A 53,680-nucleotide genomic window follows, 5' to 3' on the forward strand; every position below is an offset into this window, starting at 1 on the left:
GATTTTATATGGAGGTATTATTATGATAAAAGTTGAATTAAAAGACGGCAGTGTCCTAGAGTTTGAAGATGGAGTATCACTACTTGACGTTGCCAAGGGAATTAGTGATGGATTTGCTAGAAGTGTACTAGTAGGTTCAGTTGATGGAAGAATGGCTAGCCTAAATGAAAAGCTAGACAAGGACTGCAAGGTAAACTTCTTTAAGTTTGATGACGCAGAGGGTAAGGAAGTATTTAGACATACTTCAGCCCATATATTTGCCCAGGCTGTAAAGAGACTTTGGCCTCAAGCCAAGCTTGCTATAGGTCCAGCAATAGACAATGGATTCTACTATGATATAGATTTAGACTATAGGTTAGTTCCAGAAGACCTAGAAAAGATAGAAGCTGAAATGAAGAAGATAGTTAAGGAAGACCTAAAAATCGAAGGTTTTGAGGTATCTAGAGAAGAAGCTATCAAGATGATGAAGGAAATTGGTGAAGACTACAAGGTAGAAATGATAGAAGACCTTCCAGCTGAAGAAGTAATATCAATGTACAGACAGGGAGATTTTGTTGACCTATGTAGGGGACCACACCTTCAGTCAACTAAGAAGGTAAAGGCCTTTAAGTTACAGTCAATAGCAGGTGCTTATTGGAGAGGTGATGAAAACAACAAGATGCTTCAAAGAGTATATGGTACTTCATTTGAAAAGAATAAGGACCTAGAAGCCTACTTAAAGATGCTTGAAGAAGCTAAGAAGAGAGACCACAGAAAGATAGGTAAGGAACTTGGACTATTTATGATACCAGAAGAAGGACCAGGATTCCCTCTATTCTTGCCAAGAGGTACAGCCCTAAAGCAGTCTCTAATGAAGTACTGGGAAGAAATCCACAGAGAAGCCCACTATGTTGAAATAGAAACTCCAATAATACTTAACAGAAAATTATGGGAGACTTCAGGTCACTGGTTCCATTACAAGGAAAATATGTACACAGTTCAGATAGATGAAGAAGATTATGCAATCAAGCCTATGAACTGTCCAGGAGCCATGTTATACTACAAGTCACAGCTACATTCATATAGAGATTTCCCTATGAGAGTTGGGGAAAGAGGTAGAGTACATAGACACGAACTATCAGGCGCCCTACATGGACTAATGAGAGTTAGAGCCTTCACTCAGGATGATGCTCATATATTCATGCTACCGGAACAGATCAGAGATGAAATAAAGGGAGTAGTTAACCTAATAGACAAGGTATATACTAAGTTTGGATTCAGTTACCATGTAGAGTTGTCTACTAGACCAGAAGATTCAATGGGAACTGATGAAGAATGGGCAATAGCAGAAGATGGTCTAAGAGGTGCCCTAGAAGAATTAGGCATGGACTATATAGTAAACGAGGGTGACGGTGCCTTCTATGGACCAAAGATAGACTTCCACCTAAGAGACTGTATAGGTAGAACTTGGCAGTGTGGTACAATCCAGCTAGATATGCAGCTACCACAGAGGTTTGATGCTACATATGTAGGTAAGGATGGAGAAAAGCATAGACCAATAATGATCCATAGAGTTGCTCTTGGTTCAATAGAAAGATTCATAGGAATCCTAATAGAAAACTACGCTGGTAAGTTCCCAGTATGGCTAGCACCATGCCAGGTAAAGGTCCTATCAGTATCAGACAAGTACAATGAATTTGCAAAAGAACTAGTTGAAAAGCTATTTGATGCAGGTATCAGGGTTGAACTTGATGATAGGGCAGAAAAGGTTGGATTTAAGATAAGAGAAGCCCAGCTAGAAAAGATACCTTATATGCTAGTTGTAGGTGAAAAGGAAATGGAAAGCGGCCTACTATCTGTTAGGTCTAGAGATGAAGGTGAGCTAGGTCAGATGTCAATAGATGAATTCCTAGCAAAAATCAAAAAGCAGATTGAAGATAGGGAAAATGTAGATGTTGAAGTACTATAAATTCTAGTATTACAATTTGGTTTTAGTGTTTTAGTATAGTTTAATATTGATTTAATGACAGCACTGTGGGAATATTTTCATAGTGCTGTCCATTATTTTCATAAAAGTAAAATTATTAACGATTAGTTATTGCAAATACTATATAAAAATAGTATAATAATGCATAGGAATCTTATTTGTATGATAAACATGGTCGTATAGTATGTAGGATAGGATTTGGATAGAGTTTTAATTTTGTGTAGTTATGTGAAAAGAGATGATAGTTGATGAAGAAGTTTGATATAATTCTTAGACAGACAGACAGACAGACAGACAGACAGACAGACAGACAGACAGACAGACAGAGCTATAGTTCTGTCATTTTGCGTCGCAATAATAAGTTTTTATAATTGGCAAAGACATATACCTAATATGTAGGTATATGTCTTTGCCAATTTTTTTATAATAATTTTTAATTTTTTAAGAAGATTTAAGAAAAGGAGGAGTAAAATGAAAAAATTGTTCAAAAAAATGTTGAGCCTAGTAATGGCTCTAGCAATGGTGGTAGGTGTATTTGCAAGTATGTCAAATGTATTTGCTGAGAGTATAACTCCAGGTAAATCTGTGTATGCATCTTATCAAGATGTTAACCAGAGGATCTTTGGTACTATCAATCTGAAAGATTACGTATTGGAAGATGGTAAAGTATTTGATGATAATGGTAGAAAGATATACAGGGGTACTTTGGGTGGAGAGATTGAAGCTCACGATTTATTTGAAGATGCTTTAGAAACTTTTAAAAGAGATTTTGAAGGTAAAACAAGTATAGGCTTTCCTGCTGAACATATAGTTATGTATGGTGCTGATAAAGGCTTTCCTACTTGCAACTACAAGATCGAGTTACCATCAAATGTAGTTGTTGATAAAAGTAAGATAGAAGTGTCTGAAGAGTCTGGTGCTATAAGTAAGATATATGTGTCTCCGAATGATCCTGAAAATGTAGTTACTGTTGTTATTCAGCTAGGCAATTGGAATGATTATGCAGGGTTCTTTGAACTTGTTGAAAAAGAAATAAATAAGCCAGGTCATCTTATAAAAGTTGAAGTCCCTTTTGAGATTGACGCAAGCAATGCCAATCCAGGAGATACTTTAGCAACAATAAAATCAAAGGGTGATTGTAAGTTATATTACAATGGAAGATGGAGTTTCCTTCCTAAGTATAAAAAGCCTATTGTTGATATAGCTGCAAAAGAAATATTACATGATGTAATTTATAAATAGGTTAATGGAGCAAAAGTAGTTATGAATAAAATGATTAAGAAGAGTGCTATTTATGTAATGGCTATGACTATGATTATGACAGCGTTGCCAGTTGTGTCATTTGCCAATGAAAGTGATGATATATTATCATACAATAAATCTATTTTGGATGATAAGGATGATGTTATAAAAAACGGATACGATATTAAAAATGACTGGATAAAGTTGAAAATAGTGAAAAGTAATGCACCTCTTGGACTAAATAATATGTGGCAATTTTTAGATGAAGGAGGTAATGATCCAATAGGATTTTTAGTTCCAGAAAAGTTAGATTTGAGCAGGCTTGATGGTTTTTCTTATCAAGCTGGATCTTTGGGGATAACTGGTTCTGAAGTTGAAAAATTTAAAGATTACGCCAAACAAGCTAAAAAAACAGAAACTTACAAAAAAGTAAAGTATCCTGAGAGTGATATGTCTATTGGTGGTGAAAGCAAAGGGGTATATAGGTCTACAACTGATGACTTGTTAAAGAATAAAATTGATGTGAAGTCTGATTTGAGTCCTTTTAAAGCTTGGGAAGAGTTTGCATATGTTGGAGATACATCACCAAATAAAACTAATTTTTGTGGTGAAACTTATTTGACTCTAGAGTTGCCAGAGGGGTTGTCTTATACTTCTAGCGATATAAAAAATTCTATAGAAATTAAAAATAAAAATTACGAGATAGAATCAGTTACAGTAAAAGGTAAGGAAGCAACTATAAAGTTAGTTAAAAAGATTTTGGGACACAATATTACTGATTTTGAAAGAGAGCCAGATGATTTTTTAGACGTGGATTTAAGTGTGGGTGGTATAAAATATGAAAGTTCTGCAATACTTGGCAAAACTTATACAATAAAGGGTTATATCTATGGTCTTATGGATAATTATAAGGAAGATCCTAATCCAACAAGGGCTGTGAACGTATTTGCAACAAGACAGAGTGATATAGGCAAGGATAAAGGTTCAGATTTAGGTCATATCATGTCTATAACAGTAGGAATAAAGAGTAATACAATTACTTTTAAGGATGGAAATGATGAAAAGAAGGTGTTGGTTGAAACTGGAAAGTCAGTAGACGATGATATAGATAAGACTCAGTCAATGCCAAGGAACCCATCTAAGGATGGTTACACATTCGTAGGTTGGAATACTAAAGAAGATGGAACAGGTACAACATTCACAGGAAAAACTACTGTAAATAAAGACATAACTGTATATGCAATATACGAAAAGAACATAGTTCCAAGACCTAGACCAGACAGACCATACACTCCAGTACCAGGTAGGGTAGATGGCGATGACAGGATAGAGACTGCTATCAAGATTTCTAGGAAGTACTACGATAAGGCGAACACGGTAATAGTAGTTAGACATGACCTATTCCCAGATTCAATGACAGCGTCAGTACTAGCAAGATTGAAGGATGCTCCAATCTTACTTAACCCAACGGCTAAGTTAGACCCTAGAGTTGGTAAAGAAATAACTAGGTTGGGAGCAAAGGAAGTCATCATAGTTGGTGGAGAAAATTCTGTATCAGAAAGGGTTAGAGAAGAACTGAAGCCATATGATGCTGACAAGAATGTTGAGAGAATATCAGGTCACGATAGGTATAGCACATCTGAGATGGTAGCTAGGAGAGTAGTTGGTATAACAGGCAAAAAGAATGTTGGTGTAGTAGCATCAGGAGAGTTATTCCCAGATGCCCTAGCGGTAGGTACATTCGCATCTAGAGATGGTTACCCAATACTATTAGTGAAGAAAAATACTGTACCAGTACAGATTGCTAGAACTATCAAAGACCTGAATATCAACAAAACTTATATAGCAGGTGGTGTAAATACTATATCTAAGTCTACAGAGGCTAAATTACCAAGTGTAATTGAAAGAATGGCAGGTCAGACTAGGTATGATACAGCATTAGCAATTGCAAGGTCTAAGTTTGCAAATAGCAAGGAGGCTTTTGTAGCTTCAGGTGAAGAATTTGCAGATGCACTTGCAATATCTCCTATATCTGGCATGTATAACAGACCTACATTGCTAGTGTCTAGCAATCATAATAGGAACAAGACAGTTAAAAAATATATAAGGGATAATAATATGACTTATATTATAGCTGTAGGTGGGCAGAGATATATTCCGAATTCTGTATTGTATGACTTGGTAAATTTAACAAATTTATTTGTTAAATAGAATTGCTGAAAAGGAAGGTAATACTGTATAGGATTAAATACGATCGTATGTATAAGTAGAAAATTAAATATTAAAAATAGAATATAAAACTATAAAAGTGGTGGTAAAGTCATAGGCCAATCTAGACACCGAAGATTAAACAAATGATATCTTCGGTGTCTTTTTTTATAAATTTTTAAGAGTGTATGTAATTTTTTCTGTAAATTAGCCTTCTATGGCTAATCTTCCGATTCTAATAGGATGAGTCCATTTTTTGCTTATTTTTTCTACTGATAAAAATAAAGCTTTTTCCAAAGAAGATTTAGTCGGAAACCACTTCTATTCCTGTTTAATCTCTTAAACTGGGCATTGAGGCTCTCTATAGCGTTTGTAGTGTATATAACTCTTCTAGTTACTGGAGAAAATTTAAAAATAGGAATTATACAATCCCAGTTTGTATACCATGATTTAAGGGAATTCGGGTATTTTTCAGACTATTTTTCACTAACAGCATCTAAATTTTGCCTAGCCTGTTCTTCGGATCCTGACAAGTAAATTGATTTTAAATCCGCAGCTTTTCTTCTTCCCATAACAAAAGTCCTCCTATGATAATAATTTTACCATAGAAGGACTTACAATTTAACAGATTTTTTTACATAGACTCATTTTTAAGCTATTTAGCCTGTACTGGAGGAGTGTATACTCTAGTTGCAAGTTCGTCATCTATCATATATAGGTTGGCTTCATTGCCACTTGCTCTTTTGATCTTCTTTACAAGGTTTGTAAAGTTTTCTTCTTCTTCGACCTGTTCATCTACAAACCAGCTAAGGAAACTCATAGTTGCGTGTTCCTTTTCATCAAGAGCTATGTTGGCTATATTATATATTCTCTTAGTTACTGTCTGTTCATGCTTTAAGCCTTCTTCAAAGATATTCAATAGGTTGTCAAACTCTGCCCTAGGCTTTTCGATGGCTTCAAGCACTACCTTACCACCCTTTTGGAATAGGTAATCGTACATTTTTCTAGCATGGTCTAATTCCTCTTGAGCCTGGATCTTGAAGAAGTTTGCAGCTCCTGGAAAATCGATCTCTTCAGCATATGCTGACATAGCCAAGTATGTGTAGGCTGAATAAAACTCAAAATTAATCTGTTCATTAATGGCATTTTCTAAATTTTTACTTATCATATTTATACCTCTTTTCTATTAACATATTAAATTGGAGTAAGATTTAATTCCAAAGTAACACCATATCTATATACTATAATATCACTTATGTCCAGAATTTAATAGGTGTTTTTGGGATTTTAAGAAATAAGATAAAAGATTTTTGATAATTGAATTATTATATTAGCAGTGTGGATTCGGTGAGTGGTGATGGGAATCTAGGACTGCAGTGGATTTTTTAGAATTTATAAAAAAAGAACAGACCCTAAAGTCTGTTCTAAGTGCTGGATGTGGGACTTGAACCCACACGGTATTGCTACCAACGGATTTTGAGTCCGCCCCGTCTGCCAATTCCAGCAATCCAGCAATGTCCTCGTTTGCTACTAGAATATTGTAACATAATCTGTAGCAAAAGGCAAGAACTTATTCAACTCTATTTTTAGCATTTTTAGATGGATTGTAACCTAGTAATAAATTTGACTTTATTAGGATAGGTCTAAGCGCATTGTATATCAAGCAAGCTATTATAACAGTAGTTATAGCATTGAAGAATGTAGCACCTGCACTCCATTTTGCTAGGACACTAGCAACGTCAGCTGGCTGACCAAGTACATATATCTTGTAGAAGTATCCAACTAGTGGGTCTGCGATAACATTGAATGCCATACCACAAATAGATGACATTAGAACCCAGTTAAATATATGCTTTCTATCACTTGTCTCATTAATATGTCCAAATTTGTGGGCAAGTGTACCTACTATTAGACCTATTATAAACTTTAAGACAAATGTCTTTGGAGCGACTAGTATATAGACTGGATCCATTATATCTGCTATTGTCATACCTATAGCACCGGCAAGCCCACCATACACACCTCCTATTAATAGTGATGCAAGCACCAAAAATACGTTACCAAAATGGATTGAAGTAGCGTCTCCACCAGGTACAGGTATCTTGATCTGCAAGTAAGTGAATGATACAAAGCATAGGGCTGCTAGTATTGCACATTGAGTAAGTCTTGAAACTTTTGAGTCTTTCATAATAATACCTCCTTGACTAACCATATATAATATTAAATTTTATTATAATAAATCCTCATTTCATTCTATTATTTTATTACGCATATTGTCAATTGATGCAGGTCAATTAAGAAAAAAAACAGAAGTGTACTAGTACACAAAATTAATAACAAGTATCAAATACAAATAATAAATGTATATTTTTATAAAAATGTGGTATCATATAATTATGAGGCTATACATAGGAGGTAAAAATGCTAAATAGAAATGATGGGTGTTGGTGTGGCAGTGGTAAAAAATATAAAAAGTGCCACCTAGAATTTGATGAAAAACTAAGGGAATACAGGATGAAGGGCCATATAGTGCCGGATGAAACTATAATAAAGACACCAAGAGAGATAGAGGGAATAAAAAAGTCAGCTGAAGTAAACACAGGTATACTAGACTTCTTAGAGGATAAGGTAGTGGCTGGAATGTCGACTGAAGATATTGACAAGATGGTATATAAATATACAGTAGACCATGGTGCTATTCCAGCGCCTCTTAACTATGAAGGATATCCAAAATCTTGTTGTACGTCAATAAATAACGAGGTTTGTCACGGAATACCAGATGAAAAAGTGATATTAAAGGATGGAGATATAATAAATGTAGATATATCTACTATAAAGGACGGATATTTCTCTGATGCGTCAAGAATGTTTACGATCGGTAATGTGAGCGAAGAGGCTAAAAAGCTAGTTGAGTTCACTAAAGAGTGCCTAAATAAGGGCCTAGATCAGGTAAGACCGTGGGGGCATATAGGCGATATAGGAGCTGCTATACAGGAGTATGCCCACGAGAATGGCTATAGTGTTGTTACCATGTTTGGTGGCCACGGTATAGGTAATGAATTCCACGAAGAACCATTTGTGTCTCATGTAGGTCAGAAGGATACTGGTATGCTTATGGTGCCTGGTATGGTGTTTACAATTGAGCCCATGATAAATATAGGCAAGCCACAAGTTTATATAGACAAGAAAAATGGCTGGACATCATACACTAGAGATGGTTCCTTGTCAGCCCAGTGGGAACACCAGGTCTTAGTAACAGAGGATGGTTACGAGATAATTTCTCACTAATCGACAAAGCATACTTTGTTTTGGGGGAATTGTAGTTTTGTTGGAATTGCAAGAGAGGCTTGGAGTCCAAGTTGAAATAAGAATCCAAGTTGAAATAAGAATCTGATTTAAATTTAGATCCGAGTTAAATTTAGAACCGAATTTTAATTTAGGATTGAATTTAAATGGAAAGTACAAGTTAAATATGGGGGCTATTGCCCCCTATATAAAAAATATATGAAAAGTGCTTGACATGAATAGATATATGTTATATACTAGTTAAGTAGAAAAGAAGTAGAGTCCGTTCTCACCTTATGGCAGAGCTTAATAAGGTTGTATAAGTATCAGAAGCATAGATTATAATCTATGGATAACTTATGGCGGATTTGTTCCGTCTTTTTTATTGCAAAAAATGAACTAAGCATTTTTATGAAGTTGAAAGTAGAGGTGTTCTATTATTAGTAAAGAACTAGCAATTAATGAAGAAATCAAAGCAAAGGAAGTAAGACTGATATCTGACGACAATGAACAGTTAGGTGTAGTTTCAATAAAGCAGGCTATGGAAATGGCAGCTAAGAAGAATCTTGATTTAGCAATGATTTCACCAAATGCAGAACCACCTGTTTGTAGAATAATGGATTACGGTAAATTCAGATATGAGCAGGCGAGAAAAGAAAAAGAAGCCAAGAAAAAACAGAAGGTAGTAGTTGTTAAGGAAGTTAGACTAAGACCAGGTATTGGCGATAATGATTTAAAGACTAAGTCTAATAATGCTATTAAGTTCCTACAAAAGGGAGATAAGGTCAAGGTTGAGCTTAGATTCAGGGGTAGAGAGCTAGGCCATAAGGATATAGGCAAGGAAGTAATGATGAAATTCATAGAATTAGTAAGTGAATTTGGAGAACCTAATAAGGCCCCTAAGTTTGAGGGTAATAATATGGTTGTAATTATAGATCCAAAGAAATAGATAATAATTGAGAGGAGGATTTTGTTATGCCAAAAATGAAGACACATAGAGGTGCAGCAAAGAGATTAAAGAAAACAGGAAGCGGTAAGTTAAAGAGAGCTAAGGCTTACAAGAGTCATATACTTACTAAGAAGTCTCCTAAGACTAAGATGAACCTTAGACAGTCAACTTTAGTTAGTGACGGAGATGCAAAGAGAATAGCACAGTTATTACCATACAAGTAAGAAATATTTTTAGGAGGAAGAGGAATGGCAAGAGTAAAGAAGGGTATGAATGCCCATAAGAGACATAAAAAAATATTAAAGCTTGCAAAGGGATTCAGAGGATCAAGAAGTAAGCTTTTCAAGACTTCAAACCAGTTTGTAATGAAGTCATTAAAGAACGCATATGTTGGTAGAAAGCAGAAGAAGAGAGACTTCAGAAAGCTTTGGATACAGAGAATAAATGCTGCATGTAGAATGAACGATATATCTTACTCAAAGTTCATGCATGGACTTAAGAAGGCTGATATAGAAGTTAACAGAAAGATGTTATCTGAAATGGCTATAGCTGATCCACAGGGATTTGCTCAGTTAGTAGAAGTAGCAAAGTCAAAGTTAGCTTAGTTAAAAGTGGGGTCTAGTTTAAGCTAGGCTCTTTTTATTATTGTTTTATAAATTATAAGTATATAAATTTTCGATAGATAATCACATGATAATTGTTATTTTTTATGGTTTATTGGATATAATATAATTAGCGGTATAGATTGTTTATACTTTGAAAATGTAAAGGAGAAAGGGGGCGTAAAATGACTAAAAAGGAATTGACAGATTATAAAATAATGACTATAAAGCTATTGATAAAGGCAGCCAAGTTTGTAATAGAAGAGTATGGTATAGACAACTTGACTATTAGAAAGGTCGGGGATAAGGCTGGCTACAATAGTGCTACCATTTATAATTATTTTGAAAACATAGAACATCTTAAGATATTTGTATTCTTGTTTGATTATGATGAATACATAAGCGATTTAGAGAACTATGTAGATGATAGTTTAACAAGTTTGGAGAATTATCATAATGTGTGGGAATGTTATGCAAAACATAATATGATAAATATTGACGCTTTCTATAGCTTTTTCTTCAATAACCTAGAGAGAAACATAGCTGAGTATATAGACGAGTATTATCAGATTTTCCCAGTTAAAAAGGTAGAGCATAGTAAATTTATAGAAAAGATGCTCGAGTCTTCTTCTCTTGAAAGCAGAAATATCTATATGCTACAAGAAATTGCAAATGATGGATTCTTAGACCAAGACAAGCTTGAGTGGGTCAATGACCTTACTTCATACTCGCATGAATCAATTCTTTATAGGGTATATAAGGGTAAGATTTCTAGAGATGATGGGGCAGATATGATACTATCTTTTGTTGATAATATACTTCAAGAACACATTATTAAAAATTAGTAAATAAATAAGCCTTCAAAAGAAGTTTACTTTTGAAGGCTTATATTTTTGATTTATTTTTTTATTGTGTCTTTTACTATTTTTACTACATCTACTGATGTACTAACACCGGACTTAATCCTGTCCTTGATAACAGCAGCATCTTCTGTGATGTCCTTTGCATTTCCAACGATTGTATCAACATTGCCTGTTATCGAAGGCAAGTTTGCTACTGTAAGACCTATGCTGTTCCTGTTTTCTTTAATCAATGTGTCAACACTTCTAAGAATCTCTGCAAGTCTTTTTAAAAAGATTATAAGAAAAACCATTGCAACACACCCTAGTAGAGCAAGAATTGATAGGAATAAACTCATATCTAATGTAATTGTCATATCTGATCTCCTTAATCTACTTTTGAATCTTCTTTTCTAACTTTCTTTCTTCTTTCTGGAATTTATTGAAGGCTTCTTGTTTTTTGTCAGATGCCTTGTCCTCAAGTTCTTTCTTCTTATCGTTTAGCTTGTCTTCAACATCTTCTTTTTTATCCTTGACAGCATCTTCTATTTCTTCTTTTTTGTCATTAGCCTTATCTGCCATTTCTTCAGCCTTATCGTTTGCCTTTTCAGCTACTTCTTCAGCTGTATCAACTGTTTTATCGACTGCTTTTCCGAACTTCTTGTCAGCCTTCTGAACATTTTCAACAGTTTTTTCTACCTTGTCTTCGATTTTTCCTTCAAGTACATCTAGCTTGTTTTCAAGTGTTTCGAATTTGTTATCTAATTTAACATCTACAACATGATACTTTTCCTTAAAGTATTCATTTACGTTTTCACGAGATTCTCTTACCTTTGACTTAACTGTTGCTAGTCCGTTGCTAATCTTATAAAGTAGAGTATCTTTTTCAACTACCACATAGTCAGCAACATCAGATGATGTATCTTTTAGCTTCTGAGCGGTCTTCCTGCCAGTTTCAGTTTCTGATGCTAGCTTTGATGTTACAACACCTGCAGTAACTCCTAGAGCAGCTAGTTTAGCAACCTTAGCTAGTCTCTGTCTTCTTAATTCTCTCTGTCTCTGCTTTTTCTTCTTTTCAAAATAATTTGTAATTGTCATAATGACCTCCTGTTATAATAAATTGATAATCCGCCTTACATTGCTTATCATTTTTTTATTGATATATTATCTTATTACCCAAAAATAGATAGATTATTAATAAATTTAAATAAAAAACAAGAATTTTTAGAAAAATATATAAAAAATATATGATTTGAATTATTAAATAGATAAGGTATATGAAATATATAACAAAATGTAATTTATTTCTTTATTTAACTAAAATAAAAAGACTTTCAAGCGTGATTAATTCTTTAGAAAGTGAAAAAAGGTTGCATTTTTGTTACAAATATAGTAGAATATAAAACTGTGAAAGGTAAAAGTTACAAAGTGTTACTTATTAGCCTATTTTTATGGCTTGTAAGACTAAAACAAAAAAGGAGATTAAGGATGAAGAAAATATTTAATATAATGATGGCAATATTACTTGCTGGCCAGTTTGCTTTTTATACGACTAGCAAGGTAGAGGCTGCTGAAGAGAGTGGCGTGGTGATAGAAAATGAAGAGGGGTGGAAGTCTGTAAATAATAGACAAATGTACTACAGCGAAAATAAGGCTGTTAAGGGATGGCAAAGAATAGGTGGTCTTTGGTATTACTTTAATAAAGAAGGACATATGGTAAGTGGAGTTCAAACAATAAATGCCAACAAGTATGTTTTTAACCAGGACGGTAGTTTAAAAGAAAAATTGAAAAATAATAGTGAATATACAAGTGTAGTTGAGGAAAATAAGACACCTGCCCCAGCAAAAAGCTCAAACAATGCTAGGATTGCAAATGGAGTATATGATAGAAGTGGAAATCTGATTGGAACAGGTAGAAAGTACATATCTAATGCAAGTGCTTATTCTGGAGATACAACTACAGCCTCAGGCCAAAGACCTAGATGGGGAACTATAGCAGTTGACCCGAAAGTTATTCCACTTGGATCTAGAGTTTATGTTCCTTATTATGATAAGGTATTTATAGCCAATGACACAGGTGGCATAATAAGAGGTACTATGATTGACATATTTATGAAATCACCTAAAAACATGAGGAATTTTGGTAGAAGAAATATAGAAATATATGTTCTAAACAAATAAAATATAATAAGGTAGAGAATATAGTATAAAAAACTATAATAAAAGATTTACAATAAAAAACTATAATAAATGAAAATTCTATAGTAAATAAAAAATGCTGTTGGCTATGCCTGCAGCATTTTGTAATTAATGTAGATTGAATAATATATATCTGACTATTTATAGGATTCTTTTTTTGAAAATATCCTTATGACTAGATACAAAGTATAGGGCGGATGTATCTTGAGTTGATGGATTTTTTATCTTGTATCTGTAATCTGATACCAATCTCATGCTGTCGCCAGCATTTAATACAACTTCACTTCCTTGGTTATTGCAAATTGAAAGATCACCTTTTTCTACTAGGATTATCTCTTCACTGTTTAAGTTAGATAATGGATAGTATACAGTTTCAGTTTTCGCTCTTATTTTTACCCTGTATAAGTCAAATTCAGAGCTTTTGCCACTAGCTGTTAGCAACTGAAATTCAAGGTTGCTTTTGCAGTAATCTACAATTGTGGGTTGTTCATCAACCCTTCTTACAAGAGATTCTAGTGTGAATGACTCCTTGAATAATGATGATACAGATAGGTTCATTGTACGAGCTATTGATGTTATGACACTTAAACTTGGATTACCTAGACCTCTTTCAAGTTGGCTAAGTAGGGCAGTGCTTATTCCTGAACGCTTAGAAAAATCTTTGATAGTAATATTATTACTTCTTCTATAGTCGGCTAACTTAGAACCTAGTTGTGAAACATCCATATTACACCTCCTCTTATATAAGTATTATTTTTTATTTAACAAATATTGATACAATAACTTTGAGAAAATAATACATATGAGATTTTAAATTATTTTTTGTGGAAGGCCAACGTATAATAAGTTCAAAAATATTTAAGATATATAATTTCGAAATATTTAGAACTATACTATCTAATCATTATTATATCACTTTTTAATATTAATTACAGTTAATTTAATAAAAAAAATCACAAATAAATAAATTTTGTTTAATGTATATACTTGTGGTAAAATATATAGTGATACATTTTAAGAAAAATAATAAATTATGTTTGTATATTCAATATTACAACTTAAAAATTATTTGTTATAATGAAAAAGTTTTACAAACAAATTAGAAAGTGATTAGTATATGATTATTTTGGGAATAGATCCAGGACTTGCTATAATTGGTTATGGTATAGTCGAATACAAAAACAGCAAGTTTAGGACCATAGATTATGGTGCTATTACAACCCCTGCCGAAATGCCGACTGTTGAAAGGTTGGATATGATATATAGGGGCATGAATCAATTGTTTCACCTCTATGATATTGATGAAATAAGTATAGAAGAATTATTTTTTAACAAGAATATAACAACTGGTATCACGGTTGCCCAGGCTAGGGGGGTAATTCTTTTGTCTTGCGTTCAACATTCTGTACCTATCTACGAGTACACTCCACTCCAGGTAAAACAAGGTGTATGTGGTTATGGTAGAGCGGACAAGAGTCAGGTCCAGAGGATGGTAACATCATTTTTAAATCTAAAATCTGTGCCAAAACCGGACGATGTTGCGGATGCCTTGGCTATAGCGATATGTCATGCTCATTCGAATAGGCTGAGTAAGGAATTGAATAGATTTTAGCAGATGAAGACATTTTAATATTATTAATCGTTGAACTTATAATTTATAGTATATTTTTAATTTAAAGCTATAAATTGTTATAAATAAAGTATAAATGAAGTCCAAAGGGTTAATATTATAATAGAAAGGAAGATTATGATAGGATACATAAAGGGGATAATCGATGAAATTGGCATTGATTATATATTGATAGAAAACAATGGTATCGGATACAAATTGCTAGTATCAACAACCACTTTGAGCCAGCTATCAATTGGTCAGGAGGCCAAGATATATACAAAGATGATAGTTAGAGAAGATGATATAAGCCTATGTGGTTTTTATAGTAAGGAAGAAGAGGAAATGTTTAAGCTTCTTACATCAGTATCAAAGGTAGGGACAAAAGTAGGTATGGGTATATTGTCGTTTGCACCACCTGCAAGGATACAGTCTATAATAATTAACTCTGACGTAACTGCTATGTCAAAGGCACCTGGAGTTGGTAAAAAGACAGCAGAGAGAATAATATTGGAGTTAAAGGACAAGGTCGGAAAAATTGTGATAGATGGACTTGATACTATGGAAAACTTACCACTTTCTGGAAAGGAAATTGCAATAGACAATTCAGAGGATGAAGCTATCAGCGCACTTATCGCCCTTGGGTACACAAGTTCTGAGGCACAAGAATCTGTCAACTTTGTCAAGCAACCTGGTATGGATGTTGAAGTGATTATAAAGAAGGCACTTGAGTATATAATGAAGACTAGCTTGAAATTTTAAGGAGGGGTCTTAGATGGATGAAGAACGCATAATAACATCGACAATGAAGGAAGAAGATTTTGAGATTGAGAATAGTCTAAGACCCAAGAGTCTGGATGACTATCTTGGTCAGGAAAAATCCAAGGAACAACTTAGGATATTTATAGATGCAGCCTTAAATAGGAATGAAGCCCTAGACCATGTCTTATTATATGGGCCTCCAGGTCTTGGAAAGACTACCTTAGCGGGTATAATAGCCAATGAAATGGGTGTTAATCTTAGAATTACATCAGGACCAGCTATTGAAAGGGCTGGTGACTTGGCGGCGATACTTACCAACCTACAGGAGAATGATGTTTTGTTTATAGATGAGATACACAGGATCAACAGGTCGGTTGAAGAGGTCTTGTACCCTGCCATGGAGGACAACTGTCTAGATATAATCATAGGTAAGGGTCCATCAGCGAGATCTATAAGACTTGACCTGCCTAAGTTTACCCTTATAGGGGCTACGACTAGGGCTGGTATGCTTACAAATCCACTTAGGGATAGGTTTGGTGTGATTTTAAAATTGGACTACTATAATGAAGAAGAATTGGCGGAGATAGTCAAGAGGTCTTCATCTATACTTGGAGCAGGAATTCAAGATGAAGGAGCTATACAGATAGCATCCAGGTCAAGGGGAACACCTAGAATAGCCAATAGACTCTTAAAGAGGGTCAGAGACTTTGCTCAGGTAAGGGCAGATGGTCAAATAACGGATGATGTCGCAGTAGATGCCTTAGATTTGATAGGTGTAGACTCGTTGGGGCTTGATTTTGTAGACAACAAACTTTTGACTACAATAATAGACAAGTTCAGGGGTGGACCGGTTGGACTAGACACTCTTGCTGCCTCAATTGGAGAAGATAGAAATACAATCGAAGACGTATATGAGCCTTACTTGTTGCAGTTGGGTTTTATCAATAGGGCACCAAGGGGGAGGATAGCAATGCCTAGAGCTTATGAGCACCTGGGTATGCCGTATCCACAAGACAAGGTTAAAAAGTAGTAAAAAGGGGAGAAAATTTTGAAGACAAGTGATTTTAAATACTATCTACCAGAGGAGTTAATAGCTCAGGTACCTATTAAAGATAGGTCTAGTTCAAGGCTTATGGTACTTGATAAAGCTACTGGAGAGATAGAGCATAGGATTTTTAAGGATATAATAGACTATTTAGAAGAGGGTGACTGCCTTGTCCTAAATGATACAAGGGTAATACCAGCCAGATTGATAGGTGAAAAAGAATCAAGTGGTGGAAGGGTTGAATTCTTATTATTGAAGAGAGATGGTGAGCTTTGGGAAACTTTGGTTAAGCCCGGCAAACGTGCCAAAATAGGATCTAGGATATCTTTTGGCGGCGGTAAGTTAGTTGCAGAAGTTGTTGATATAGTAGAAGATGGGTCTAGAATGGTCAAGTTTATCTATGATGGTATATTTGAAGAAGTATTGGATGAACTAGGCAATATGCCACTTCCTCCATACATAACTGCAAAGCTTGATGACAAGGAAAGATATCAGACTGTCTATTCTAAGCATAAGGGATCAGCTGCAGCACCTACAGCAGGACTACACTTTACGGAATGCTTGTTGGAAGAAATAAAATCTAAGGGTGTAGACCTAGCATTTGTTACCCTTCACGTTGGTTTAGGGACATTTAGACCTGTAAAGGTAGATGATGTAGAGAGCCACAAGATGCATTCTGAATTTTATGTAGTCAGTGAAGACGCTGCAGAAAAAATCAACAGGGCAAAGGAAAATGGCAAGAGGATTATATGTGTGGGAACTACAAGTTGTAGGACTATTGAATCCGTAGCCAGTGAAGATGGTAAAATGCATGCCAAAACTGGGTGGACAGACATATTTATATATCCAGGTTATAAATTTAAGGTTGTAGACAATCTAATAACTAACTTTCACTTACCAGAATCAACATTGGTCATGCTTGTAAGTGCCCTATCAAAGAAAGAATATGTTCTTTCTGCCTATGAAGAAGCTGTTAAAGAGAAGTATAGGTTCTTCTCTTTTGGTGATGCTATGTTTTTTAAGTAGGAACATAATATAGGGTTTATATTGGATATAAAGTCATTGGTAAATGAAAAACAGTTAAATACAAGTAAGAAGACATAATTAAGAAGGGGATATTAAATGTACGCAGTTAGATATGAATTAATTAAAACCTGTAAGCAGACAGGTGCAAGACTTGGAAGACTCCATACACCACATGGTGTAATAGATACACCTATATTTATGCCAGTTGGAACACAGGCAACTGTTAAGTCTATGACACCAGAGGAATTAAAGGAGATAGGGTCTCAGATTATACTTTCAAATACTTATCACCTATACCTAAGACCAGGTCATGAACTTATAAAAAAAGCAGGTGGTTTGCACAAATTTATGAATTGGGACAGACCAATACTTACTGATAGTGGTGGTTTTCAGGTATTTTCTCTAGGTCCACTTAGGAAGATAACAGAAGAGGGTGTAGAGTTTAGGTCTCATCATGATGGTTCAAAGCACTTTTTGACTCCAGAAAAGGTAATGGAAATAGAAAATGCCCTAGGACCTGATATAATGATGGCATTTGACGAATGTGCACCTTATCCTGCTGATAGGGAGTACGTTAAAAACTCACTTGAAAGAACTACTAGGTGGCTAGAAAGATGTAAGGCTGCCCACAAAAATCCAGAAAATCAGGCCTTGTTTGGTATAGTCCAGGGTGGTATGTACAAGGACCTAAGAGAGCAATCAGCTAGGGAAATAACAGCTATAGACCTACCAGGATACGCAATTGGTGGATTGAGTGTTGGAGAACCTAAAGACCTAATGTATGAAATCTTAGAATATACAACTCCTCTTTTACCAGAGGACAAGCCGAGGTACCTGATGGGAGTTGGATCACCAGATGATTTAATAGAGGGCGTTATAAGGGGTATAGATATGTTTGACTGTGTGCTTCCAACTAGAATAGCTAGAAATGGAACAGCTATGACTAGCCAGGGTAAGGTCGTGGTCAGAAATGCATCTTATGCAGAGGATTTTACACCTTTAGATCCAGAGTGCGATTGCTATACATGTAGAAACTATACTAAGTCATACATAAGACATCTGGTAAAGACAAACGAAATACTTGGAGCTAGGCTTATTAGCAACCATAACCTACATTTCTTGTTAAATCTTATGAAGGATGTTAGACAGGCTATAATGGATGATAGGTTGATGGATTTTAGAAATGAATTCTTTGCTAAATATTATGGTAAATAAGGTAAAGATGGTTTATAATAAGGATATGTAGTAAGTAATTATTAGGAGGGATAGTATGCCACAGAATCAGATGATAATGGGTATAGGAATTTGGGTATTGATATTTGTCATATTCTATTTCCTATTGATCAGACCACAGAAAAAGAGAGATAATCAGTTAAAAGAAATGAGAAACTCTATCGAAAGAGGCGATACCGTAGTGACAGTTGGTGGAATTATAGCCAAGGTATCTAAGGTAGATGAAGACAAGGTAGTTCTAGAATTAGGTCCAAGTAGGACTAAGGTTCCATTCGAAAAATGGGCTATTGGTAGGATAGTTGAAAAAGTTTCAAATGAAGAACCAATAGAAAATGTTGAGGACAAGCTAGAACAATAAAAGCAAACTTGAAATTATATCCATATTTTGGTATAATGAATAGAGAAAATTTATTATAGTATGGAGGGTAAAGACATGGAAAAAAAGCATGTGAAGACTCTTTCAAAGGCTACTCTAAAGAAGAGTGCAGCTAAGGGTGGATGTGGAGAATGTCAGACATCTTGCCAGTCAGCTTGCAAAACTTCTTGTACAGTTGCTAATCAGGAGTGCGAAAGATAGTATACGTAAAAACAGCCTTAGGGCTGTTTTTATTGTTCATATTTTATTTTTAAGAGGAGGATAGTATGAAGATAAGAAAAAAAATAGCGAGTATCTTGCTGACGTCCATTTTACTAGCGGGCCTTTCAGTTAATGTAAATGCCTTAGATAGCAGAGATGTTAGGTCGATAGCTGGAATAGACAGGTATGCTACTGCAAGTGGTATAGCTGGTAACTTTGGACCATATGAAAATGTAATATTGGTAAATGCAGATAATAATATGCTAGCTGATGGTCTTAGTGCCAGTGGACTTGCTGGTGTTTTAAATGCACCTATTTTATTAGTTCACAAGGACTCAATACCAAATGAGACACAGCTAAGAATAGATATTGCTAAGAGGATATATATTATAGGTTCAGAAGGATCAATTAGTAGGGGCTTAGAAGACAGGTTAAGAGACCAGAGTATGGGTGGATTTTCTGTTAAGAGAATTGGTGGAGTAAACAGATACGAAACTAGTTACAATGTAGCTAGAGAAATACTGAGCATAAAAAATTCAGTAGGCAAGGTATTTGTAGCCAACGGAAGACTTGGAGAAGCCGATGCCATGAGTGCATCAGCAATAGCTGCAAGAGATGGAGAACCTATATTACTTACAAATGGTAATAATATGGATTCAAAATCTATGTCAATAGTTCTTAGAACTAATAATATATATGCAGTAGGTGGCAGCAATGTTATATCACAAGGCCTAGTATCTAGCCTAAATGCAAGAAGAATTTCAGGCAAAAATAGATACTATACAAATTCTCTTTTAATAAACCAGTTCTATCAGAACTCAAATGGTTCATACTACTTGAGTGATGGTTATAAATTAGTCGATGCTCTTACAGGTGGTCCTTTAGCAGGTAAGAACAATGCACCTATTTTCCTAGTAGGACCTAACAATAACAAGTCTATTTTAAGGGGAGCTAGCGAGTTGGTATCTCTTGGAGGTATAAATAGGTCAGTCATTAAACAGTGTATTAATGCTGCAAATAGGTAGTCATGAAGAAAAAAAAATATTACAGTAGAAAAAAATATAATAGCAAAAAATTAAATATAAACAATAACAATAGCACTGTTACCAAGTCTTGGGCCAGTGCTAATGTTGAAATTAGCCTATATGCTATTTATTCCTTTGTGGTATTCTTAGCTATAGAATGGATATTCAGAGGAAGTATAGGTAAATTTTTTGGTTTTATGATGGATTATCCTCTAGCTTTTATAGTAAATTGGATATTGCTATTCCTAATATTTGCTGTGGCTATTTTTGTCTCTAAAAAGAAATTCTACTTGTATGTTTCCACATTTATTTTGATACTGTTGGTTACGGCCAGTAGGATCGTCAATGATATGAGAGGGATGCCTATATCTCCATATGACTTGTATTCATACAAGGAGGCATTTGAAGTTTCCAATATATTCCTGTCGTTTAAGGGCATAGCCTTGATAGTTATTTGCATATCTCTCGCTATTGGTATAAGTGTGATAGTATATAAAAGAGATAAGGGATATATAAGGACAAGGGTTAAAAGAAATATGTTCGTATATATTGTTTTGATGAGTATTTTTCTTATTGTAACCCCCCAGCTTAGGAGTGCAAAAATATTGGTACCCATAGCCTGGAATGTAAATATATCTTATCAACACAATGGATTTGTCTATTCTTTCTTGTCGGAAACTATATCGTCATTTAGGAGGAAGCCTAAGGGTTATAGTAGGAAGACCATTGAAGAAATCAGAAAAGAAGTTGACAAAAGGGAAAAGTATGACAAGAGGGTTTTGGGACAAAATAATCCTGACATAATTGTAGTCCAGTTAGAGGCCTTTATGGATCCAACTAGAATAAAAAATGTCACTTTTAATCAAGACCCAATGCCAAATATGAGAAAACTCATGAAAAACTATACTTCTGGACATATGAATGTTCCGGTTACTGGTGGAGGGACTGCTCGTACAGAATACGAAATCCTAAGTGGTGCGAACTTTGACTATCTAAATCCAGGGGAAATACCTTATCAGACTTTTTTGGCTGAGAACGACTCGATATCAATGGCTAGAACCCTGTCTAAAAGCGGATACAAGGCCAGTGCAATACACAACTTCAATATGAGGTTTTATAATAGAGACAAGGGCTATAGGCATCTTGGTTTTGGAAAATTTATACCTGGAGAATCTATGACCAATTTGGAACACACTCCTTTGGGCTGGCCAAAGGATTCTGTACTTACAAGATATATAATGGATGAACTTGGATCCAAGGATAGTAAAAATACAAAACCTTCATTTGTGTTCACTGTATCTACCCAGGGACATGGCTCATATCCATCATCTAGGATGGCAATGCCTTATCCCATAAAAATAGAAAAGGCCAGTATGAATCCAGCCTTTAAAAATCAGGTTGAGTACTATGCCAACCAAGTATATGAGATGGACAAGTTTGTCGGTGACTTAGTTGGTGAAATCAACAAGAGGAAGAAACCTACAGTATTGGTCCTATATGGTGATCACCTACCAGGTCTTAGCCTATTTAGGACCTATCCAGAAAATGAGTACCTATATTCTTCTATATTTGCCTTAGTCAACAATTATGGTACTAGGAAGTTAGATGTGGGCAAGGATTTTCAGGCTTACCAGATGTCAAGTCTTATAATGAAGGCAGCTGGACAAAAGTATGGACCTTTTGACCTTATCAATGCCTATATGAGAAATGACAAAGACTATCAAAAAAAGCTCGAACTTGTCCAATATGATGTTTTATTTGGCAAGAAATACTTCTTAAAGGATAGTGAAGTTCCAGAGGCCAATAAAATGACAATTGGAAATGGCTCATTAAAGATTAAGAAAGTAGAGAATAGGGGAGGAGACTTTTATATAGTTGGTGAAGGCTTTAATAGAAATGCAAGGGTATATATAGACGGCAAAGAAGTTGAGGCTGATTTTAAGGATGATAAGAACATTAGACTGTATGATTCCTTCTATAGTGGAGTCAAGAAGATAGAGCTTAGGCTATTTGACAGTCATAGGAATGAAATCTATAAATCGAATGTATATAAGTTTAAATTTTAGACTTAATAGAGAGTTTGTTAGCTGTATAAAATTTAATTAATAGGCTAGGTGATGACTGCTTATATGGTCGCCACCTAGCTATTTTTATTCTATAAATAAAAATAGGATATGCTTGATAAAAAGTCTATTTTGTATTATTATATATACATTATGTGCAAGGTTGACTAGATATTAAAAGGTATTTTTAATAGGAATTATAACTTAGGAGAAAACAAATGTTAAAAAAGTTTAGGAACAAACCAACTATCCTGTACTGGTTGAGTCCAGCCCAGATTATGGTTTTTGGATTTGGAAGTATAATATTGTTAGGGGCCTTTTTATTGACCCTACCTATAGCATCAAATAAGGGTGTATGGACTCCCTTTATTGACTGTCTATTTACGGCAACTTCATCGGTATGCGTTACTGGTTTAGTTGTTTTGGATACAAGCCTGCACTGGAGCTTATTTGGTAAGATTGTCATAATTCTCTTGATTCAGATTGGTGGTTTGGGATTTATGACCATAAGTACCTTGATTGTCCTGTTTTTAGGCAAAAAAGTAGATATAAGGCAGAGGGTACTGATTAAGGAAAGTTATAATCAAGACCATATATCGGGTACTATAAAGATGGTACTTGCCGTTATAAAATATACATTTTCTGTGGAGATAATTGGTAGCATAATCCTCTCTACGGTATTTATACCTGAATTTGGGTTTTATAAGGGCATAGGGTATAGTGTATTCCACTCTATATCTGCCTTTTGTAATGCTGGCTTTGACTTGTTTGGCTCAAAGTACGGTGCCTTTACTTCTATTAGCCACTATTATAACAATCCTGTGGTAGTGTTTACAATTGCTGCCCTTATTATTTTAGGTGGTGCAGGATTCTTTGTTGGAGCTAATATATTATCCGGAAAGAGTCTTAAGAAGTGGAAGCTTACTAGTAAGCTAGGTGTATTAATAATGGTATTTCTTTTGGTCCTAGGTACGGTTCTCTTGTTTACGGGTGAATATAACCATTCACTATCAGGAATGACTGGCTTGGAGAAGTTCGAGGTTGCCTTCTTCCAGTCTGTTACTGCTAGAACTGCTGGTTTTGCGACTATAGATTTGACCAAATTTAGGGAAAGTAGTCTCTTGGTAATGATATTTTTGATGTTCATAGGTGCATCACCTGCTTCTACAGGTGGTGGTATTAAGACAACTACATTCGCTGTATTGTTGCTTGCACTTAGGACATTCTTAAAGAATGAAAGTGAAATAACGGTCTTTAGGAGAAGGATTGGTGTCTATACGATAAGAAAGTCAATAGGCGTATTGGTAATGGGAATGATATTCTTGCTTGTAGGAACCTACTTGATATCTGCTACACAAGGGCCGAAATTTGGATTACTTGAGTCTAGCTTTGAGGTTACATCAGCCTATGCCACTGTTGGTCTGTCTCTTGCGGGTACAAATAACCTAAATGGACTAGGAAGATTTATACTAATAGTATTGATGTTTGCAGGTAGAGTTGGAAGCCTTACCCTTGTATCCATATTTATCAAGGAAAACAAGATGAAAAACGTAAGATATGCTGAAGAGAGCATAACGGTTGGATAGGTGACGGATGTTAAAATATGGCTAGTATAGGTATATGAATGATATAAAAAGTAGGTAAGATTAAAATTAAAAGTATATGAATATTTAGAGGTGTAAAATGAAACAATACATGGTAATAGGAGCGGGTAGATTTGGCGTTTCAGTAGCCAAGACATTGATAAGAGAAGGACAGGAAGTCATGCTTGTAGACGGAAGTGAAGAGGTTGTCCAGCAACTTTCCGAGGATATAGAAAATATAGCTATAGTTGATGTTGCTGATGAAATGGCCTTAAAAAATGCAGGACTTAACAATTTTGATGTAGCTATAGTTGCTATAGGTACAGATTTGAGGGCGTCTATAATGGCTACCCTTATAGCCAAGGAGTCAGGTGTTCCGTATGTAATATCCAAGGCTAAGGACAAGCTACAGGCCCAGGTACTACACAAGATAGGGGCAGACAAGGTTATATTTCCAGAGGTGGATATGGGTGAAAAACTAGCCAAGTCTCTTGTATTTGAAAATGTACTAGACTATATGGATATAGATGAAAATCATACTATATTTGAGATGAGAGTGCCTTCCTCATGGGTTGGTAAAAATATGATAGACCTCCAGATAAGAAACAAGTTTTCTATGAATGTTGTTGCTGTTAAAAAGGATAAGCATTTTGAAGTACCGGCGGATCCAAACAAGGAGTTTTCTCCTGAAGATATAATTGTTGTAGCAGGTAAGATCAAGGATATACAGAAGGTAGCTAAGGGTATGCTTTAAAGGAGGCAAGTATGTATATTAAGAGTAAGGACAACGATAAATTCAAGCTAACAAAATCCTTGTTGACTACAAAATACAGGAACAAGGAAGGAAAGTACATAGCTGAAGGTCAAAGAACTATAGAGCTTGCTATAGAATACGGTGCTAGCATAGAATTTGTCTTTGTTAATGAAAGATTTTATAATGATCCTAGTAAGGGTGTCTTAATAGCAAGTTTAAAAGAAAGTACCCATGTGTATATCTTGGATGATTCCTTGTTTAGGCAGGTAGTAACTACTGAAAATTCTCAAGGAATATTGGCTGTAATAAATAAAAAGAAGATGGATAGTGAAGATTTCAACAAAAATAAGCATAAGAAGATTGTTGTTGTTGATAGGGTTCAAGACCCAGGTAATATGGGGACTATAATCAGGACTGCTGATGCGGCAGGTTTTGACCTTATTATATGCATCAAGGGTACTGTAGACTATTACAATCCAAAGGTTGTAAGGTCTGCTATGGGGTCTATGTTTTATATGGATATGATGAGCCTTGACAATGAAGAAGCAAGAGACCTACTAAAGGTAAATGACATAGATATTGTGTCTTCTTATCTCGATACAGAAAATTATTATGATAAGGTGGACTATAAGGAAAATACAGCCTTGGTTGTTGGAAATGAAGCCAATGGAATAAGTGACTTCTGGATAAGACAGTCTGATGTTTTAGTCAAGATACCTATGTTTGGTAAGGCTGAATCCCTTAACGTTGCTGTGTCATCTGCCCTACTGATGTACAAGATACTTGGTAGATAAGATATGTCATACTTGCAATCTAAGATATTTTTCTGTCAATTTTGATAAAGATGTTGATTTTTACAAAAACCAATGGTAAAATAAGTTTATTAGTTAGACAGGCAGCCTATAAACTAGGCTAGATTTGCCTAACATGATTATTATAATAGATATATAAAATAAAGCTATGATAGAGAAAAGTATTATCTAAAATATAATTCAGAGAGTAGTTGGTCGGTGAAAAACTATTTGTATTTGGATAAGAAGTTCCCTCTGGAGCAGCTTGGTTGAACACTAGATAAGTAGGCCAAGACGTGATGTGCGTTAAACTATTGAGTGGTTTATAGATATAATTAGGCTAAGTATCAAAGTTGATTTGGTAGTCTTAGTCAAAGATACTATAGACTATTAGGGTGGTACCGCGATTTCAGACCTTTCGTCCCTATGGATGAAGGTCTTTTTTTATTAGAAAAAACGGAAAGGATGTTGAGTATGCAGGAGAAATTAAAAGAACTAAGAAAAATTGCTGAAGAAAAAATATTAGCAGCGACTTCTCCAGAAGAAGTTGAAAAATTAAGGGTCGACCTATTAGGTAAAAAGGGTGAACTTACAAAGATATTAAAGGAAATGGGTAAGTTATCGGCTGAAGAAAGACCTATAATTGGTAAACTAGGTAATGAAGTAAGGGAAATTATAACTAACAATATTAAAGAAAAGAAAGAAATGATCAGTCGTGCTATCCTTGAACAGAAGATAGAATCTGAAACAATAGATGTTACTATGCCTGGTAAAGTTCCTCAGATAGGTAAGCAGCATATTATTTCAAAAATGATAGATGAGGTTACTGAGATATTTATGGGAATGGGATTTTCGATTGCTGAGGGTCCTGAAATAGAGACAGTAAGAAATAACTTTGATGCCCTAAATGCCCCAAAAGACCATCCATCAAGAGATATGACAGATACTTTTTATATCACTGAAGACATCCTTCTTAGGACACAGACATCACCAGTCCAGATAAGAACAATGGAAGAGGCCGTAAAGACAAACGACCTACCACTAAAGATAATAGTTCCTGGTAGATGTTTCAGGTCAGATAGCCCAGATGCTACACATTCACCAATGTTCCACCAGATAGAGGTATTGGTTGTTGGTAAGGACATCACATTTACAGAATTCAAGGGAACTATGGAAAAGTTTGTCCAGAAGTTATATGGACCTGAGACAAAGACAAAGTTTAGACCACATAACTTCCCATTTACAGAGCCAAGTGCTGAAATTGACGTATCATGCTTTAAGTGTGGTGGAGCTGGTTGCCCTGTATGTAAAGGAGAAGGCTGGATAGAAATACTTGGTGCAGGTATGGTGCATCCTAATGTTCTTAGAAACTGTGGTATAGACCCAGATGTATACTCAGGATTTGCAGCAGGTATGGGAGTTGAAAGACTTGCTATGTTAAAGTACGGTATAGATGATATAAGACTTATGTTCGAAAATGACGTAAGATTCTTAGACCAGTTCTAGAGGAGGTAGTGTATGTTAGTATCATTAAAATGGTTAAGAGATTATGTAGATATAGATGTGGACGCTAAAGAGTTTGGCGACCTAATGACTATGACTGGAACTAAGACTGAAACAGTTGAGTTCTACGGTGAAGAGATAGAAAATGTAGTAGTTGCTAAAATCCTTGAAATTGCAGAACATCCAGATGCAGAGAAATTAGTTGTGACACAGGTGGATGCAGGTCAGGGCTCACCTATTCAGATAGTTACAGGAGCTAAGAATATCAAGGTTGGCGACTATATACCCCTTGCTATAGATGGGGCAGTCCTACCTGGTGGCATAAAGATCAAAAACTCCAAGCTAAGAGGGGTAGCATCAAACGGAATGATGTGCTCTGCAAAGGAACTTGGAATAGATGAGAAGTTTGTGGAAGACTACAAGAAGAATGGAATCTATATCTTGGATATGGAAGACTCATATGAAACAGGCAAGGACGTAAAAGAAGTCCTAGGTCTAACTGATGCAGTAATAGACTTTGAACTTACTTCAAACAGACCGGACTGTAGGTGCATGATAGGTATAGCAAGAGAGGCAGCTGTTACACTAGGTAAAAATACAAAGTATCCTGAAATAAGTGTAAAAGAAGAAGCTGACAAGGAAATTGATGTAGATATCAAGATAGAAAGTCCAGACCTTTGCACTAGATATATGGCAAGAAGAGTAACTGATGTCAAGATCGAAAAATCACCATATTGGATGCAAAGACGTCTTATAGAAGCTGGAGTTAGACCAATCAACAACATAGTCGACATAACTAACTTTGTAATGTTAGAAATGGGTCAGCCTATGCACGCATTTGATATGAGAGAAATAGGCAATAACAAGATAGTTGTAAAAAATGCAGTAAAGGGTGAAAAGTTTACAACACTTGATAAGCAGGAAAGAGACCTTGACGAAGATATGTTGATGATAACTAATGGAGAAAAGACTCTTGGTATAGCAGGTATCATGGGTGGTCTAGATTCTGGTGTAAAGGAAGATACAGTTGAAATAATGTTTGAGTCTGCTGTATTCAACAAGGAAAACATCAGAAAATCATCTAAGAAGCTAGGTCTAAGATCAGAAGCATCATCAAGATTCGAAAAGGGTGTGTCAGAAGAAAATGCAGCCCTAGCCCTTGAAAGAGCAGTCCAGTTAGTTGAATTACTTGGTGCTGGTAAGGTTATGAAGGGTGTAGTAGATGTATATCCTAATCCAAAACCAGCTCAGACGATCACAGTCAATCCAACTAGGATCAACAAAAGAATAGGCGTAGATATACCTATGGACAGGTTTTGCAAGATAATGGAGGACCTAGAATTTAAGTGTGATCTAAAATCTGATCAAGAGTTAGTACTTGAAGTACCAGCATTTAGGCTTGATATCGAGCAGGAAGCAGATATATTTGAAGAAATAGCTAGAATATACGGATTTGCTAATATACCATCAATTCAGCTACAGGGCAACACTACAGCAGGTGTAAAGACTGACAAGCAGAAGTTCCTAGACAAGGTAAAGACTACAGCTATAGGCTCAGGAATGTATGAAATACTTACATACTCATTTGTCAGCCCTAAGGGACTAGATAAAATCATGGTTCCAGAAGATTCAAACCTAAGAGATGTAGTAAAACTACTAAACCCACTAGGTGAAGATACATCAATAATGAGAACTACACTTATACCAAATATGATGGATGTAATTACAACAAATATATCTCATAATATAGATACAGCATCAGTGTTTGAATGTGGTCATGTGTTTACACCAACTGATATGGCTGGAGTAGAAGAAACTAGGATATGTCTAGGTATGTATGGAGAAGACAAAGACTTCTTCACCCTAAAGGGAGTTCTTGATAGGATATTTGAAAGAGTAGGAATAAAGGATCAGACATACCTAGCAGATAAGACAAACACATCATTCCATCCAGGTAGGTGTGCAGATATCTTGGCAGGAGAAACATTCCTAGGAACAATAGGAGAAATCCACCCATATGTATTAGAAAACTACGGAATATCTAAGAGAGTGTATATAGCAGAAATAAAGTTAGACGAGGTATATACTCATAGAAACGATACAATAATATTCAAGGCCCTACCAAAGTTCCCGGCTTCATCAAGGGATATCGCCTTACTTGTAAAGGACCAAGTATCAGTAGGAAGCATAGAAGAAGTGATCATGTCAAATGGAGCAGGACTAGTAGAAGCTTGTGAGTTATTTGACGTATATAAGGGAGACCAGATAGAAGAAGGCTACAAGTCAGTTGCTTATTCAATATCATATAGAAGTCTTGAAAAGACACTTACAGATGATGAAATCAGTCCAGTACATTCTAAGATCTTAGAAGAACTTGAGAAGGAATTGGATGCAAAACTAAGAGACTAGTTTTGAAGGAAGTATGTTAATCCTTGCTTAAAAAACTGTTTATGTAAACTATAGGAAGTATGTTAGTCCTTATTAAAAAACTGTGTAAGTAAAATATAGGAAGTATGTTAATCCTTATTAAAAAACTGTTTAAGTAAAATATAGGAAGTATGTTAATCCTTATTAAAAAAACTGTCGTAAGAATATATAATATCAGTGCTTGGTCACTGAAAATTCCAAATGTGCTTTGCACCTGGAATTTTTTAATCGTGACCTTTGCACGATATTATGGATATTCTTCGCCAATGTTTTTTTGCACAAGGATAGAACATACTTCCTTTTTATGTTTTAATAGAGTTGATTATGTAATCAAGTGCACATTAGCTATATAGCTTTCGTCGGCATAATTTCTGAGTATGTTATATATGAATTTTTTTACCAACTTTAAGTCATCATTAAGGTGTTTATTTTCATCTTAGTTTCATACAATATATCTTATTTTTACAACTAACTATTAATTGTGATAGCTAGAGTGAATACTTTTAAGAAAACATTGGCGATGAATATTAGTAACTTCATGTGAGTAAACGGTTAAAAAATTCCACTGCAAAGCACATTGGAATTTTGAGTGTCGAGCATAGAAGTTACATATTCATTCGACAGTTTTAAAAAGTATTCATTCAGCTACACAGACAATACATTCAGCTATCTAAATAAGATATATTATATCAATATGCATATTCATGAGACAGCTTTAAAAAGTATTAAGAATCTACCAATGGAATAGATTTAACATAAAGCCATAAATGTATGGTAATGGTCTTAATTATTTGATATACTAGAGAGTAGTATAAATATTATGACGAGGTGCATTATGAACAGAGTAAGTGTTAGGATAGATGGTGTTGATTACAATATAGCAGGTGAAAAGCCAGAAGCAGAAATAGTAAAGGTAGCAAAATACATAGACAATGAACTTAAGGAGATTTTCTCAAAGGCTCCAAGTCTTACAAAGATAAATGCAGCTATTCTTATGTCTGTAAATGTGGCGGATAAACTATTTGATGCTAGGAGTGAGAATGACCAGCTTAAGGATAAGATAGAAAAACTAGAATCTTCAATCACAAACACAAGTGAAGATCTTGAAAAGGAGTTTGACAGCGTATTAGAAAAATTGGCCCAGTCTGATGAAATGCTAGCTAAGGTCAAGTCTGAAAGGGATCAATTGAAACTTGATCTAGAAGAAAGAGATTCTAAGATAGAATCTATATCACTTGCAGGATCTAGTGCTAGTGACCCTGATATAGAAAAAAAGATAAAGTCAATGCAGATGCAGATAAAGGAAATGGAAAACAAGGTAGCAGTTGCTGAAGCTATGGCTACTGAATTTCAAAATAAGGCCTATAATATTCAGCTAAATTATGAGGAATTAAAAAATAGCATAAAATAATGACATATACTAAAGGCTACAGAGATTGATCTATGTAGCCTTTTGTAACGAAAATAAGGTGGTAAAGTATGATAAATAAAAACTTAGAATTATTGGCTCCTGTGGGTTCTTTTGAGGCCTTAAAGGCAGCGGTTCAAAATGGAGCAAACGCTGTATACTTAGGCGGAAAGGACTTTAGTGCTAGGGCTAGTGCTAACAATTTTGACAGGGATGAATTGATAGAAGCTGTAAAATATTGCCATATAAGAGGATGTAGGGTATTTGTGACGGTGAATACTCTTATAAAGCAGACTGAGATAGAAGATTTTATAGAATATATAAAATTTTTGTATTCTATTTCTATAGATGCCCTTATTCTTCAGGATATAGGTATGGCTACAAGAATACACGAGATTTTACCTGATTTTGAATTACATGCCTCTACTCAGATGGCAGCCCACAGTCTAAATGATGTTAAGTACCTTGAAAGTCTAGGCTTTAAAAGAGTTGTACTTGCTAGGGAATTAAATGTAGGTGAGATTGCCCAGATATGCCAGGCTACAGATGTGGATATAGAGGTGTTTGTCCATGGAGCCCTATGCGTTTCTTATTCAGGCCAATGTCTGATGTCTTCTGTTATGGGGACTCGTTCAGGAAACAGGGGAAGGTGTGCCCAACCTTGTAGGCAAAAATATAAGATATACAATGAGATAGAAGATACATATGTAGATACTGGGGGGGACTACCTACTCAGTCCAAGAGACTTAAATTCTATTGAACATATTGGAGATGTTCTTGAATCAGGCCTGATGTCACTCAAGATAGAGGGCAGGATGAAAAGACCTGAATATGTAGCCACTGTTGTATCATCTTATAGGGATGCTGTATTAAATTATCTTGAAATGCAAAAAAACAGGACCTCAAGTCTTGGTAGACGAGATATAAATATAAATGCAAAATCTATTAGAAAGCCTGTATCACAAGAAACTATTGATAACCTATACACAATATTCAATAGGAAGTTTACCCATGGTTATTTGCTAGGTGAGGTTGGCTCGGATATAATGAACAAGCAAAAGCCAAATAACAGGGGTCTATATATAGGTAAGGTTATAGGATTTAATTCAAAGTCTAAGAAACTGAAGATAAAGCTAGAAAAGGAACTTAAAAAAGGAGATGGCCTAAATATAGGTGGGGGCCAGATAGGAAGAATAATAAGGGGCAAGACTATAGACACAATAGGACATCCTGGTCAAGTCGTTGAAATAGACTATACCCAAAATATTCCTAAGGGAACTGAGATATTTAAGACAAGTGACAAGGACCTTATAGACAGGGTGCAGAAGACCTATTCTGAGGACAAGGACTATGTCAAGATTCCTCTAACTGCAAAGTTGTATTTGAGTTTGGGTGAGTATCCTTGCCTAGAAATGTCAGATCCAGATAAAAATCATGTCAGAGTGTATGGGGAATCTAGGGTTGAAAAAGCCTTAAAGGTTTCAATTGACCAAGAAAAGGCCTACAAACAGCTAGCCAAGCTTGGAGATACGCCATACTGCTTGGACAAGGCGGATTTTGAGATAGGACAAGGCCTAAGCCTACCAATTAGCCAGCTAAACAATATCAGGAGGGCTGCTATTGAAGAACTATCTGCTATGAGGGTTAAAATAAAAGAGAGGAATTATTTATCTCTAGGAGAGCACAAGGATAGACTGTCTAGCCACCATGAAAATAAGAACTATGTAGAAGAGATAAATGTTTCTTGCAAAAATATAGAACAATTAAAAGTACTACTAGACCTAGAGGTTGATAGGGTATATTATAGAGATATAAGGACTATAAAAGAGGCTATAAAAATATCTAAAGAAGCAGGTAAAAAAATATACTACTATATGCCTAGGATTATCAGAACAAATGAAAAATATATATATTCATGTCTTGACCAGTTAGAAAGAGACTACCTAGACCAGCTAGATGGTTTTAGGCTGTCGAATTATGGTGAGATATACTATATTAGGAAGAACTTTGCTGACAAGGAAATACTTGTGTCATCTTGGCTTAATATTTTCAACGAGAGGTCTATACATTTTTACAGGGAAAACAATATGGGACTTATGTGCCTATCTCAGGAAATGTCTTTGAACCAAATCAGGAATCTGGCAACTAGCTGTCATGACCTAGAATACAGGGTCTATGGCTATACTGAAATGATGTTGAGTGAGTACTGTCCAATGGGAGTATTAACAAAGGCCTGCAAGAAAAACAAGAGGGATGCCCAATGTTCAAAGGCTGATTATTATCTTGAATCCAGTGATAATAGAAGGTATAGGCTATCCCAGGATGAAAACTGCAGGACTACAATATACTCAGACCAAAGAGTGAGCTTAATCCAAGATCTAGATAGGTTGGAAGATGCGGGCATATCAAAGTTTGAACTTGATTTTAGTTTTGAAGATTCTTTAGAGACGAAGAAAATAGCAAGGGCTTATATAGATAGGTTGAAGAATTCTAAAGAGGTTGACCTTGATATTAGAAATTATGATACAGGCCATCTCTACAAGGAAATAGACTAGAAGAAAAAGGTAAATATTAAAGGAGGTATTGTCATGATAATAGGATCAGCAGCTTTGACAAGAAAAATGGACGAAATGTGTATGGATACTTTTAAGATACCATCGATTGTTTTGATGGAAAATGCTGCATCAGCTGCCACTAAAAGAATAGAAGAGATATTGGATAGTCAAGGCCTGTGTGGTCAAAGGTTATTTACAATATTGAGTGGTGCTGGTAATAATGGTGGAGATGGTCTTGTTATAGCAAGGAAGCTAAGCATAATGGGTCATAGGGTAAGGGTCATTTTTATCGGTCAGGAAGAAAAGATGACAGAGTCTACTAGGACCAACATGGATATTATTAGGTCCATGGGGATTGAAATCCTATCCTTTGAACATGGAGACTACCATATGAATGATACAAAGATGACAGGAATCCTTAAACAAACTGACTATCTCATAGACTCTTTATTTGGTGTCGGTCTAAATAGGGACTTAGATTTTTCCTACATTGGCCTAATTGGAATGGTAAATAGGGCTAGAGAAATGTATTCTTTTAAAACAATAGCCATTGACACTCCATCTGGAATAGATCCTACAAGTGGTCAAATAATGGGAGATGCAATAGAGGCTGACTATACGATTACTTTTGAGTATTTTAAGGAGGGGTTCTTGAACTACTCTATAGAAGACTATCTTGGTCAAGTCTTTGTAGAGCCGATTGGAATACCTGATAAAGTATATAATTATATAGAAAGGCAAGATAGGACTAAGTTTGGAGCTAGTATAGACCAGTCCGCAGACAGACGAGACTTTATAAGTGGTAGATTTGTAGATATAGACTATATAAATGACATACTCAAAGATAGAAAGCCTTCATCTAACAAATCTGACCTTGGAAAAGTACTGATCTATGCTGGTTCTAAGGGCTATTATGGGGCTGCATATCTAGCTTCTAGGGCTGCAAGTAAAACAGGTTCGGGACTTGTTACCCTAGTTTCTGACGAGGATACTGTCGGGGTAAATGCTACTAGACTAGTTGAGGAGATGACATGTCTAGATGATGATAAGGAAAGACTGGAAAAGTTGCTAGCAAAGGCTGACGCAATTGCATTTGGACCGGGAAAGGCTGACAAAAAAATCAGTAAGGTTCAGTTGGAATCCTTGTTAGATGACTTAGAATCAGGGACTAATAAGCCTAGTCTTGTTATAGATGCAGGTGGTTTGGATGTATTCGATCCTAGTAGAATGGCAAAAGGAAAAGATGTAATCATGACACCACACAGTGGAGAGTTTGCGAGGATGATAGGTCTTAGCCCGAGTGAGGTAGACCAAAATAGGTTTCAACTAGCAAAGGGCTACGCAGCTAGAAATGGTATCGTCTTAGTTTTAAAGGGTAAGAATACGATTATTAGCGATGGAAACAGGACATACGTAAATACAACTGGTAATCCAGCTATGGCAAATGGTGGTATGGGAGACGTCCTTACAGGTATTATAACATCCCTTTGTGGTCAAGGTTATGAAGCTTTTGAAGCTGCTGTTTTGGGAGTTTACCTACATGGATTAATTGGAGATGGAATATTTAAAAATAAATATGTTATAAACGCAAGAGATTTAATAAAAATGATACCAAAAACAATCAAAATATTATATAATAGAAAAAAATAGTTTTTTTGTAAAGGAGGCTATCATGTTTGGGTTAAGTATAAAGGTTATTTGGATATTAATAGCAGTTGCCTTTGCTATAGGAGAGGCTGCAACTCTTAGTCTCGCCCTTATATGGTTTAGTGTGGGCTCATTGGCTGCACTAGCTGTATCATATTTTACACAATCACTGGCAATACAGTTGGCGGTATTTTTGATAGTATCTTTTGGTCTTCTATTTATAGCTACTAAAAAGCTGATTAAGATGGACAGGGATAAAAATAATACCCATTGGGCAAGTGTAGATACGAATACGGATGCCTTTATAGGCAAAAAAGGCTATGTTATTGGAAGAATAAGTCCTGAACAACCTGGTCTTGTCAAGGTCAAGGGTGAAGAATGGACAGCTGTTTCCAATGAAGAGGGGCAAATCCTTGAAGTGGGAGAAGAAATCCTTGTAAAGGGAATACAGGGTGTCAAACTCCTTGTAGAAAAAAGAAAATAATATTTTTGGAGGTAGTTTATGGTAAGATCAGTAATTACAACAGTATTAATCCTTTTGGTTTTGCTAGTAGTAGTCAGGTCAATTAGGATAGTAAAGCAGGCAAGGATGGGTATTATCATGAGACTTGGTAAATTCCATACAGAGGCCAAAACAGGTATTCACTTATTAGTTCCATTTATTGATACTATGTCTTATATGATTGACCTTAGGGAGATGGTAGTGGATTTTCCACCTCAGCCAGTTATAACTAAGGACAATGTAACTATGCAGATAGACACAGTTGTATACTACAAGATAACAGATCCAAAGTCATATGTGTTTGAGATAGCAAACCCTATATCCGCTATTGAGAACCTGACAGCGACTACTCTAAGAAATATAATAGGTGACCTTGATTTAGATGAAACTCTTACTTCGAGAGACCTTATAAATGCCAAGATGAGGACTATACTTGACGAGGCAACAGATATATGGGGTATTAAGGTCAATAGAGTTGAGCTTAAGAATATAATGCCACCAAGGGATATACAGGCTGCTATGGAAAAACAGATGCGTGCAGAAAGAGAAAGAAGAGAGGCTATACTTCAGGCAGAAGGAGAAAAGCAGTCTAAGATTCTTATTGCAGAGGGTGAAAAGCAGTCTGCAATCCTAAGAGCAGAAGCTAAAAAGGAATCAATGATAAGAGAAGCTGAAGGTGAAAGAGAATCTAAGATTCTTGAAGCACAGGGTGAAGCTGAGGCTATTAGAAATAAAAAACTTGCAGAAGCAGATGGTATTAGAAGTGTATTCACTGCTATGAAAGAAGCAAATGTGGATGATAATATACTTGCACTTAAGTCAATGGAAGCTATTGAAAAATTAGGTGAGAGTCCATCTTCTAAGTTAGTACTTCCATCAGATGCTGTAAATTTCCTAGGTACTTTTAAGGGCATAAAGGAAGTAATGTCTGACAAGGAGAGTAAATAGTTATATATATTATGGGTCCTCAACAATATGCTTGGGGACTTTTATATGTCTTAGAACTTTGTTTTTGAATTTAAGATGAAATTTTTTTTGAAATATAAATTAAGGAGATTATAAATTATGGGTTTAATAGACAGATTACAAAATCAAAAAAGAGAGCAAGTATTCAAGGAGCTCTTAGGGAAAAAATACTCTAGCCTAAATGATTTAAATTTTGCATATGATCCTATTGAAGAGATTCTTTTGATAAGAATTAAAAGACTCGTAATGGATGGTAAAATAAATGAGGCAGAGGATGTACTATTTGAATCAATAAAAAAGTCAAAGACAGCAAATTCAATCTATATAGCAGGTGAGTTTTATACTATGTTAAAAGAATTGAGTGAAGAACAGTTGAAGGAGAGAAACTTTAGTCCAGAGGAGATAGATGAAGGAATTGCAGATATTAAAGAGCTATTTTAGTTAGGGATAGAATTCAAATAAAAATAAAGGTAAATACCGTCTTGATTTTTACCAGAAAAAATTGTATAATAAATACTTATTGATGCAAAAAACATACAGCTAGGCCGTATGTCATGTATTAAAGAATTTGTGATGGAATTCTATTTTAATACATTTTATGGCTTTAGTCAAGAAGTTTTTTGAAAATAAAATTATAAAATAGGAGAGTTAATATGAAAATTGGATTTGATCACAACAAATATCTAGAGGAGCAGTCAAAATATATACTTGAAAGAGTTGATAACTTTGACAAGCTATATATAGAATTTGGAGGTAAGTTGATAGGAGACTTACACGCTAAAAGAGTTTTACCAGGATTTGATGAAAATGCAAAGATTAAGGTTCTTAGCCATATAAAGGACAAGGTTGAGATAATTATATGTGTTTATGCTGGTGATATAGAGAGAAACAAGGTAAGAGGAGACCTAGGTATAACTTATGATATGGAAGTTATGAGATTGATTGATGACTTGAGAGGTTATAATCTTGATGTCAATTCAGTTGTTATAACTAGGTACGAAAATCAGCCTGCTGCAACAATACTAATTAACAAGTTAGAACGTAGGGGCATAAAGGTATATAGACACGGACCAACAAAGGGGTATCCAGTCGACGTTGATACTATAGTAAGTGAAGAGGGATTTGGAGCCAATCCATATATTGAAACAACTAAGCCTATCGTAGTTGTGACTGCGCCGGGTCCTAATTCAGGAAAGCTTGGAACATGCCTAAGTCAGCTATACCATGAAAACAAAATGGGAAAAACTGCTGGCTATTCAAAGTATGAGACATTCCCAGTATGGAATCTACCTCTTAAGCACCCGGTAAACATTGCCTATGAAGCAGCAACAGTAGACCTAAAGGATGTCAATATGATAGATTCATTCCATTTAGAGGCCTATGGTGAGTCAACTGTAAACTATAATAGGGATATTGAATTATTCCCAGTTCTTAAGAAGATCATAGAAAAGATAACAGGTGAAGAATCTATGTTCCAGTCTCCAACTGATATGGGTGTTAACAGGGTTGGATTTGGTATAGTGGATGATGATGTTGTAAGGGAAGCTTCAATACAGGAAATAATTAGAAGATACTACAAGACAATGTGTGACTACAAAAAGGGTAACTTGGACAAGGAAGCTGTAGATAGGATGAAGATGATAATGGAAGGTCTAGGCCTAAAGGGCGAAGATAGGGAAGCTGTCAACGTTGCTAGAGCCTATGTTGAATCACATTGTCCGAACAATGATAATTCTGCTTGTCAGGGACTAGGTATGGTATTAGAAGATGGTAGAAAAGTAACAGGTAAGTTCTCAGATACAATGAATGGGGCTGCAGCTGCTATCTTGAATGCAGTTAAGATACTTGCAGATATAAATGACGATATCCACCTTATATCACCATTGGTACTTGAACCTATTATAAACCTAAAGAAAAATGTCCTAAATAGCAGAAATGTCTCACTAAATGCTGAAGAAGTTTTGATGGCTCTTAGCATCAGTGCTGTAACAAATCCAGTAGCAAAGTATGCTGTTGATAAACTTGACTTGTTAAAAGGGTGTCAAGCCCACTCTACAGTAATTCTTTCAAATAGTGATGAACAGGTATTTAGAAAGCTTGGTGTAGATGTTACCTGCGATCCTATATACCAGTCAACTAACCTTTACGAGGGATAAGAGACTAATAGTAAGACAAAAATAAATAAAATGTCGTTTAGTAGGTCTACTTATGAGATGAAAACCAAAAAGTATAGGTCATATTTTTGAAACTATAGTAAAAAATCTGAAAATAAGTACAAAAAGTGAAATATTTTTTTACATATACATGAAGACTTGTGTTATAATATTAGATATGGATACTACGCGACGAAAGGATGTTATTATAATGGAAAATTTAACAATGCAAGAGCTTCTTGATATGCAAGAACAAGAGCTAAGTAAGATTAATGTAGGTGAGGAAATCACTGGAAAGGTAGCTAGAATAACAAATGATGAACTAACTCTCAAACTAGAGGTTGGTTTTGATGGAGTTATACCTGCAGGTGAAGTGAACCTAGCCAAGGGACAGACTTTAGCCGATGTTTACAAGCTAGACGAAGAAGTGACAGGTGTGATCACAAACGTTAGCTACAAGGATGCTACAATAAAGATCTCTATATTAAAGTTAGAGCAGCAGAAGGACCTAAAGGAACTACAGGTAGCAATGGACGAACACAAGACTATAACTGTACACACAGTTAAGGCTTTAGATAGAGGATTATACGCAAGTTACAAGTCTCACAATATGTTTATGCCAATATCTCAGATAGATACTAAGTTTGTAAAGGATACAAATGAATACGTTGGTATGGACCTAGAATGTTACATCAAGGAAATAAATGCAAGAAAGAACAGAATAATTATTTCTCATAGAGAAGTTGCTCAGGAAATACTTGATGCTGAAAGACAGGAAAAGAGAGAAAAATTCAAGGCAGAAAGAGAAGCTGAAAGAGCTAGAATTAAGGCAGAAAGAGAAGCTGCTAAGATTGCTAGAGAAGAACTATTCAATTCACTTGAAGTTGGAGAAAAGAGAACTGGTAAGGTTACAAATATAATGTCATATGGTGCATTTATAGACTTAGGTGGCGTTGAAGGTCTTGCTCATATAAACAACCTTTCTTGGACAAGAGTTGCAGATGTAGAATCTGTAGTTAGTGTTGGAGATGAAGTAGATGTATATATCCAGGATATAAACCCAGAAAACAAGAGAATCGCACTTTCTCTTAAGAACCCTGATGAAGATCCATGGAAGAAGATTGCTGAAGAAGTTTCAGTAGGATCTCATGTAACAGCTAAGGTTCTTAGAATAATAGACAAGGGTGCTTTTGTTGAAGTTAAGCCTGGTGTAGAAGCTTACTTACCAATAGGTGAATTAAGTGAAGACAGAGTTAACAAGGTTGAAGATGTTGTAAATATAGGTGATGAAGTTAAGGCAGCTATAATAAAATTCAACCCAGATACAAAGAGAATGATGCTTTCTATAAAGGAACTTACTAGAGAACCAGAAGAAGACTTCAGCCAGTATATGTCAGTTGGTGATGATTCTATGGGCACTATAGGTGAACTTATAAAGGAAAAGAACTAATCATCAGAAATTAAATCTAATCTATGTATTTTGAACTATAGTCAATTATACATAGTTTGAACATACGTAAAGAGGGAGTCTGATGGCTCCCTCTTTTAATAAAAAATTGTTATTTATCGGGTCTTTTAAAGACCTAAGCTAATAGGAGATTGTAATGGAAATACAAGACAAGTTAAGTGAGGGTGAATATATAGACGGTCAGTTTATAGACAAGGATTATATTGACCGTAAGATGAAAGATTATAATAAAAATAGAAGATATAAATTATATGACGAATGGTCATACAACTTTGGAATTATTGTTGTATTCTTGCTGATATTTTTCCTTATACTGCTCCTGAATTCTTATACAACCTTTGTTGCTGATGACTTCAACAACCTATTTACAAAAAGTGGTGAGAGGATAAGCTCGATTAAGGATATATTCTTAATCCAAAAAAACAGGTACTACTCAATAAATGGTAGGGCTATTGCACATGGAATGGGGCAGTTTATGTTGATGTTTGACAAGTCCTTTATAAACTTTTTTAATAGTATATTTTTCTGTACTTTTGTTTATAGTATTTATAGGTTTGTCGTTATGCCAGATGATTATGGCTTGACAGGGGATAGCAAATATCTTGAAAGTGTGATAAACAGCAATAAATATGGAAGGCACATATTTAAAACAGGTGTTTTGATACTTGTGTTTTTACTTGTGTGGAACTATACGCCGGTATTTGGTCAGACATACTTATGGGTCATTGGTGCAGCCAACTATATGTGGACAAGTCTTATGATTTTAGCTGTTCTACATATATCCAGAAGAGTGGCTATAATAAATGATACAGGCCATTTATATATGTGGATTCCCCTTATAGTCATACTTTGCTTTTTGACAGGGTGGACCAATGAAAACACTGTGGTTGGATTGCTATTTGTCCTTGCCTATCAATTGATTAAGATGATGATAGACAATACAAAGGGTATAAGTATTATGGTTATGATGACAGTTTCTACTTTGATGGGATTTATTATTATGATAACTGCACCTGGAAATTTTGCGAGGATGAAATTATTTAATGAGCCGGAGAATTTTAGTGTTAAGTTGATATTGAGATTTACCAAGATGAGCCAAGCTTATTCAAAATATATAATGGTATTATTTATAATTTGCCTTATTTTCGTAATTGTTTCGAGGATTATGGATATGAGAAAGAATTTGGAAACAGAGGTATATTTTGTAGCTGGCCTATTGTCATTTTGGTCAATGCTTGCGGCACCGACATTCCCACCTAGGGCTATGGTTGGTACAGTATTCTTTTTTATAGCTGCTATAGTTATGTCCATAGCTACTATTGATAGGAGAGATAACAAACTGTCGGCTTTAATTGTGATGGGTATGATACTTTTTACTGGATATGGATTTGTAAAGACGGTTCCTGATGCTATACTAGCAAGTAGTGAGTATCTTTCAAAGTATAACGCTAGAGAACTTGTTATTCTTGATAACAAGTCTAGTGGTAATGTTCAAAATGTAGAGGTTCCAGCCCTTCCAGCAGAAAATAAATATATGGCTGGTTTTGGATTGGGGGATTGTGAGCAGGATCCTAAAAACTGGATTAATGTAACAATTGCTAGGTATTATGGAATAGGATCAGTAGTTTTAAGGAAATAATAGGAGTGAGTTATGGCTAAGAAAACAGTTAAAACTAATGCTATGAGGATATTAGATCTTGAAAAAATAAACCACAAAGAACTCTCATACCCTGTAGACAAGGGCCATGTAGATGGGGTTACAGCAGCGAAGGGGCTTGGCAAAGATCCAGCAACTGTATACAAGACCCTAGTCACAATAGGTCATAGTAAGCAACACTATGTCTTTGTTATACCTGTGGCTGAAAACTTAGATATGAAAAAGGCAGCGAGAACTTGTGGTGAAAAGAGCATAGAAATGATAAATGTAAAAGATATAAATAAGGTGACTGGATATATTAGGGGAGGTTGTTCTCCTATTGGTATGAAAAAGTCATACCCAACATATATAGACGAATCTGCAAAAGACATAGACACTATAACTGTCAGTGCAGGTAAAATTGGATTTCAGGTTGAACTTGAACCGAGCGACCTTCTTAGGGTTACTGGTTCAGAGTACGCTGACCTGTTGATGAAATAAGGAGTAGAGATATGAGAATAGTATCTTCAAAGAATATAGAAGATGCAGTCAGGGATATGTGCATAGATGTCTGTATAAATTTAGATGAAAATTTGATAAATACTATGCAAGAATATCGTGATAGGGAGTCTTCAGATGTTGCTAAAAACATATTAGGAATCTTGATAGACAACGCCAAAATAGCCAAGGAAACTCAGACTCCACTTTGTCAGGATACAGGTATGGCGGTATTTTTTGTTAAAATAGGCAACGAGGTCCTAGTAGAAGGAGATCTCATAGAAGATGCTATCAATAAAGGTGTTAGAAGGGGCTATACTGAGGGTTACCTGAGAAAGTCCGTAGTCAGTCCTATATCTAGGATAAATACAAAAGACAATACGCCAGCCATAGTCCACTATGAGTTTGTAAGGGGAGACAGGATAGAAATAGAGTACGCAGCCAAGGGGTTCGGTAGTGAAAATATGAGCCAGATGAAGATGTTAAAGCCATCTGACGGTATAGAGGGCATAAAGAAATTTATAATAGATGTTGTCAGAGAAGCTGGTCCAAATCCATGTCCACCTATGGTAGTAGGTGTAGGCATAGGTGGAACAGTCGACAAGTGTGCTACTATAGCTAAGAAGGCCTTGTTCAGAGAAGTCGGTGTCCACAACCCTGATCCTGAAATAGAGGCACTAGAGATTGAACTCCTAGAAAAGATAAACAAGTTGGGCATAGGTCCACAGGGTTTGGGAGGTATTACAACAGCCCTATTCCTGAATATAGAAACATTCCCAACTCATATTGCAGGTCTACCTGTTGTGGTAAATATAAACTGCCATTCATCTAGACACAAAAAAGTAATGATATAGGAGGCAGCTGTGATAAGACTAGAAACACCTTTAAAAGAGGAAGATATAAGAAAATTAAAAGCAGGAGACACTGTAAGTCTTTCGGGTATTGTATATACGGCAAGAGATGCAGCTCATAAAAGAATCTGTCAGGCCATTGACCAAGACCAGCCAACCCCATTTGATATAGAGGGACAGGCTATCTACTATGTTGGTCCATCACCAACCAAGCCAGGGGAGATAATAGGATCTGCAGGACCTACAACTAGCTATAGGATGGATGACCTTACCTTGCCACTTTTGGAAAAGGGTCTAAGGATTATGATAGGTAAGGGTAAAAGAAACCAAGTTGTCATAGACGGCATGAAGAAGTATGGTGCTGTATACCTAGTTGCCATAGGTGGAGCGGGTGCCTACCTATCAAATAGAATCAAGTCATCAGAGGTGATTGCCTATGATGATTTAGGGGCAGAAGCTGTTAGAAAAATTCGTGTTGAAGATATGATGCTTACCGTATGTATAGATTCAAAAGGAAACAACCTGTATGATAATATAAAAGCGATTGACTAGGGAGGATATATGAATTATTCAGAAGAAGCTCTAAGAGTTCATGAGGAGAAAAAGGGTAAAATAGAAGTAATAAGCAAGGTGAAGGTTGAAAATAAGGATGACCTATCAGTGGCCTATACTCCAGGAGTAGCCCAGCCTTGCATAAAGATAAGTGAAAATAAGGAAGATGTATATAAGTATACATCAAAGTCCAATATGGTAGCTGTTGTTAGTGACGGTTCTGCTGTATTAGGTCTTGGTAACATAGGTCCAGAGGCTGCTATACCAGTTATGGAAGGCAAGGCTATACTATTTAAGGAATTTGCTGGGGTTGATGCATTTCCTATATGTTTGGCTTGTCAGGATGTTGATGAAATTGTAAAGTCAGTCAAGATGATAGAGCCGGTATTTGGTGGAATAAACCTAGAGGATATAGCAGCGCCTAGGTGTTTTGAAGTAGAAGAGAGACTAAAAAAAGAGCTTGATATACCTGTATTCCATGATGACCAGCACGGTACTGCTATAATAGTCACAGCTGGAGTTATAAATGCAGCAAAACTTATGAAAGACAAGGATATAGAAGACCTTGAAGTTGTTATCAATGGGGCTGGTTCTGCCGGTATAGCAATAGCTAAGATGCTTCTAAACTTAAATGTTAAAAACATAGTTTTATGTGACAGGTATGGTATCCTAGAAGAATCATCACCTGACATAAATTGGGCTCAAAAGGAGATGTTGAAATATACAAATAAGAACAAGGAAAGAGGTAGCCTAAAGGACGCTGTTGTTGGCAAGGACGTATTTATAGGTGTTTCTAGACCCAAGATGCTTACTAGTGACATGATAAAGACCATGAATGACCAGCCAGTTGTATTTGCCATGGCAAATCCGGTTCCAGAGATACTTCCTGAAGAGGCCAAGGAGTCAGGAGTATTTATAATGGGTACAGGCAGGAGTGACTATCCTAACCAGGTCAATAACGTACTAGCATTCCCAGGAATATTTAAGGGAGCTCTTAGGTGTAGGGCTAGGCAGATAAACGAAGAGATGAAGGTAGCAGCAGCCATGGCTTTAGCCAACTTCATTGACGAAGATAAGTTATCTGTAGACTACATTTTACCATTGGCATTTGAAAAAGGAATAGCTGAGGCTGTAGCCAAGGCAGTAGAAGAAGCGGCTAGAAAAACTGGTCTTGCAAGAATTTAGAGGTGCAAATTGATTAATTTTGGAAATTACAACAACTTAAAGGTGATGAGAGAAAAAGAATATGGTTTCTTTTTAGATGGTCAGACTGGAAATACTAGTGATGACATACTATTGCCTAGCAAAAATATAGTACAAAAAGAAAAGATAAAAATAGGCGATGAAGTCAATGTATTTGTATACAGAGATTCGCAAAAACGTCTAGTAGCAACACAGAAGACACCAAAGGCTTGTGCAGGTGACATAGCAGTACTTAAGGTGTGCGACAACACAGAGATAGGTTCATTTGTAGATATAGGACTTGAAAGAGATGTACTAGTTCCATTTAGGGAAAGAACATACAAGATATTTGTCGATGAATCATATCCATTCTATGTTTACGTTGACAAGACTGGTAGACTTGCTGCAAGTCTTGATATTGAAGACCGTCTGTCTGTTGATTCTAGCCTACAACTTGGCGACAAGTGTAATGGATATGTCATAGGTTTTCAATCAAATAAAACTGCAGTAGTGTGTATAGATCCTGACAAGTTAGGGATAATTCTAAAGGATGAGTATTACTCAAGTCTCAAAGAAGGTGACTACCTAAAGGACCTTAGGGTTATTAGAGAGTATGAGGATGGACGTTTGGGGCTTTCTACAAGGGGCGATAGAGTAGAAGAGATGTCTAGTCTTGAAAGATCAATCCTGAGTTACCTTGAAGGGAATGACGGCTATATGTCCTTTAATGACAAGTCTGATCCAGAAGATTTGAGGATAGTATTTTCTACAAGTAAGAAAAATTTCAAGAGAACACTAGGAACTATGATGAAAAAAGGTTTGATAAGACAGGATAGTGAAGGAACTTATTTAATAAAATAAGTCATATGAGCTATTAGAGCCGATTGGAGGAGTTAGTGTTATAAAAGTATTATTTAATTTTTGACAAAATATAATACAGATAATTCTGAAAATTTAAAAGGGCAAAAAAAGAAAGGGTGAATAATCAACCCCTCTTTTTTTGTGAGAAATACTTAAAAAGGAACATAATTTTTTAAGTACCTTTATTATACAATATTAATGAGCAAATGTCTAATAAAATTTATACTTTTTGGATATAAAAGGACAATATTTTCATAGTGACTAGTATTTGTGGATTTTATACTTGATAAATTATTAAAAAGACGCTTATAATCATCATGCATCTTAATTTTAATTATGTTTTGTGGTATAATAAAGTGGTTATTAACAAATGAAAGTAAGGGGGTTACTATGTCAGTAATTGATTCGTTCTTGAATAGACAAGATGAAATTGAAATAAAGAAATTAAATAAAATAGTAGATCAAATAGAAGCACTAGAATCGGAAATACAGACTCTTAGTGATTTAGACTTATCAAATAAGACTAAAGAGTTTAGAGATAGATTAGATAAGGGTGAGACCTTGGATGACTTGTTAGTAGAGGCTTTTGCTGTTGCAAGAGAGGCTACTAAAAGAGTACTTGGTATGAGACAGTATAGGGTACAGCTAATAGGTGGTATAGTACTTCATCAGGGCAAGATAGCAGAGATGAAGACAGGTGAAGGTAAAACCCTAGTTGCGGTTGCACCTTGCTACTTAAATGCCCTTAGTTCAAAGGGTGTCCATGTAATAACAGTAAATGACTACCTTGCAGACCGTGATGCAGATACTGTAAGACCTGTATTTGAGTTTTTGGGAATGACAGTAGGAACAATAATAGCAGGTCAGACTCCTAATATTAGGCAGGAAAAGTACAGATGTGACGTGTCTTACGGAACAAATTCAGAGTTTGGATTTGACTACCTAAGAGACAATATGGTTAAGGATCTTAGACAGAAGGTACAAAGAGAGCTTAACTACTGTATTATAGATGAGGTTGACTCAATTTTAATAGATGAGGCAAGGACTCCACTTATTATTTCAGGTGAGGGAGAGGCAATCAACGAACTATACTATAGGGCAGATGACTTTGTGAGGACCCTAGTAGAAGAAGATTATGACCTAGATGAAAAAGAGCACACAGTATCATTTACTGAGTCAGGTTTTAAGAAGGCTGAAAAATTCTTTGGTATAAGAACAATCACAAATGTAAATAATATGTTCATCTACCACCATATCAATCAGGCCCTAGCTGCCCACAAGCTTATGCATATAGATGATGACTATGTTGTCAAGGACGATGAAGTATTTATAGTAGATGAGTTTACAGGTAGAATAATGGATGGTAGAAGGTTCTCTGATGGGCTACACCAGGCCCTAGAAGCTAAGGAAAAGGTGACTATTCAGTCTGATAACAAGACTATGGCAACAGTTACCTACCAGAATTTCTTTAGGATGTATGATAAGATGTCTGGAATGACTGGTACAGCCAAGACAGAAGAAGATGAATTTGAGCAGACATACCATATGAATGTTGTGCAGATCCCTACAAATAGGCCTGTAATAAGAGGGGACTTAAACGATAGGGTATACACAACTGAAAAAGAAAAATTTACAGCAGTTGTAGAAGAAATAGCTAAGATACATGAAAAGGGTCAGCCAATACTAGTGGGTACAGCTACAGTTGAAAAGTCTGAAATCCTATCTAGGATGTTAAAAGAAAGAGGGCTTGACCACGAGATTTTAAATGCCAAGGAAAATAAGAAAGAGGCAGAAATAGTCGCTAAGGCTGGGACACTTAACTCTATCACTATAGCTACAAACATGGCAGGTAGGGGTACAGATATCAAGCTTGGTAACGGCGACAAGGAAATGGAAGAAAAGGTCAGACAACTTGGAGGCCTATATGTATTAGGAACAGAAAGACATGAGTCTAGGCGTATAGATAACCAGTTAAGAGGTAGATCAGGACGTCAAGGTGACCCTGGTACATCTAGATTTTTTGTAAGCTTAGAAGACGAGATAATAAAATTATATGGTGGAGCTGCAATCAAGAAGCTAGGTAAGAAGTTGAAGCCAGACCCACATGGAGCAATATCAAGCAAGGCCTTGACTCGTGCTATAGAAAATGCCCAAAAGGGTATAGAGGGTAAGAACTTTGAGCAGAGAAAAGACGTCTTGAAGTATGATAATGTTATAGACAAGCAGAGAAAAGTAGTATATGGTGAAAGAGACAACGTACTAAAGGGAGTAGATCTTAAGGAGACAATTCTACAGATGGCTAGGATAGTCATAGATGAGAATGTTGCAAAATATATAGATACAAAACCAAGAAACTACTTTAAGTTCTATAGGACTATGTACAATCAATTTATGCCAGAAGGAACCCTATTGATACCAGATGCAAATGCCCTTACAAGCAAGGAATTTGCTGATACTGTTTATTCTATAGCTGAGAGAGTTCTTGATATGAAGGCTATGTTGATAGGTGAGCAGGAGGTTGCAAGACAAAGAGAAGAAGTCTTGCTTGAAGTAGTGGATAACTATTGGGTAGACCATATAGACCTTATGGACCAGATGAGACAGTCTGTTGGATTGGTTTCAGTAGCCCAAAAGGACCCTGTAAAGGAATATACTATGGAAGCCTACCATATGTTTAATGAATTGAACAGAAAGATAAGGCTTGAAACATTGAAGTTTGTGTTTTCTTTTGATAACGAGGAAGACTAGGATTAAGATAGGGTGGTGCATATGAGTATTAAAATAAAAAAAACAAATATGGCCAATAATGACGAAGAATCATGGATTAGAAAGATAGTTTATAATTATTATGAAAAACTCAAGTCATATTATGAATATAAGGCGGATTTAGATATAAAATATGAGTATATGAGGGTTCAGTCAATAGATTATATGAGGGGACTTCTAGTAATATTATCTATGTTTATGATTAATCAAGGCTTAGAAAATCAGATTAGCTATGCTTTTCAAAATTCTAAGTGGAATGGCATGACTTTAAACGATATATTGGTTCCAATGTTTTTGTTGGTAATCGGTAGCTCGATACCATTTTATGTGAAGAAACATTATGAGGAAAATGAAGACATTAGGCATATTGTAAAGATGTCCTTTATCAAGTCTATAATAGTTTTTTTGATAGGCTTGATTTTCTCTTGTATATACTATCCTGCAAATGACTATGTAAGACTTACTGGTCCCATACAAATGATGGTCTTTGTATATATTATGAGTTTGTTACTTTATATAGGTTTCCTAAAAATGAGGATAAAAAATAATGCATTGACCTATATATTTATTTCTATGGGAATTATAGTGTCCATAATATTCACTGCAATTGGACTTGCTCACTCTTTAAAAACAGGAGAGAGTAGTATATTTGTGGTGATGGATAAGGCTCTATTATCAACTTTTAAAAGTGTTTCAATGGCAGACCCAGAAGGAATACTTGTCTGTATATCAGGTGTATCTTTAGGCTTGATAGGTTTGGGACTGGCTTGCATATTGAATAAAAAGCCCGTAGAAAACAAGAGGTACATAAGATATAAGAGGACCAGTTGGGTCAAAGAATCAGGATATAGTAGAAAAAATGTCCTACATGATATAAAGTCATGGATAAATCCTAGGTCTATAAAGGCCATTCTTAGTAATTACTATAGGATAAATTTAGAGGCAAGAAAACTTGTAGATATGTTATTTATAGCCATCTTATTTTATATAGTGTCAAAAGTTATGGGCATATGGTTACCTTTGAATAGAAATATTCTTAGCCTAACATTTGTACTCAGGGTATCGTCATATTTTTATTTTATGATGTTTGTTCTATATATAATATGTGACATACTAGCTATAAACTTTGGTACTCTTCTTGTAAAGAGGTTGGGACTTAATTCTCTGGCTGTAATAGTTATAACTACTGTAATATATAAGCTGGTTAACCTTATTACGATAAAATCTATATACACTAGTACTTGGCTGCACTTTAACAACTGGTTTACAGTAGATTTTATCCTTCCTATATTCGGTAGTGATTATGCATCAGGTGTATATGCAGCTATAATTACCGTGATTTGGATATTATTGGGTAACCTATTGCATAGGTTTGATATTAAGCTAGGTTTATAATTTGGAGGAGATATGTTAGAAAATATAGATAGAAAAAGGGCGAAAATCTGGATAAAGATGTCTATTATTATTTTAGCTACCCTTGTTCTAATTTTGAGTTTGTTTCGACTATTCCTCTATAATAGTAACCAGAGGAAGTTGATATCAGAATTTAAGAACACTAAAATAAGAGAAAAGTTAATAATAAATAACAAAAAGGCAAAGATGGATAAGCCCTATAAGATTAGGGATGGTATTGTATACGTACCTGTCCTAGAGTTATGTAAAAACTTTAATTCTAAGACTAGTTACAAGCTTGAGTCCAAGGGTGGCATTGAGTTTAGCTATAACAACGATGTATACAAACTTGCCAGAGGGTCTAATGAGGTAAGATTTAAAGAGAACAAGGATATCCTAAAAATGGACGGTATTGTCCAATACATGGAAGATACAATATATGTTCCACTAGATTTTATATACAAGGTATTGGATGTAAATGTTGTTCAGGCTAGTGATGGAACTGTATATATGGACAATTATCCTAAAAAGTTTAACTATGAGTGGGTTAAGGAGAATAGGTATATTGCACACGCAATGGGCGGCATAGGTGGAAATACCTACACCAACTCTAAAGAAGCTATGGAGAATTCTTATAAGAGAGGCATAAGGGTGATGGAGGCAGACTTTTCTCTTTCTTCTGACGATAAGCTTATCCTGTGTCATTCATTTGATACTAGCTCTTTATCATCACTGGGCTTACCACTTTCTTGGAATAAGGAAAAACCTAGTGAAAGGGAGTTTTTGAGCAAAAAGATATTGGGAACTTACCATACTATGAATTTTGAGGATGTAGCTAAGTATATGAAAGCCCATAAAGATATGTACTTGGTAGTTGACCTAAAGACTAATGATATAAAGTCTGTGGAAAAATCATATAGGGAACTTGTTAGAGTTGCAAAGAAAGTAGACCCAGATATAATGAAGAGAGTCATACCTCAGATCTACTATGAAGAAATGTATAGACCTTTGATGAATATATATAATTTTAAGTCTATGATATTTACTACATATAGGTTGGAGGAATTGAAGGCTCAGAAAATAGTTGACTTCTCTTATGAACATGGTATAAAAATTGTCGCTGTAAATAAATTTAAATTCTCTAATGTATTAACTAACAAGTTACTTGATAGGGGTATAAGTCTTTATATGTTTACATACAATGACGAAAAAATTGTAAATACACTTAGAAATAACTATGTTAGTGGCTTCTATACAGATTTTTTACCAAAGGACGGAATCAAGAGGGATGATGAAGGTAGAGTCATAATAGAGAAGAAAAATACAGAACAAGAGGGGCAAAACCCTAACCAGGACAGTCAATCACCAGATACAAATGGCCAGACTAATGATCCTAATGCAGCTAATTCTAGCCAAGTAGGACAAGGAACAGGAAAAACAAGTGAAGAAATAGAAACAAATAATAGAACATCAAATGATGAAAATTTAGGAAGTGTAAATTAATTCACTTTAAAGTTAAAATAAAAATAATAGTGGAGAATGGTTAAACCAATCTCCACTATTATTTTGGGAAAATCTTAAGAAAAATTAATAGAAAAATTAGATCTAAAAGGTTACAGAATGTAACTATATGTGTTATAATATGCCTTAGGGTAATAAGGTATGATTATAAGTAGGAGGACATGATGAGAAAAAAGATTAAGAGAAAAGTCTTAGCAACGATTTCTGCACTTGCTCTAGCATTTAGTATGATTCCAACATCACTGGCTGATGAAGTGGATACAGATGCATCTAGGTCAGAGTTTGTTAATCAATTAGATTCAGTAAATATGGAAGAAAAAACTTCTGATACACAGGGTGTAGAAATAAAGTTAGAGATGGTAAATGTTGACAGTGAAGGAAGGCTAGAGAAGATAGGTTCGACAGGTTTGGAAACGGAATCTAAGCTTGATTCAGATAACCAAAAGCAGTCTGGAAGTATGACTAGCCTATCAGGTAGCAACAGGTATCAAACTGCTGTGAAAATCAGTCAGAATGGTTGGCCTAGGGGTGCTCAAAATGTGGTTTTAGTTAATAGCTCAAGTACAATATCAGGTACTATGGCGACACCGCTTGCAACAACTTACAATGCACCAATATTACTTTCAAGTAATCAGACGCTTAACCCGAATACCTTGACTGAGATAAAAAGGCTTAGACCTAGAAAAATATATATAATAGGTGATACTAGAGCCTTGTCATCAAATATAGAAAGATCTATTAAGAGTATGGGTATATCTACAGTAAGGTTATCAGGCGCTACTGTTGGTCAGACATCAGCAAAAATTGCCAATGAAATATCAAGACACCATGATGTTGATACATCATATGTTGTAAGTATTCAAAACGGATCTGCAGATGCACTTTCTATAGCTGCACAGGCTGGTAGGACTAAAAATCCGGTATTGGTGTCAAATGCTAGTGTCTTAAATTCTGATGCTATGAATTTTATAAGAAATAACACACCAAATGTATACTATATCGGTGGTACTGGATCAATAAATACTTCATTACTATCTAGAATATCTTCTAGTGTAGCTAATGGTTCTGAAGCCAATAGAATCTCAGGTGTAGATAGACATGATACTAATGCTAAAATAATAAGCAAGTTTTTTGGTAAGGGACCATTTTCTAATATGCTAATAGCCAAATCTGATGATATCGGAATGATAGATACAGTTGCAGCTGGTCCATTGGCAGCTATGAAGAATGCTCCAATATTGATAACAAAGAAAGATAGAATACAGAGGACAACTAATACATATATATCAGGAATAAGGGCATCTAACCTTATTCAGGTAGGTGGAGGTTTCTCATATAGTGTTACTAGCGGCCTACAAAGAGCCTTATTTGGAATAAGCTCTAATCCAAGCCCGGCACCAAGACCTTCTCAGCCATCACCAGGACCTCAGGTAACTCCAAGTAGAGGTATAAAGGGCAAGACTATAATAATTGACCCAGGCCATGGAGGAAGAGATACAGGTGCTGTAGGATTAAATGGATACAAGGAAAAAGACTGGACACTTGTTACAGCCCATGCTTGTGCCGATTATCTTAGAAGGGCTGGAGCAAAAGTAATTATGACAAGGACTGATGACACATATCCAACTCTTCCTGAGAGAGCTGACTTGAGTAATAATGAGGGCGCAGTATTATTCTGTAGCATACACTACAACAAGGGCGGAAATTTAGTCAATGCTGATACAGGCGAACTAAGTGGTAATGGAGTTGAAGTCTATAAGGGTAAAGGTCAATTCGCAAATAGTGTAGCCAATAAGATATTGAATAATATACTAAATAACTTCAATCTTAGAAACAGAGGTGTGAAAGACGGTACTCACCTTTATGTTATATCAAACACAAATGCTCCTGCTATTCTTGTAGAGGGTGGATTTATGTCAAGTTCAAGGGATGTAAACCAGTTGAAATATAAGGATGCACAGAAGAAGATGGGTATACAGATTGCCAAAGGTATAGTGGCAGCTTTTAATTAAAAATATTAATATTATATAAAAC

47 protein-coding genes, 1 tRNA gene, 1 pseudogene and 1 other annotated feature are annotated in these 53,680 nt (G+C 35.5%); of the genes and pseudogenes, 42 read left to right on the forward strand and 7 right to left on the reverse strand.

Going from position 1 to position 53,680, the window contains the following annotated elements; genetic code table 11:
- Positions 1 to 22 precede the first annotated feature (22 nt).
- The 4 genes from thrS to HMPREF0631_RS00885 all read left to right on the forward strand — a co-directional run bounded on the left by thrS (position 23) and on the right by HMPREF0631_RS00885 (position 5,419).
- Positions 23 to 1,948: a threonine--tRNA ligase gene (gene thrS, locus HMPREF0631_RS00875; RefSeq protein ID WP_002842761.1), complete on the forward strand. Its 1,926-nt coding sequence runs from the start codon at positions 23 to 25 to the stop codon at positions 1,946 to 1,948.
- Between the two features lie 266 nt (positions 1,949 to 2,214).
- Complete coding sequence (locus HMPREF0631_RS10275; protein WP_002842800.1) at positions 2,215 to 2,337, forward strand: hypothetical protein; 123 nt, start codon at positions 2,215 to 2,217, stop codon at positions 2,335 to 2,337.
- 100 nt (positions 2,338 to 2,437) lie between these two features.
- Entirely contained in the window at positions 2,438 to 3,208 is a 771-nt protein-coding gene (locus tag HMPREF0631_RS00880) for a hypothetical protein (RefSeq protein WP_002842784.1), read from the forward strand.
- Positions 3,209 to 3,229: 21 nt separating this feature from the next.
- Entirely contained in the window at positions 3,230 to 5,419 is a 2,190-nt protein-coding gene (locus HMPREF0631_RS00885; protein WP_002842821.1) for a cell wall-binding repeat-containing protein, read from the forward strand.
- 204 nt (positions 5,420 to 5,623) lie between these two features.
- On the opposite strand, the pseudogene HMPREF0631_RS10470 reads toward HMPREF0631_RS00885, so the two are convergent.
- The 4 genes and pseudogenes from HMPREF0631_RS10470 to HMPREF0631_RS00900 all read right to left on the reverse strand — a co-directional run.
- A pseudogene (locus HMPREF0631_RS10470) lies at positions 5,624 to 5,973 on the reverse strand (transposase); the annotation flags it as partial.
- 98 nt (positions 5,974 to 6,071) lie between these two features.
- The gene (locus HMPREF0631_RS00890; protein ID WP_002842807.1) at positions 6,072 to 6,584 is read right to left on the reverse strand and encodes a ferritin; all 513 of its coding nucleotides are present in this window, start codon (positions 6,582 to 6,584) and stop codon (positions 6,072 to 6,074) included.
- 261 nt (positions 6,585 to 6,845) lie between these two features.
- Positions 6,846 to 6,929 (reverse strand) — tRNA-Leu (locus HMPREF0631_RS00895).
- A gap of 57 nt (positions 6,930 to 6,986) precedes the next feature.
- Positions 6,987 to 7,604, reverse strand: coding sequence for an ECF transporter S component (locus HMPREF0631_RS00900; protein ID WP_002842757.1), 618 nt, complete (start codon positions 7,602 to 7,604; stop codon positions 6,987 to 6,989).
- A gap of 233 nt (positions 7,605 to 7,837) precedes the next feature.
- On the opposite strand from HMPREF0631_RS00900, the gene HMPREF0631_RS00905 reads away from it, so the two are divergent.
- The 5 genes from HMPREF0631_RS00905 to HMPREF0631_RS00925 all read left to right on the forward strand — a co-directional run bounded on the left by HMPREF0631_RS00905 (position 7,838) and on the right by HMPREF0631_RS00925 (position 11,097).
- A complete protein-coding gene (locus HMPREF0631_RS00905) occupies positions 7,838 to 8,704 on the forward strand; it encodes a methionyl aminopeptidase (protein WP_002842763.1) in 867 nt (288 codons plus the stop codon).
- A 454-nt stretch (positions 8,705 to 9,158) separates the two neighbouring features.
- Entirely contained in the window at positions 9,159 to 9,650 is a 492-nt protein-coding gene (gene infC, locus HMPREF0631_RS00910) for a translation initiation factor IF-3 (protein WP_316132792.1), read from the forward strand.
- Positions 9,651 to 9,676: 26 nt separating this feature from the next.
- Entirely contained in the window at positions 9,677 to 9,874 is a 198-nt protein-coding gene (rpmI, locus tag HMPREF0631_RS00915; protein WP_002842818.1) for a 50S ribosomal protein L35, read from the forward strand.
- A 24-nt stretch (positions 9,875 to 9,898) separates the two neighbouring features.
- Entirely contained in the window at positions 9,899 to 10,255 is a 357-nt protein-coding gene (gene rplT / locus HMPREF0631_RS00920) for a 50S ribosomal protein L20 (protein WP_002842772.1), read from the forward strand.
- A 182-nt stretch (positions 10,256 to 10,437) separates the two neighbouring features.
- Entirely contained in the window at positions 10,438 to 11,097 is a 660-nt protein-coding gene (locus HMPREF0631_RS00925) for a TetR/AcrR family transcriptional regulator (protein WP_002842786.1), read from the forward strand.
- Between the two features lie 53 nt (positions 11,098 to 11,150).
- Here HMPREF0631_RS00925 and HMPREF0631_RS00930 read toward each other — a convergent pair whose 3' ends face one another.
- Positions 11,151 to 11,468, reverse strand: a complete 318-nt coding sequence (locus HMPREF0631_RS00930) for a hypothetical protein (protein WP_002842808.1) — start codon at positions 11,466 to 11,468, stop codon at positions 11,151 to 11,153.
- Between the two features lie 16 nt (positions 11,469 to 11,484).
- The gene (locus HMPREF0631_RS00935) at positions 11,485 to 12,189 is read right to left on the reverse strand and encodes a hypothetical protein (protein ID WP_002842810.1); all 705 of its coding nucleotides are present in this window, start codon (positions 12,187 to 12,189) and stop codon (positions 11,485 to 11,487) included.
- Positions 12,190 to 12,579: 390 nt separating this feature from the next.
- Here HMPREF0631_RS00935 and HMPREF0631_RS00940 point away from each other — a divergent pair, with 390 nt between their 5' ends.
- Entirely contained in the window at positions 12,580 to 13,272 is a 693-nt protein-coding gene (locus HMPREF0631_RS00940; RefSeq protein ID WP_002842780.1) for a 3D domain-containing protein, read from the forward strand.
- A gap of 159 nt (positions 13,273 to 13,431) precedes the next feature.
- Here the strand turns inward: HMPREF0631_RS00940 and HMPREF0631_RS00945 are convergent, their stop codons facing one another.
- Positions 13,432 to 14,016, reverse strand: a complete 585-nt coding sequence (locus tag HMPREF0631_RS00945; RefSeq protein ID WP_002842827.1) for a helix-turn-helix domain-containing protein — start codon at positions 14,014 to 14,016, stop codon at positions 13,432 to 13,434.
- Positions 14,017 to 14,407: 391 nt separating this feature from the next.
- Between HMPREF0631_RS00945 and ruvC the strand changes: the two genes are divergently transcribed.
- From ruvC to HMPREF0631_RS01100, 32 genes are all read left to right on the forward strand, one after another.
- The gene (gene ruvC / locus HMPREF0631_RS00950) at positions 14,408 to 14,902 is read left to right on the forward strand and encodes a crossover junction endodeoxyribonuclease RuvC (protein ID WP_002842817.1); all 495 of its coding nucleotides are present in this window, start codon (positions 14,408 to 14,410) and stop codon (positions 14,900 to 14,902) included.
- A 135-nt stretch (positions 14,903 to 15,037) separates the two neighbouring features.
- The gene (gene ruvA / locus HMPREF0631_RS00955) at positions 15,038 to 15,661 is read left to right on the forward strand and encodes a Holliday junction branch migration protein RuvA (RefSeq protein WP_002842812.1); all 624 of its coding nucleotides are present in this window, start codon (positions 15,038 to 15,040) and stop codon (positions 15,659 to 15,661) included.
- A 13-nt stretch (positions 15,662 to 15,674) separates the two neighbouring features.
- A complete protein-coding gene (gene ruvB / locus HMPREF0631_RS00960) occupies positions 15,675 to 16,691 on the forward strand; it encodes a Holliday junction branch migration DNA helicase RuvB (protein ID WP_002842794.1) in 1,017 nt (338 codons plus the stop codon).
- Between the two features lie 18 nt (positions 16,692 to 16,709).
- Positions 16,710 to 17,732 (forward strand): tRNA preQ1(34) S-adenosylmethionine ribosyltransferase-isomerase QueA, encoded by a 1,023-nt coding sequence (gene queA / locus HMPREF0631_RS00965; RefSeq protein ID WP_002842764.1) that lies wholly within the window; start codon positions 16,710 to 16,712, stop codon positions 17,730 to 17,732.
- Between the two features lie 96 nt (positions 17,733 to 17,828).
- Entirely contained in the window at positions 17,829 to 18,947 is a 1,119-nt protein-coding gene (gene tgt / locus HMPREF0631_RS00970) for a tRNA guanosine(34) transglycosylase Tgt (RefSeq protein WP_002842759.1), read from the forward strand.
- A 55-nt stretch (positions 18,948 to 19,002) separates the two neighbouring features.
- Complete coding sequence (gene yajC / locus HMPREF0631_RS00975; protein ID WP_002842802.1) at positions 19,003 to 19,323, forward strand: preprotein translocase subunit YajC; 321 nt, start codon at positions 19,003 to 19,005, stop codon at positions 19,321 to 19,323.
- A 75-nt stretch (positions 19,324 to 19,398) separates the two neighbouring features.
- On the forward strand, positions 19,399 to 19,542 hold the full coding sequence (gene scfA, locus HMPREF0631_RS09605; RefSeq protein ID WP_002842773.1) for a six-cysteine ranthipeptide SCIFF: 144 nt from the start codon (positions 19,399 to 19,401) through the stop codon (positions 19,540 to 19,542).
- A 65-nt stretch (positions 19,543 to 19,607) separates the two neighbouring features.
- Positions 19,608 to 20,567, forward strand: a complete 960-nt coding sequence (locus HMPREF0631_RS00980) for a cell wall-binding repeat-containing protein (protein WP_002842758.1) — start codon at positions 19,608 to 19,610, stop codon at positions 20,565 to 20,567.
- A gap of 2 nt (positions 20,568 to 20,569) precedes the next feature.
- Positions 20,570 to 22,633, forward strand: a complete 2,064-nt coding sequence (locus tag HMPREF0631_RS00985; protein ID WP_002842811.1) for an LTA synthase family protein — start codon at positions 20,570 to 20,572, stop codon at positions 22,631 to 22,633.
- A 215-nt stretch (positions 22,634 to 22,848) separates the two neighbouring features.
- On the forward strand, positions 22,849 to 24,216 hold the full coding sequence (locus HMPREF0631_RS00990; RefSeq protein ID WP_002842822.1) for a TrkH family potassium uptake protein: 1,368 nt from the start codon (positions 22,849 to 22,851) through the stop codon (positions 24,214 to 24,216).
- Positions 24,217 to 24,313: 97 nt separating this feature from the next.
- A complete protein-coding gene (locus HMPREF0631_RS00995) occupies positions 24,314 to 24,967 on the forward strand; it encodes a potassium channel family protein (protein WP_002842830.1) in 654 nt (217 codons plus the stop codon).
- A gap of 11 nt (positions 24,968 to 24,978) precedes the next feature.
- Positions 24,979 to 25,761 (forward strand): TrmH family RNA methyltransferase, encoded by a 783-nt coding sequence (locus HMPREF0631_RS01000; protein WP_002842796.1) that lies wholly within the window; start codon positions 24,979 to 24,981, stop codon positions 25,759 to 25,761.
- 157 nt (positions 25,762 to 25,918) lie between these two features.
- Positions 25,919 to 26,187 (forward strand) — a binding site (T-box leader).
- Between the two features lie 45 nt (positions 26,188 to 26,232).
- On the forward strand, positions 26,233 to 27,264 hold the full coding sequence (gene pheS, locus HMPREF0631_RS01005; RefSeq protein ID WP_002842815.1) for a phenylalanine--tRNA ligase subunit alpha: 1,032 nt from the start codon (positions 26,233 to 26,235) through the stop codon (positions 27,262 to 27,264).
- A 12-nt stretch (positions 27,265 to 27,276) separates the two neighbouring features.
- Complete coding sequence (gene pheT / locus HMPREF0631_RS01010; protein ID WP_002842766.1) at positions 27,277 to 29,670, forward strand: phenylalanine--tRNA ligase subunit beta; 2,394 nt, start codon at positions 27,277 to 27,279, stop codon at positions 29,668 to 29,670.
- Between the two features lie 853 nt (positions 29,671 to 30,523).
- Complete coding sequence (gene zapA / locus HMPREF0631_RS01015) at positions 30,524 to 31,099, forward strand: cell division protein ZapA (protein WP_002842803.1); 576 nt, start codon at positions 30,524 to 30,526, stop codon at positions 31,097 to 31,099.
- A 68-nt stretch (positions 31,100 to 31,167) separates the two neighbouring features.
- Positions 31,168 to 33,651, forward strand: a complete 2,484-nt coding sequence (locus HMPREF0631_RS01020) for a DUF3656 domain-containing U32 family peptidase (RefSeq protein WP_002842779.1) — start codon at positions 31,168 to 31,170, stop codon at positions 33,649 to 33,651.
- Positions 33,652 to 33,684: 33 nt separating this feature from the next.
- On the forward strand, positions 33,685 to 35,301 hold the full coding sequence (locus HMPREF0631_RS01025; RefSeq protein ID WP_002842790.1) for a bifunctional ADP-dependent NAD(P)H-hydrate dehydratase/NAD(P)H-hydrate epimerase: 1,617 nt from the start codon (positions 33,685 to 33,687) through the stop codon (positions 35,299 to 35,301).
- Between the two features lie 22 nt (positions 35,302 to 35,323).
- Entirely contained in the window at positions 35,324 to 35,782 is a 459-nt protein-coding gene (locus HMPREF0631_RS01030) for an NfeD family protein (protein ID WP_002842768.1), read from the forward strand.
- Between the two features lie 18 nt (positions 35,783 to 35,800).
- On the forward strand, positions 35,801 to 36,748 hold the full coding sequence (locus tag HMPREF0631_RS01035; protein ID WP_002842825.1) for an SPFH domain-containing protein: 948 nt from the start codon (positions 35,801 to 35,803) through the stop codon (positions 36,746 to 36,748).
- A 117-nt stretch (positions 36,749 to 36,865) separates the two neighbouring features.
- Entirely contained in the window at positions 36,866 to 37,207 is a 342-nt protein-coding gene (locus tag HMPREF0631_RS01040) for a DUF6483 family protein (RefSeq protein ID WP_002842798.1), read from the forward strand.
- A 212-nt stretch (positions 37,208 to 37,419) separates the two neighbouring features.
- The gene (locus HMPREF0631_RS01045) at positions 37,420 to 38,922 is read left to right on the forward strand and encodes a DUF1846 domain-containing protein (protein WP_002842792.1); all 1,503 of its coding nucleotides are present in this window, start codon (positions 37,420 to 37,422) and stop codon (positions 38,920 to 38,922) included.
- A 208-nt stretch (positions 38,923 to 39,130) separates the two neighbouring features.
- The gene (locus HMPREF0631_RS01050; RefSeq protein ID WP_002842788.1) at positions 39,131 to 40,369 is read left to right on the forward strand and encodes a 30S ribosomal protein S1; all 1,239 of its coding nucleotides are present in this window, start codon (positions 39,131 to 39,133) and stop codon (positions 40,367 to 40,369) included.
- A gap of 154 nt (positions 40,370 to 40,523) precedes the next feature.
- Complete coding sequence (locus HMPREF0631_RS01055) at positions 40,524 to 42,026, forward strand: DUF3329 domain-containing protein (protein ID WP_002842771.1); 1,503 nt, start codon at positions 40,524 to 40,526, stop codon at positions 42,024 to 42,026.
- Between the two features lie 12 nt (positions 42,027 to 42,038).
- Positions 42,039 to 42,524, forward strand: coding sequence for a Cys-tRNA(Pro) deacylase (ybaK, locus tag HMPREF0631_RS01060; protein ID WP_002842777.1), 486 nt, complete (start codon positions 42,039 to 42,041; stop codon positions 42,522 to 42,524).
- 11 nt (positions 42,525 to 42,535) lie between these two features.
- Positions 42,536 to 43,375, forward strand: coding sequence for a fumarate hydratase (locus HMPREF0631_RS01065; RefSeq protein WP_002842782.1), 840 nt, complete (start codon positions 42,536 to 42,538; stop codon positions 43,373 to 43,375).
- 9 nt (positions 43,376 to 43,384) lie between these two features.
- Complete coding sequence (locus HMPREF0631_RS01070) at positions 43,385 to 43,924, forward strand: Fe-S-containing hydro-lyase (RefSeq protein WP_002842820.1); 540 nt, start codon at positions 43,385 to 43,387, stop codon at positions 43,922 to 43,924.
- Between the two features lie 9 nt (positions 43,925 to 43,933).
- A complete protein-coding gene (locus HMPREF0631_RS01075; protein ID WP_002842813.1) occupies positions 43,934 to 45,109 on the forward strand; it encodes an NAD(P)-dependent malic enzyme in 1,176 nt (391 codons plus the stop codon).
- Positions 45,110 to 45,118: 9 nt separating this feature from the next.
- The gene (locus HMPREF0631_RS01080) at positions 45,119 to 45,967 is read left to right on the forward strand and encodes a CvfB family protein (protein ID WP_002842805.1); all 849 of its coding nucleotides are present in this window, start codon (positions 45,119 to 45,121) and stop codon (positions 45,965 to 45,967) included.
- A 390-nt stretch (positions 45,968 to 46,357) separates the two neighbouring features.
- On the forward strand, positions 46,358 to 48,715 hold the full coding sequence (secA, locus tag HMPREF0631_RS01085) for a preprotein translocase subunit SecA (RefSeq protein WP_002842775.1): 2,358 nt from the start codon (positions 46,358 to 46,360) through the stop codon (positions 48,713 to 48,715).
- A 21-nt stretch (positions 48,716 to 48,736) separates the two neighbouring features.
- Positions 48,737 to 50,128 (forward strand): hypothetical protein, encoded by a 1,392-nt coding sequence (locus tag HMPREF0631_RS01090; RefSeq protein WP_002842789.1) that lies wholly within the window; start codon positions 48,737 to 48,739, stop codon positions 50,126 to 50,128.
- A gap of 12 nt (positions 50,129 to 50,140) precedes the next feature.
- A complete protein-coding gene (locus tag HMPREF0631_RS01095) occupies positions 50,141 to 51,628 on the forward strand; it encodes a stalk domain-containing protein (protein WP_002842785.1) in 1,488 nt (495 codons plus the stop codon).
- Between the two features lie 182 nt (positions 51,629 to 51,810).
- A complete protein-coding gene (locus HMPREF0631_RS01100; protein ID WP_002842769.1) occupies positions 51,811 to 53,658 on the forward strand; it encodes an N-acetylmuramoyl-L-alanine amidase in 1,848 nt (615 codons plus the stop codon).
- The last annotated feature ends 22 nt before the right edge of the window (positions 53,659 to 53,680 follow it).

The organism is Peptostreptococcus anaerobius 653-L (genome assembly GCF_000178095.1).
GTDB lineage: Bacteria > Bacillota > Clostridia > Peptostreptococcales > Peptostreptococcaceae > Peptostreptococcus > Peptostreptococcus anaerobius.

Excerpts from the sequence above, each read along its gene's own strand:
- HMPREF0631_RS00985 (WP_002842811.1), top strand. The coding sequence starts at position 20,570 with ATGAAGAAAAAAAAATATTACAGTAGAAAAAAATATAATAGCAAAAAA.
- ruvC (WP_002842817.1), top strand. The coding sequence starts at position 14,408 with ATGATTATTTTGGGAATAGATCCAGGACTTGCTATAATTGGTTATGGT.
- rplT (WP_002842772.1), top strand. The coding sequence starts at position 9,899 with ATGGCAAGAGTAAAGAAGGGTATGAATGCCCATAAGAGACATAAAAAA.
- pheT (WP_002842766.1), top strand. The coding sequence starts at position 27,277 with ATGTTAGTATCATTAAAATGGTTAAGAGATTATGTAGATATAGATGTG.
- HMPREF0631_RS00935 (WP_002842810.1), bottom strand. The coding sequence starts at position 12,189 with ATGACAATTACAAATTATTTTGAAAAGAAGAAAAAGCAGAGACAGAGA.
- HMPREF0631_RS01040 (WP_002842798.1), top strand. The coding sequence starts at position 36,866 with ATGGGTTTAATAGACAGATTACAAAATCAAAAAAGAGAGCAAGTATTC.
- HMPREF0631_RS01000 (WP_002842796.1), top strand. The coding sequence starts at position 24,979 with ATGTATATTAAGAGTAAGGACAACGATAAATTCAAGCTAACAAAATCC.
- HMPREF0631_RS00905 (WP_002842763.1), top strand. The coding sequence starts at position 7,838 with ATGCTAAATAGAAATGATGGGTGTTGGTGTGGCAGTGGTAAAAAATAT.
- HMPREF0631_RS01050 (WP_002842788.1), top strand. The coding sequence starts at position 39,131 with ATGGAAAATTTAACAATGCAAGAGCTTCTTGATATGCAAGAACAAGAG.
- thrS (WP_002842761.1), top strand. The coding sequence starts at position 23 with ATGATAAAAGTTGAATTAAAAGACGGCAGTGTCCTAGAGTTTGAAGAT.
- HMPREF0631_RS01095 (WP_002842785.1), top strand. The coding sequence starts at position 50,141 with ATGTTAGAAAATATAGATAGAAAAAGGGCGAAAATCTGGATAAAGATG.
- secA (WP_002842775.1), top strand. The coding sequence starts at position 46,358 with ATGTCAGTAATTGATTCGTTCTTGAATAGACAAGATGAAATTGAAATA.
- HMPREF0631_RS01045 (WP_002842792.1), top strand. The coding sequence starts at position 37,420 with ATGAAAATTGGATTTGATCACAACAAATATCTAGAGGAGCAGTCAAAA.
- zapA (WP_002842803.1), top strand. The coding sequence starts at position 30,524 with ATGAACAGAGTAAGTGTTAGGATAGATGGTGTTGATTACAATATAGCA.
- HMPREF0631_RS00980 (WP_002842758.1), top strand. The coding sequence starts at position 19,608 with ATGAAGATAAGAAAAAAAATAGCGAGTATCTTGCTGACGTCCATTTTA.
- HMPREF0631_RS01055 (WP_002842771.1), top strand. The coding sequence starts at position 40,524 with ATGGAAATACAAGACAAGTTAAGTGAGGGTGAATATATAGACGGTCAG.
- HMPREF0631_RS01030 (WP_002842768.1), top strand. The coding sequence starts at position 35,324 with ATGTTTGGGTTAAGTATAAAGGTTATTTGGATATTAATAGCAGTTGCC.
- scfA (WP_002842773.1), top strand. The coding sequence starts at position 19,399 with ATGGAAAAAAAGCATGTGAAGACTCTTTCAAAGGCTACTCTAAAGAAG.
- HMPREF0631_RS00925 (WP_002842786.1), top strand. The coding sequence starts at position 10,438 with ATGACTAAAAAGGAATTGACAGATTATAAAATAATGACTATAAAGCTA.
- ruvB (WP_002842794.1), top strand. The coding sequence starts at position 15,675 with ATGGATGAAGAACGCATAATAACATCGACAATGAAGGAAGAAGATTTT.
- HMPREF0631_RS00990 (WP_002842822.1), top strand. The coding sequence starts at position 22,849 with ATGTTAAAAAAGTTTAGGAACAAACCAACTATCCTGTACTGGTTGAGT.
- HMPREF0631_RS00945 (WP_002842827.1), bottom strand. The coding sequence starts at position 14,016 with ATGGATGTTTCACAACTAGGTTCTAAGTTAGCCGACTATAGAAGAAGT.
- ybaK (WP_002842777.1), top strand. The coding sequence starts at position 42,039 with ATGGCTAAGAAAACAGTTAAAACTAATGCTATGAGGATATTAGATCTT.
- HMPREF0631_RS00930 (WP_002842808.1), bottom strand. The coding sequence starts at position 11,468 with ATGACAATTACATTAGATATGAGTTTATTCCTATCAATTCTTGCTCTA.
- HMPREF0631_RS01100 (WP_002842769.1), top strand. The coding sequence starts at position 51,811 with ATGAGAAAAAAGATTAAGAGAAAAGTCTTAGCAACGATTTCTGCACTT.
- rpmI (WP_002842818.1), top strand. The coding sequence starts at position 9,677 with ATGCCAAAAATGAAGACACATAGAGGTGCAGCAAAGAGATTAAAGAAA.
- HMPREF0631_RS00880 (WP_002842784.1), top strand. The coding sequence starts at position 2,438 with ATGAAAAAATTGTTCAAAAAAATGTTGAGCCTAGTAATGGCTCTAGCA.
- yajC (WP_002842802.1), top strand. The coding sequence starts at position 19,003 with ATGCCACAGAATCAGATGATAATGGGTATAGGAATTTGGGTATTGATA.
- HMPREF0631_RS01090 (WP_002842789.1), top strand. The coding sequence starts at position 48,737 with ATGAGTATTAAAATAAAAAAAACAAATATGGCCAATAATGACGAAGAA.
- HMPREF0631_RS00890 (WP_002842807.1), bottom strand. The coding sequence starts at position 6,584 with ATGATAAGTAAAAATTTAGAAAATGCCATTAATGAACAGATTAATTTT.
- HMPREF0631_RS01065 (WP_002842782.1), top strand. The coding sequence starts at position 42,536 with ATGAGAATAGTATCTTCAAAGAATATAGAAGATGCAGTCAGGGATATG.
- HMPREF0631_RS00995 (WP_002842830.1), top strand. The coding sequence starts at position 24,314 with ATGAAACAATACATGGTAATAGGAGCGGGTAGATTTGGCGTTTCAGTA.
- HMPREF0631_RS01035 (WP_002842825.1), top strand. The coding sequence starts at position 35,801 with ATGGTAAGATCAGTAATTACAACAGTATTAATCCTTTTGGTTTTGCTA.
- tgt (WP_002842759.1), top strand. The coding sequence starts at position 17,829 with ATGTACGCAGTTAGATATGAATTAATTAAAACCTGTAAGCAGACAGGT.
- HMPREF0631_RS00940 (WP_002842780.1), top strand. The coding sequence starts at position 12,580 with ATGAAGAAAATATTTAATATAATGATGGCAATATTACTTGCTGGCCAG.
- HMPREF0631_RS01025 (WP_002842790.1), top strand. The coding sequence starts at position 33,685 with ATGATAATAGGATCAGCAGCTTTGACAAGAAAAATGGACGAAATGTGT.
- HMPREF0631_RS01075 (WP_002842813.1), top strand. The coding sequence starts at position 43,934 with ATGAATTATTCAGAAGAAGCTCTAAGAGTTCATGAGGAGAAAAAGGGT.
- HMPREF0631_RS00900 (WP_002842757.1), bottom strand. The coding sequence starts at position 7,604 with ATGAAAGACTCAAAAGTTTCAAGACTTACTCAATGTGCAATACTAGCA.
- HMPREF0631_RS00885 (WP_002842821.1), top strand. The coding sequence starts at position 3,230 with ATGAATAAAATGATTAAGAAGAGTGCTATTTATGTAATGGCTATGACT.
- HMPREF0631_RS01020 (WP_002842779.1), top strand. The coding sequence starts at position 31,168 with ATGATAAATAAAAACTTAGAATTATTGGCTCCTGTGGGTTCTTTTGAG.
- ruvA (WP_002842812.1), top strand. The coding sequence starts at position 15,038 with ATGATAGGATACATAAAGGGGATAATCGATGAAATTGGCATTGATTAT.
- HMPREF0631_RS10275 (WP_002842800.1), top strand. The coding sequence starts at position 2,215 with ATGAAGAAGTTTGATATAATTCTTAGACAGACAGACAGACAGACAGAC.
- pheS (WP_002842815.1), top strand. The coding sequence starts at position 26,233 with ATGCAGGAGAAATTAAAAGAACTAAGAAAAATTGCTGAAGAAAAAATA.